We start from the raw sequence: 41,684 nt of genomic DNA, 5'->3' as shown, positions 1-41,684 counted from the left end.
CTTGCCCATGCCGATTGAGAGATCGAAACATTGAAGTACATTTCAACGCGAGGCGCGACGGAAACACTCGGCTTTGAAGAGGTTCTACTGGCTGGCCTGGCGCGCGACGGAGGCCTTTTCGTCCCGGAAACGTGGCCCGTTATTCCCGCCGAGACGATCGCCTCATTCGCGACGAAGCCATTTGCCGAGATTGCGGTCGAAGTGATTCATCCGTTCATGGCCGGCGAAATCTCCCGCGATGAACTCGCCCTAATGGCCCGCGACGCCTACGCTGGCTTTGATGATCCTGAAATCACGCCGCTGGTCAATTTACGGCCTGGCCTGACGATCCTCGAACTTTTCCACGGGCCGACGCTCGCATTCAAAGACGTTGCGATGCAGCTCTTGGCTCGGCTGATGGATCACGTGCTCGAGAAGCGCAACGCTCGCGCCACGATTGTCGGCGCAACATCGGGCGATACCGGCGGAGCCGCGATCGAAGCCTTCCGCTATTCGAAGCGCATCGACATCACCGTTCTGTTTCCCGCCGGCCGCGTCTCCGACGTGCAACGTCGCATGATGACGACGCCGAAGGAGAAGAACGTCCATGCCGTTGCCGTGCGCGGCACGTTCGACGATTGCCAGGCGCTCGTCAAAGCCATGTTCAACGACCATGCATTCCGCGATCGGGTTGATCTTTCCGGCGTCAACTCGATCAACTGGGCGCGCATCGTCGCGCAGGTGACGTACTACTTCTACGCATCGTCGAGGCTTGGCGGCCAGCCGCCATTGTCATTCGCCGTGCCGACCGGAAACTTCGGCGATATCTTCGCCGGCTATGTCGCCAAGCGCATGGGTCTTTCGATTGACAAGCTGATCATTGCATCGAACGAGAACGACATTCTGCCTCGCGCCGTCGCGACCGGCGCTTACGCAATGAAAGATGTGGTTCCGACGTCCTCGCCGTCGATGGACATTCAGATCTCATCGAACTTCGAGCGCTATCTTTTTGAGGCCTCCGGTCGCGATGTCGACCTCATTTGCAGTTCGATGGCGTCTCTCGTCGCCACTGGCCGCTTCGAGCTCCGACGGCTATGGCCGCGTCTTCAGGCAGACTTTGCCGCGGCTTCGGCCTCGGAAGACGATGTCACCGCCTGCATCAAGACAACGAAAGAACGTTTCGGCTATGTTCTCGATCCGCACACGGCATGCGCCGTCGTTGCTGCCGAGCGCATCGGCGGCAACAACGAAACGGTCGTGCTCGCAACCGCCCATCCCGCCAAATTCCCCGATGCCATCGAAGCCATCACCGGAACGCGGCCGGCGCTGCCAAGCCGGCTTGCCCACTTGATGAGCGATCCCGAACGCTTCGAGACGCTGTCAAATAGTCTTTCTGCCGTGCAAGACTTCGTTCTGAGGCACCGCCGTGTCACCTCGAGGGCCACATAATGACGACTGAAATCACCACGCTTGCCAACGGTATCCGCGTGGCGACGCAGCGTATGGCGAACCTCGAAACGGTCTCGCTCGGCGTCTGGGTGGCGGCTGGCTGCCGGCACGAGCGCGATGACCAGCACGGTCTCTCTCATTTCCTCGAGCACATGGCGTTCAAAGGCACGAAATCGCGGTCGGCCCGCACGATTGCTGACGAGATCGAAAGCGTCGGCGGCGAGCTCAATGCATCGACCGGACTTGATACGACGGCCTATTACGCCCGCGTTCTGGGCGGGGATGAAACGGTAGCGCTGGAACTCATCGCCGACATTCTGCTCAATTCGAAATTCAGCCCCGAAGACCTCGACAAGGAGCGCGTCGTCATCCAGCAGGAAATCGCCGGAGCCGACGACAGCCCCGACGACCTCGTCTTCGATCTGATGCAAGGCGCCGCATTTCCAGAACAGGCGATCGGGCGGCCGATCCTCGGCACCAAGGCAAGCGTCGGCCGGTTTCGGGCAGCCGACCTGACCTCCTATCTTGGAGAGCACTATCTGCCTGAGGACATTGTGGTTTCGGCTGCAGGCGCCGTCCACCACGACCGTATCGTCCGCCACGCTGAGGCCCTATTCGGCGGGCTCACTCGCGGCAGTCGTGGGGTTGAATCGCAGGCGCGGTATCGCGGCGGCTTTGCGGCGTCGGGTAAGCCGTTTGAGCAAAGTCACGTTCTGATTGGATTGCCGTCGCCGTCCTGTCTCGACAGGGCGTTCTACACGGCGCAGGTTTTCTCCGGCCTGTTCGGCGGTGGGATGTCGTCTCGCCTGTTTCAGGAAATTCGCGAAGATCGAGGCCTTTGCTATTCGATCTACTCGACGGTGTGGGGGTTGAAGGATATCGGAATGCTGACCGTGCATGCAGCAACCGGGCCCGAAATGGTCGATGAGCTTGCTGACGTGGTAGCCCAGGAGCTTGCTGCGATTGCCGAGGCGGGACCGACCGAGGCCGAGCTGCAGCGGTCTAAGGCTCAGCTCAAGGCGGGCCTGCTGATGGCACTCGAAAGTTCGTCGGTAAACGCCGAACAAATGGCGAGACAGCTGCTCGCGCACGGCAGATTGGTAACGACCGCGGAGCTGATCGATGAGGTCACGAGCGTCGATCGTGAGCGAGTCAAAACTTACGCCCGGCGTTTGATGAGCGAAGTGGCCTCTGTGGCGGTGGTTGGCTCGGGCAGAAAGTCGGCGGGTCAGGCGTCCCGCGTGGCAGAGCGATTCTCGGCTTCTGACGCGCGATCGCCGCTGGCCAACGTGTGAGGTGAGGACAGGTGGCTTTCCTTCGCTCAATCCGGCCGGACGAAGACCTGGAGGTTATCCGGGGACAAACGCTGACGCTGCGTCAGCCGGCGGTTGTAGATTACGCCGAATGGGCGGAACTCCGGGCCTTGAGCCGTGCACATCTGACGCCGTGGGAGCCGACGTGGGCCTATGACGATCTGGCGCGTCCCATGTATCGCCGACGCCTCCGGGCTTACGCAAAGGATATACGCGACGACGCGTCCTACCCTTATTTCATCTTCGATGCCGAGTCAGACGCATTGATGGGCGGAATAACCCTCTCGAATGTGCGCCGCGGTTCGGCGCAGACGGCATCGCTCGGCTATTGGATGGGCGCACCCTACGCCGGCCGCGGACACATGCGCGCCGCGGTCGAGACGTTGATGCCTGTCGCGTTTGGACTGCTCCGCCTGCATCGCATCGAAGCGGCAACGATGCTGAGCAACATCGCGTCCATTCGCGTGCTCGAATCGAGCGGTTTCACGCGTGAGGGGGTGGCGCGCGCCTACCTAAAGATCAATGGACGGTGGGAAGACCACCTGCTTTACGCGCGTGTCGCGACCACGCCGATATCGGCCGCACCGCGGCAAGGCGGAGGGGCCTGATGCCAAGCGGGGGAAGCAGCAGAGGGCAACACCGAGCGTCACGGCTCGCCGCACTCGTGGTTGCGGCCTTCGCGCTTTTCGCCGGCACCGGCGGCGCCAATGCCCTGACGCCCATTCCCGTTCAAGCCGATCAAGACCGCGTTGAGATCACGACGCTAGGCGATGCGTACGAGGGCCGCGGCGACAGTCTGCAGGTCGAAACGGCCGTGGGCGGCGAGGGCGTATCGGGCCGCATGACGGTGCGCGCATCGGTTCCCGGAACCAGCCCCAACTGGATGGTGTTCGCGCTAACGAACAAGTCGGACAAGTCGCTTGAGCGACTGTTGACGGCCGATCGTTACACGGTCGTTGGCTCAGGCACGGTGTGGCCCGATCTCGACGCCCGCCGGATCGAAAGCATCACGCCGTCCGTCGGTTTCGTGCCGGAGCGCATCAAAAACGACAAGGCGGATGTCTTCCGCATCACGCTGGAGCCCGGCCAGACGATCACGTACGTCGCCGAGCTTGCCGGCGACAGGTTTTCCCGCGTCTATCTCTGGCGGCCGATCGATTACGAAATCAAGAGCCGCGATCGCCAGCTTTTCAACGGTGCTATGCTGGGCCTGACAGGCCTCCTCGCGATCTTTTTGACGGCCGTCTTCGCAGCCAATCACAAACTCATCTTCCCAGCCGCCGCACTCGTGTCGTGGGCGGTGCTCAATTATCTCTGCGTCGATTTCGGATTTTTCCACAAGCTGTTCAACTTGAGGCCGGAGGACAACGCCATCTATCGCGCTGCCGGTGAAGCCGCAATGGCCGCCAGCTTCGTGATCTTTCTTTCGACGTTCCTTCGCCTCGGACTGTGGCACGGTATCGTCCGGATGATGATCGGCGTCTGGATAGTGGCGCAGCTGACGTTGATCGCCGTGGCCGTCATCGATCCGCGCCTTGCCGCCACCTTCGCTCGTCTGTCGTTCCTTGCAATCGGCGGCGTCGGCGGGATGTTCACGGTGTTTTTGGCGTTCAAAGGTCAGGATCGCGCCCTTTCGATCGTTCCGACGTGGGTACTTTTCCTTGTCTGGATCTTTGCAACGGGCATGACGCTCAGCGGGCGCATGTCCGGCGACATCGTCGTTGCCAGCCTCATTGCGGGTCTCGTTCTGGTCGTCATCCTGATGGGATTTACGGTCACCCAGTTTGCATTCCGATCGATGGATACGGCCTATGCCGGCGCGCCGACAGAATTACAGGGACGCTCTTTGGCACTCGCTGCATCCGGCTCCTCGGTCTGGGAGTGGAATATTCGCCGCGACGAAATCAAGGTCGGCTCGGAGGTCGAGATCAGCTTGGCGCTGATGCCCAGCGAACTTTCAACCAAAGTCGACGAGTTTCTGAAGCACGTGCATCCGACCGACAAGGAGCGCTTCCGCGTCATGCTGATGTCCGCACAGGAGCGTTCGGGCGTCAGAATAAAAACAGACTTCCGCCTCCGGCATTCGGACAATAGCTGGCGCTGGTTCGAACTCGAGGCGGCGAGCGTGCCGAATTCAGACGGCCGAACGCTGCGCTGCGTCGGTCTGTTGCGCGATGTTTCGGACGTGAAGCGCGCCCACGAACGCCTCCTTCATGATGCCGTGCATTGCAGCCTGACGGGTCTTCCCAATCGTGAACTCTTCCTCGACAGGCTGAAATGCGCCGTTGCTCGGGCAAAGACCGACAACAGCGTCAAGCCGGCGGCGATCTTCATCGACCTCGACAAATTCAAGAGCGTGAATACCTCGTTCGGCTTAGTGCGCGGCGACAGCCTGCTGTTGACGGTGGCACGCCGGCTCCAGCGCCACTTGGGCCCTCACGATACCGTCTCCCGGGTCGGCGGCGATCAATTCGCGATGCTGTTCCTCGGCGAGCGCGAGTCCCGCAATCTGCCGGCGCTCGCAGAGCGCGTGCGCCGCTCGCTGAGGGCGCCCATCCCACTCGCAAATCAGGAGATCGTTCTGACCGGCTCGATGGGCGTCGCGGTATGGGACGGCACGCAAACGGCCGACAACGAGCTTCTGAAGGAAGCCGAGCTGGCGATGTATCGGGCCAAGCAGAGCGGTTCAGATCGCATTGAGATCTTCGATCCGGGCATGCGCCGCGATCGAGACGGCCACATCGAGGTCGAAAGCGATTTGCGCAAAGCGCTCGAGAAGGGTCAAGTCAAAGTCCTCTACCAGCCCATTGTCTATTTGCCGACGAAGGAACTGGCGGGATTCGAAGCTATCGTGCGCTGGGAACACCCGCAGCATGGGCTTTTGAACCCTCTGTCTCTTGTTACGGTCGCCGACCAATCGGACCTGCTCATAAAGCTCGGGTCCTATGTCATGGTTCGTGCGGCAAAGGATGCGGCGCGCTGGCTTACCGAGTTGCCGCGAGCCGAACGGCCGCTCTTCGTCAGTATCAATGTTTCGAGCCGGCAACTTTTCCGGCCCGAGGCCATTCAGGAAATCAGACATGTTTTGGGTCGCAACATCGTGCCGACCGGCACCTTGCGGCTAGAAATCGCCGAAAGCCTGGTCATGGAAAATCCGGAACAGGCGGCGGACGTCTTGAAAGTTCTTCGCGGATCGGGCGTCGAGCTTGCTCTTGATGACTTCGGCACCGGTTACTCGTCACTCGCTTATCTCAACCGGTTTCCGTTCGATACGATCAAGATCAACCGTGAACTTGTCCGCAGCAGCGGTTCGGCGAGCGGCGCCGCGATCATGCGGTCGATGGTGGCGTTGGCGCATGAGCTGTCCAAGACAGTTGTCGCGGAGGGCGTCGAGCGCGCCGACGAGGCGACGTTCCTTAGGTCGATAGGGTGCGAGTACGCGCAAGGCTATCATTTCGGCGAACCGATACCCGACCGCGCCGTCACGCAGCTTCTGAAGGTGGTGCGCCGTTCTGAGCGCAAAATGCAGCCGCGTGGTTTCTTCCGTCCGAAGCAGAAAACGGCTGTGCAGGACGTGGCGACAAAGCCCTCGCGAACGCCTGCGGCTAACGGTGCAACACCCAAATCAGCAGCCTTGCCGGCGGGCGCCGTCGTGCGGCAGCGACAGAAGGCCAGCAACGACAAAGGCCGCGTAAACGGCGCTGCAAATATCCTGACTTCACCTTCTGCCGTGGACAAAAAACCCGCTGCGATACTGCAAGGCGCGGTCACAACCGGCAGCCCGCCTCCGCCCCCACCCCCGTTGCTAACGCCGCCGCGGCCCCTTCGGCAGCAGCAGTTGCCGCCGCAAAAATCCGCGCCGATGGCCAAACCGCTATCGCCGCCACGTCCGGCCGCAAACATTCACAATTTCGCGAGGCCGTCGCTGCCTAAGCCCGGACCCGAGCCAACGCTTGACGGGTTGCAGCCGAGCATCGTGACGCCGCTTGCCGAGGCGCTGGAACGTGCCTCTGCGCAGCCGGGACCCGTGCTTCCGCTGCCGCCACAGCCGCAGCTTGCGCCAGCTTCGATGCCGCCCTCGGCGCCGCCACTGCGCAATGGCAGCCCCGGCATTGCCGCGGGCGAACCACCGCCGCTGCCTGTCGGCGACGTGCCGACGACGAAGTCACCAGCGACGCGGTCGCCGTCGACGATGCCACCCTCGACGCAACCTGATTTCTCGTCGTTGCCGCCATCGATTGCAGCTAGCCTCGCACGGCTTGCCGGCAGTGCTCCTGCTGTTAGAACTGAAGGCAAAGGCGCCGACTCGGACACGCCCAGGACCGAACCGAAGATTGCCTCGAATGCCGGTTCAGGCGGGGTTTGAGGTCAGCCGGCATTCCTTCATCGCGGGCGGATTAAACGACCGGAGAAGTCTCTCGCGCGGACGTTAAGCGTGTCCGGCGTCGCTAACGAGATGTGACAGATCGATGCCCATTTTCCCAAGGGCGCGCGAATACTTGTTCTCGAGATCTTCGTCGAAGATCAGATCGGGATCGGCCGGGCAATGCAGCCAGCCGTTGGATTGGATCTCCGTCTCGAGCTGTCCCGGTGACCAACCCGCATAGCCTAGTGCCAACACGGCTCGCGTCGGACCGCGGCCCTGCGCGATCGCCTTCAGAATATCGATCGTGGCCGTTAGACATACGCCCTGCTCGATGGCGAGCGTTGAATCCTCGGAGAAGTAATCCGAGCTATGCAGCACGAAGCCGCGCCCCGTTTCGACCGGTCCGCCGACCTGGATCGAGAGCGACAACACGTCGCTCGTAATCTCGTCATCGGGATTGCGCGCCGAGATGCCGAGCCTTTCGAGCAGGTCGGGGGCGCTGATATGGTTGGCGCGTTGATTGATAATAAGACCCATCGCCCCTTCGGGGGAATGCGCGCAAACGTAAATGACCGAGCGCTGAAACCTGCGATCGGACATTGCCGGCATCGCGATGAGCAGCTGCCCCTCGAGTTTGATTGCCGACCGCTTTGTTCGGCTCTTCTGTCTAGTTGACTTCATGGGGCAAAGACTAAACCGATAGCATGGCGACGTGAAGATGCCCAAAAGTGCCGAAGAAAAACCTTAGCGGTAACACCAAGGTTCGGGCGCCGAATATTGTCTATAACGGCAGAACGCTTCAGACGTTCGGCCCGCAAGCGAAAACGTGAAGCGTGTTGCCCAAAAGGGTAAAGACCGTGATGAAACTGGCTCTGTTTTTTTTGGCATTCAGCGCGTCGGCGGCTTGGAGCAGCGCCACGGAGCCCGCTTCAACGGAGTGGTTTCAAGGTTTCAACAATAAGGCTCGTCTGGTCGCGGGCCACGCCGTTCGCGACGGCCAGAAGGGGCTCTATGCCGGCGTTGAAATCGAAATGCCGAGCGGTTGGGATACCTATTGGCGGTCGCCGGGAGACGCTGGCGGCGTTGCGCCCGAATTCGACTGGCAGGGATCGGAAAATCTCGATTCCACGCACGCGCTTTATCCCGCACCGCAGCGCTTGCACACCAAGGCCGGAGACGTTGTCGGCTATACCGATCGCGTACTGTTCCCAATCAATCTGACGCCGAAGGACGCCAGCAAGCCCATTACGCTTCACGGCAAGATTGCCTATGGCGTGTGCAAAGACATATGCATTCCAGCGGAGGTCGAACTTCAGATCACCATTCCGCCCGGCATCGGCGCGTCCGAGACGTTGACGAACGTCCTTGCTCAGGTCCCGCGTCCCGATGCGCGGCCCGATATTGATCCTTCGCTTGCTAATTGGCGACTCGATCAAACGACGGGCAAGCCAAAGCTCGTATTGAACGTCGCGACGATATCGCCCGCCAGCGCCGATGCATTCGTCGAGGCACCCGGCGGCGTTTACGTGCCGTTGCCGAAGCGCGTTGGCGACGCCGCCGGCAAGGCCGTGTTCGAGGTCGATTTGACCGATGGCGTCGATCTCAAGAATTTGAAGGGCAAACCGCTGACGGTGACGATGATCGACGGCAAGGGACAATCCGAGACGACAATTACACTTGAGTAGGTATCCGCCGCCGTACGGCCCGGACGCCGCAATGCAGGAGCAAGAACGCCATGACGATCAAGGTAGGCGACCGTTTGCCGGACGCAAAATTCACCGTGATGGGTGCCGACGGACCGGCGCCAAAATCCGTCAAGGAAGTGTTCTCAGGTAAGAAAGTCGCGCTCTTTGCGGTGCCCGGCGCCTATACGCCAGCCTGCGATAAAAATCATATGCCGGGCTTCGTCGAACGCGTCGATGAACTCAAAGGCAAAGGCATCGACACAATCGCCTGCACCGCCGTCAACGATATTTTCGTGCTGACGCATTGGGCAAAAGACAGCGGCGCCACCGGAAAAATCGAGATGTTGGCCGACGGCTCGGGTGATTTCGCCAAGACGATCGGTCTCGACATCGATCTTTCGGAGTTCGGTCTGGGGCTGCGCTCCAAACGCTACGCGATGCTGGTCGACGATGGCGTGGTCAAGGCTCTCAACGTCGAAGATAGCCCGCCGGTTGTCGATAAGTCGAGTGCCGCCAATCTGTGCTCGATGATCGACCGTTCATTTTAGGCTGTCGGCGGGCGCGCCGCGTGCCGAACCCGGCTTGAATGGCGCCATCGCAAGACGGGCCAACTCATCGGCGCGTTCGTTTTCGGGGTGCCCAGCATGGCCTTTGAGCCAGTGCCACGCGACCTGATGCTTGTCGCGAAGAGCGTCGAGCTTCTGCCAGAGTTCGGCGTTCTTAACGGGCTTCTTGTCGGCCGTCCGCCAACCATTCTTTTTCCAACCGTGTATCCAGGCCGTGATGCCGTTCCGCACGTAGGCGCTGTCGGTCCACAGTTCGACATCGCTGCGCTTCTTCAAGGCTTCGAGCGCCGAGATCGCGGCCAGCAACTCCATGCGATTGTTGGTCGTCAGCGCTTCGCCCCCGCTGATCTCTTTGCGATGGTCTCCCGATATCAGGATCGCACCCCAGCCTCCAGGCCCCGGATTGCCGGAGCAGGCGCCGTCGCTATAGATCAGAATTTTCGGCAACGGTGTACTCATCGCGCCAACTCGCAGCCATAGCCGGCGATCGATGCAACAGATTTGTGGAAGCGCAGGCGGCGCACGTAGTCGAAGGGATCTTTGCGGGCGACAAGTGCATCCTTCGGCGTATTCAGCCAGTCGAAACTGCGCGTCAGCAGGAAGCGCATCGCTGCCCCGCGGGCAAGGATCGGCATGGCGTCGCGCTCCTCTGAGCTGAGACGGCGCACGCTATCGTAGCCCATGAGAAGCGCCCGCCCCTTGGTGGCGTTGAAATCGAAATTCGGCTCGAAGCACCAGGCGTTGAGACATATGGCGATGTCGTAGGCGAGCGCGTCGTTGCAAGCGAAATAAAAGTCGATCAAACCGGAAAGTTTTTCACCGATGAAGAAGACGTTGTCGGGAAAGAGGTCTGCGTGGATGACGCCTTGAGGTAATCGATCCGGCCAGGACGATTCGAGGAACTTCAGCTCGGTGCTGATAAGGTCCCTCAGTCCCGGCATGATCTCCTCGGCACGGGGGGCAAACTCATCGAAAAGCGGCCGCCACCCCTGTAGGCCGAGCGCGTTGACGCGTCGAAGCGGAAAGCCCTGTCCCGCAACGTGCATGCGCGCCAGCGCTTTTCCGAGTTCAAGGCAGTGCGCAACTTTCGGCCGCTTTGGCCACATGCCTTCGAGGAACGTGATGAGCGCGGCATGCCGGCCGGCAAGCACGTTGAGAATGTCCCCCTTGGCGTCGCGCACCGGTAGGGGGCACGTGACGCCGCGCGCCGAGAGGTGCTCCATGAGCCCGAGAAAAAATGGCAGATCGTCGGGATCGACGCGCTTCTCATAGATCGTCAGGATGAACGTGCCCTTCGTCGTGTGCACGAGATAGTTCGTGTTCTCGACGCCCTCGGCAATTCCCTTGTACGACAGAAGTTCGCCGAGCCCATAAGCGTCTATGAAGCGCGCAAGCTCCTCGTCGCTGACTTCTGTATAGACCGCCATGCCGCCTCCGCGCGTCGAATGCAGCTTTAATGCTGCTCGGCCGGGGCGCGCGCAAGCCTAACCTCACGCGGAATGTTGAAGATCACCCGCTCTTCGAGCGTCGTCACTACGTCGATGGACACGTCGTAGCGTTGACGAAAGGCCTCGACTACTTCTTCGACGATGACTTCCGGAGCCGAGGCCCCAGCGGTGATGCCGATCGCCTTGGCGCCTTCAAGCTTCGCCCAGGGAATGTCGGCAGCACGCTCGACCAGTACGGAGAATTGACATCCGGCGCGCTCGGCGACCTCGACGAGGCGCAAGGAATTGGAGCTTTTGGGGCCGCCGACGACGATCAGTCCGTCGATGCGTGTCGCGATCGCCTTCACCGCGTTCTGGCGGTTAGTCGTCGCGTAGCAGATATCTTCTTTCACCGGGCCGTTGATCCCCGGGAATCGCGCCTTCAGGATTTCGACGATTTCGGCAGTGTCGTCGAGCGACAGGGTCGTCTGCGTCACGTAGGCGAGATTGGTTGCGTCGCGAGGCAAAAACGATCGTGCCTCGTCAGCTGATTCGATCAGATGAATGGCACCGTCCGGAAGCTGCCCTAAGGTGCCGACGACTTCGGGGTGGCCGCGGTGCCCGACGAGAACGATCTCGCGGCCCTGCTCGTGGTGGCGGGCAACCTCCATGTGAACCTTCGACACCAGCGGGCACGTTGCATCGACGATGAACATATTGCGGCCGCGGGCGCTGGCCGGAATGGCTTTGGCGACGCCGTGTGCTGAAAAGATCACGGGTTGAGTCGTATCCGGAATTTCGTCCAGCTCGTTCACAAAAACGGCGCCTTTCGCCCTCAGGGAATCAACAACATAACGGTTGTGCACGATTTCATGACGGACGTAGACGGGAGCGCCGAATTTGGTCAAAGCCTGTTCTACGATTTGAATCGCGCGATCGACGCCGGCACAGAAACCGCGAGGCGCAGCAAGCAGAATTTTTAGGGGTGGCTTCGGCACGGTCACTTCGTTTGGTTAAGGCCAACTATGGACGAGCGCAGTTCTTTATACTCATCCGTCGCGTCTGAAAATGCGGTTGGATGCCGGCGGCTTCGGATGCTACGGTCCTTTTCGGACAATACAAGGGGCCGAGACTCACAAACTCGGGGGATGGTGTTGGTCAATTCGGGTTACAGGCGTCCTCGCAGAGAGGATGCGTCTGCTTCGCGCGGATGCCCCGTTGCGCCGGCTCGTGCTCTGCTGTTCATTTCCCTCAGTTTCTCCGTCAGCGCGCTCGGTGGCTGCGGAATGTCGTCGCTGACGTCCGGCATCGGCGGCGGAATGTTCGGCGGCTCTTCCCAGAACACCGAAGTGTCTTCCGTCTCCGAAGATCAACTTCTCGCCGCAGCCAAGACCTCCGATCCGAATGCGACCGGTAGTACGAGCGTTGGTGAGGTGGCAGCCGGCTGTCCTCGTTTCATCGTGGCGCCGCACGACAACTACATCACCTTCTATGAAGAAGGCCACGTCGGCGACGGGATGTCCGTCACCCAACGCGGCGAGATTACGAAGACGGCACGCGAGTGCCAGGTGGAGCCCGGCCGTGTCGTCGTGAAATATGGATTCTCGGGCCGGGTGCTGCTCGGACCGAAAGGCAAGCCCGGGAATATTTCGCTGCCGGTCACCGTCGCAGTAAATGACTCCAAGCGCGCTACGATCGCCTCAGATAACGTCAAGGTCGACGTCGATGTCGGACAGGATAAACCGATCGCCTACTTCTCGACCGTTCGTACGATAACGTTCCCGATCCCCGAAGGATCGCGGCCCGGAGAATTTGAACTTGTCGTCGGATTTAACAGCAAAGCATCCGGCTCCGGTTGATTGCTAAGGCCACTCGCCGGCATATGAAGCTCGTATAAAAAAAGCCACGCGCGAGCGTGGCTTTGTTGTTTCCAGAGTACGCCCGAGTTAGTTGAGCTTGCCCCTGAGATCTGAGATCGACTGCGAAATCAGCGTGTCGCCGGTAGCACCGCCAGCACGTGTCTTCAAAAGTTCCCGCGCCGCTGTAAGTGCGGTCTCGACGGCGGTAGCGCGGACCTCGCTTAGCGCCTGAGCTTCGGCGCGCGCGATCTTTTCTTCAGCAATCTTCGACCGGCGTTCTAGGCTCTCGGCGAGCGCCTTGCGCGCGTCAACAGCCAGCAGCTCCGCTTCTCGCTTCGCCTGTTCGATGATCGTCTGCGCTTCGGCGTCGGCTTCGCGGGCCTTGCGCTGATAGTCGGCCAGAAGCGATTGGGCATCCTCGCGGAGCTTGCGCGCTTCATCGAGTTCCTTGCGAATGACGTCGGCCCGGTCGTCGAGCATTTTGCCGACCGACGTGGGCACGCGGTAGTAGATCAACAGGCCCACGAACGCCAGAAAGGCGACCAGAACCCAGAAAAGCGGATCATTCGGGTTGAACATGCTCAATCCTCACTCGCCCGGAGCCGGACGCAGCACCTTCTTCACCTCGTCGGGCGAAATGTCCTGCCCAATGAGTTTCGCGACCACCGCACGCGCGGTATCGGCCGCGATATCGCCGATCGCCGTCACGGCCTTCGACTTCGTCTGGGCGATACGTGCATCGGCGCCTTGCAATTTGGCGGCGATCTGCGCGTCGACCCGGTGGCGTTCGGCATCGGTCTCCGCGGCGAGCGAGTCCCGCGTCTCCTTCGCGATACCGGAGGCATTGGAACGCGCATCCGCGAGAGCCTTCTCGTAGTCGGCGAGCGCCCTGTCGGTATCGATCTTGAGGCGGGTTGCCGCGTCGATATCGCGTTTGATCCGATCGCGGCGCTCCTCGATCACCTCACCGACGCGCGGCAATGCGATCTTCTGCATGACGAAAAGCAGGATCAGGAACGTCACCGCCAGCCAAAAAAGCTGCGGGGTGAAGTGGTCTGGATTGAGCTGCGGCAGGCCTTCGGATTTGGCGGCTTCTTCAGCCGCCTCCGCCGTAACCGCAAGCAGTAGTGTCATGCCGGCAAACATAGTCGCCTCCGGTTAATCGGCTGCGCCCAGTCTCAACCGTAGAGGATGATGAGTGCGATCAGAAGTCCAAAAAGGCCGGTCGCTTCGGCAAGCGCGAAGCCGATCAAAAGGTTCGTGAATTGGCCAGGTGCCGCCGACGGATTGCGCATGGCACCCGACAGATAGCTGCCGAAGATGTTGCCGATGCCGACTCCGGCGCCGATGAGCGCGCTGCATGCGAGGCCTGCGCCAATCATCTTGGCTGCTTGAAGTTCCATTTCGAAAGTCTCCCTTTGCGTTTGCTCTTACGTCGAAAATCTCGTCCCTTCTCAGGAACGTTGGATTAATGGTGCATGTTGACGGCGTCGTTCAGGTAAATGCAGGTCAGGACTGCGAAAATCAGTGCTTGTAGGAATGCCACGAGAACCTCGAGACCAGTGAACGCCACCATGAAGCCCGTCGGTGCGATCTTGCCCCACCAGGGCAACACAACGGCAAAGGTCGCGAACACTTCGAGCATCGTGTGCCCCGCCATCATGTTGGCGAACAGACGCACCGAGTGGCTGATCGGACGGATGAAATAGGAAATGAGCTCGATCGGAATGATGATCGGCATCAGCCAGAAAGGCACGCCCTCAGGCACGAAAAGCCTCAGATAACCGAGGCCGTGCTTCCAGAAGCCGACCATCGTCGCGACGATCCAAACCATCGCGGCCAGCGCGAATGTCACGATGATGTGGCTCGTGACCGTGAAGTTGCCCGGGATCAAGCCGATGAAATTGAGCACTAAGACGAAGATGAAGATCGAGAATACCCAGGGGAAAAACTTCATGCCGTCTTGGCCGAGGTTTTCCGTCACCATGCCGGCAACGTACTCGTAGACGATCTCGGCCATGGACTGGACGCGTGAGGGAACGAGCGAGCGGCCGTTCATCGCCAAAATCATGAAGCCGCAAATGAGCACCAGCGACACGATCATCATTAGCGACGAGTTCGTGAACGAGACATCGTACCCAAAGAGATTGAGAGAAAAGATCTTGTGAATCTCGAACTGGACCATCGGTCCTTCGTGATGGACAGCGCCCTCGATGCCTGCGGTAGCCACGATCTATCCCCTCCGTCTCATTCGTCGTCGTCATCGGCGACCGACGGCGCCGCTCTTTGCAGCGGCTCGTTTTGTGCTTGCGCCTGCTGGGCGGAGCGAACGACGTTTAGAAGGCCCGCCGCAAACCCGAGGATGAACAGCACGATCATCAACCAAGGTGCCGTCCCGAACTGCTTGTCGAGCGCCCAACCCAGGCCGCCTCCGACAACCACCCCGACGACCAACTCGCCCGCGAACTTGAAGGCTGGTCCAAAGGCGGACTGAGACGTCTTGACTGGCGATCCGCCGGCAGGTGCTCGCCGCAACTTGAGTGCATCGAGCTTCTGGCCGATTTCCGCCGACCGTTGGCGGATGGCTTCGCGGTCTTCAGGGCTAATTCTGCCATCCCCGGACGAATGATCCTTGCCATTGGCTGACATGGTTCAAGCCATCCAGAATACGCGGAAATCCAGCCGCTGCGGGAGATCGACGGCGCGGACCATAGATAGGGGGTTTAGGGGTGTCAAGGAATTGGGCAGCGGCGTGTCAGCCGTCGGGGTATGGCGAAACGGCGCATATCCAGGGGCCGCGCGCGATTCAGCTACGATTGTTTCGCCAGGGTCAGGCCGCAGCACTTATGGCTGCACGGCCTTTCCGGGATTTTCCGGTGCTGTCGTCGATGGCAATGGCTTCGCTGCCGGGGGAACGCCGGTGGCTTGTCCCGATTGGGCACCCTCCTGCAACGAGCCGTCCATCGGCGCAGGCGTCGCATAAAGGAAGGCCAACACGAACCCTGCGAAGACCAGGACGATCAGACTTGTTGAAAATATCAACACGCGCAGGTTGGCTTTCTGAGAGTTCGCCTGCCGCGCGTCGGTAGGTTCGAGAACCTCCCCACGTGTGGGAGAATAGTGTTGCTGTTTCACGGGCGATCTCCTTCTCCAGACAAGGAAAACGCGCGCTGTTGACGATAGGTTCCCCCTAGTGGAAAGGGGCTGGGAGCGCCTTCCAGACCGGTAACGTTAGCTAGCCTCGCGGAAGCTCTGTGCCGTCTGCAGGTCGACCGAAACGAGCTGCGAGACGCCTTTTTCGGCCATCGTCACACCGAACAGCCGGTTCATGCGGGCCATCGTCATCGGGTGGTGCGTAATGACGAGGAAGCGCGTCGCCGTCTCGCTGGCCATTTGCTCCATCAGCCTGCAGAAGCGGTCGACGTTGGCATCGTCAAGTGGAGCGTCGACCTCGTCCAGAACGCAGATCGGTGACGGGTTCGTCAGGAACACGGCAAAGATCAGCGATAGCGCCGTTAACGTCTGTTCCCCGCCCGAAAGCAGCGACAGCGTTGCCGGCTTCTTGCCGGGCGGCTTGGCGATGATTTCGAGGCCGCCTTCCAGCGGATCTTCCGGGCTCTCGATCATTTCGAGACGCGCTTCGCCGCCGCCGAACAAATGCGTGAATAGCCGTTCGAAATGACCGTTGACGATCGTGAAAGCCTCGTCGAGCCGCGCCTTGCCTTCCTTGTTGAGTTGCTGGATGGCGCTACGCAGCTTCGCGATGCCTTGCTCGAGATCGTCGCGCTCGGCGATGAGGTTTTCGAGTTGTTTTGAAACTTCGACGAGGTCTTCGTCGGCTTGCAGATTGACGCCGCCCAAGCGTTCGCGATCGGCTTTGAGCCGCGACAACTGCTTTTCGACATCTGCCAGCGGCAGCATCGATGTAGTGTCGGATAATGCCGCAATCGCAAGGCAATCCTCCGGCGCAACTTCGAACGTCTCACGAATGTGTCTCGCAGCCTCCTGCCGGCGCTGCCGCGCATTCTCCAGCCGCGTCTCGATCCTGGCGTTGGCTTCCCGCGCGTTCGAAACATCCGCTTGAATGGCACGCAACGCTTCTGACGCCGCCCGCATGGCCGTCTCTGCGGAGTTCAGCATATCGGCGGCGCTGCGACGTTCCTCGTCGGCGCGCGAAAGTGCCGACAGCAAGGCGTTGCGCTGAGCCGCGATCCGATCAGGCAGATCGGCGTTGGCGTCAATTTCACTGCGCGCCTCGCCGAGGCGGGCGTCGAGGGAACCAATCTGTTGCTCGGCGCTGGCCTGCCGGCTTTGCCAGCGTGCGATATCGGCGATGACGTGGCGGATACGCTCGGCGCGGATTTGCCTGTCGCGCTCGATACTGCCGAGGCGAACGCGCGAATCCGAAACCGCGCGGCGGGCTCGCTCGGCGTCGGCCTGCGCGGTTTTGAGCTGCGGTTCGAGATCCTCGCCCTTGCTCATCGTGACGATGTGCGCTTCGATCTCGACGTGCCGCGCCTGAGCATTGGTCAAATCTTCATCGGCTCGCGACCGTTGCGCTGAGACGCCGGCCAGTCGCGTCTCGCTTTCGCGCTGCAACTTTTCCAGCGACGTCAGTTGCTGCCGGATCTGTGCCAGCTCGTTTTGCCGCTCGCGCCACAGTTGGCGAAGCCGCCGCTCTTCCGCTTCGGCCTTCTGGGCCGCTTCGGCAGCGGCACGTTCGGCGTCGATCGTATCCTTGGCCTCGTTGAGAACGGCCTGCGCCCGGCGGTCCAGTTCCAGAAGGCGGTTCTTATGCGCTAAGCGCTGAGCAGCCGGCGTCACACCGCCTGCCGCGGCGACGAAGCCGTCCCAACGCCAAAGATCGCCTTCACGCGACACCAGCCGCTGGCCCGGTTTCAAATGCGGTTGCAGGCGCGAACCTTCGGCCCGCCTCACGACGCCGATCTGGCGCAGCCGTCGCGTCAGCTCCTGCGGCGCCTCGACGTGCATCCCAAGCGGTTCGGCATCGGCAGGCAGCGCATGGTCCTCAGCAGGAAGGTCGAGGTGGCGCCAGTGGACGCTCGCCTCCGGCGCCAGCGGCGCTTCGAGATCATCTCCCAGTGCGGCGCCGAGCGCCGTTTCGTAGCCCGGCGAGACGCGGATGTGATCGACGGCCGGCGGGTAAGCGCCTTCGTCGGCTCTCGCCAACAGCTTGGCGATCGTCTCGCGTTCGGTGGAGAAAGCGTTGGCAGCAAGACGGATACGCTGTGCTTCGTCGTGACGGGTTCTGGCTTGCGCCTGTGCCATCCTGACCGCCTCTTCGGCGGCCAGCGTCTCTGCCTCGATATCGGTGATTTCCTGAGCAAGCGCGTGGCCGCGCTCGGAAATGTCGCTCAGCTGTGCATGGTCGGGCGCCTTCGACGTGATGTCTTGGATTTGCGCATCGAGTGACGCGACCTGCCGGGTCATCGTCGCGACGAGATCCTTGCGTTCGGCAAGCGCGGCTTCGAGGCTCCGGAGCTTGGCGCGCACTTCGGCCGCACGGTGCGTGATCTCGGCGAAATGCGCGTCGGTCTCTACGCGGCGGGCTTCGGCACGTTCGAGTTCGCTGCGTTCCCCGGCTTCCTCGTCGACGGCCTTGAGTTCGGCCTCCTTGATGGCCGCGAGATCGGCTTCGAGGTGAACCAGCGTTTCCTTGGCTTCACGGACGAAACCGGTTTCACGCAAGAGATCGGCGTCGAGTTGCTTGGCTCGGGCTTGAAGTTCTCGGGCCCGTTCGGCCGCACGCTCCGCCTCGCGATCGAGATTTTCCTGCTCGATCTTGAGCCGGGCGAGCGCCGCGGCCTTCGACGCTTCCGCCTCGCGAAGTGGCGGCAAACCTTCGGCGAGCCGCAATTCCTCGTTGAAAGCCTTTGCTTCGCCTTCCGTCGCCGATCCAAGACGCATCATCGCGTCCGTCAGCTGCGCCTCTTCCTGCTCGACACTTTGCTGCGCGTCCTGCCATCCGAGGTGCATCGCAAGCGCTTCGTTCTGACGGATTTCGCTCGAAATCTCCTTGTAGCGGCGCGCCTGCCGTGCCTGCCGCTTGAGCGATTCAGATTGCGATTGAAGCTGACCGACGACATCGCTTAACCGCTCGACGTTGGCTTCGGCGGCCTTGAGTCTCAGTTCGGCTTCGTGGCGGCGCGTATGCAGTCCCGCGATGCCGGCTGCGTCTTCGAGGATACGGCGGCGCTGTTCCGGCTTGGCGTTGACGAGTTCGCCGATCTGTCCCTGCCTGACGAGCGCCGGCGAGCGCGCCCCAGTCGCCGCATCTTCGAACAAAACCTTGACGTCGCGCGCCCGCACTTCCCGGCCATTGATACGGTACGCGGAGCCCGCTTCGCGCTCGATGCGGCGCGTCACTTCAAGAACGTCGTTGTCGTTGAATTCAGCCGGCGCCCGTCGCTCGCTGTTGTCGAGGAACATCGTGACTTCGGCGCTGCCGCGTTCGGGCCGCGCCGTCGTGCCGGAAAAGATCACGTCGTCCATAGCTGCCGCACGCATCGACTTGTGCGAGGATTCGCCCATCACCCAGCGGAGCGCTTCGAGCAGGTTCGACTTACCGCAGCCGTTCGGACCGACGACCCCCGTCAGGCCCGGCTCGACGACGAGTTCGGTCGGATCGACAAAGGATTTGAACCCCAAAAGTCTGAGCCGCGTGATTTTCATGTCGTGTCGAAGTCCTCGATGCCTGCTCTTGGTGGCTCAGGACCGTTGCGAGCGCGGCGCTACGGACTAGCCGCTGCGGTCGGCGTGCCGCCCTGCTCGACATAGTCGGCGATCTCGGCAATCGTCAGCTCTTTCTTGATGAGCTTGTCGCCAATGAAAAAGTTCGGCGTTCCGACGATACCGAGCTTGCGCCCGCGATCCTTCACCCACTTGAGATTCTCGATCATGCCTTGATTCTGCAAGCAGGCGTCAAACTGAGCGCGCGTCATCCCCACCTGTCGCGCTACGGCGAAGATCGCATCGGGGCGCACTTCCAGCGACACCCATTGCGGCTGTTGCTCCATGAACTTCCCATAGAGTTCGAGATATTTGTCGGGCGGCGCGCATCTGAGCGCAATCGTGGCGTTGCCGGAGGTCTTGCCGATCGGAAATTCGCGCAGGATGTAGCGGACTTTGCCGGTATCGATGAAGCGTCGCTTCAGTTCCGGGTATGTAACCTTGTGAAAATTCCGGCAATGCGGGCAGGTCATCGAGGCGTATTGCACGATCGTGACGGGAGCGTCCGGCCTGCCCCAGCTCATTTCGGGCAGCGGACTGGGCGCCATGATATCGGCAATGGTCGGGTTTTTGATGACTTCGCGACCGCCCGAGTTCGTTGCGGCGGTGTCGGCGAACGGCGACGGCATGCCCTCGGCCTTGGCGGCTCCGATCGACGGATAGGCCGCGCCCGAGGCGGAGTTATCGGCGGTCACGCTTGCCGTCAGCACCGGCAGGTTGTTCGCGCTGCATGAGGCCAGCGTCGCCGCGATGCCGACGACCACGACACGGCCCAATAAGCGCATGAATTGCATCACGATGTCCGGTTACTTCGCCGCCAGCAGTGGGCCGATCACCTTATCGAACGATTCAATCGTAGGCGCTTCTGTCAGGCGCTTGCCGTTGATGAAAAACGTCGGAGTGGCACTGACGCCGAACGTGTCGCTGGCGCGCGTCCGGGCAGCGGTGATCTGGTCCAACAACTTCTGGTCGGTCAGGCACTTATCGAAGCTTTCCTGCGTAAATCCGGCCTGCTTCGCTATGTCGAACAGCTTCGGCACGGGATTGCCCTGCACGAAAGCCCAGTCGGCCTGTTTCGCGTAGAAGGTCTCGATCAAAGGAAGCGTCTTGTCGCCGCCCGCGCAGCGCGCCAGCATCGATGCGGCGGAGGCGAGATTATCGAGTGGGAATTCGCGGAAAATGTAACGGACCTTGCCGCTGTCGATGTACTTCTTCTTGAAGTCGGGAAAGACGTTGTTGGTAAAGTGAGCGCAGTGCCCGCACGTCATTGATCCGTATTCGACGACGGTCACCTTCGCGTCCGTCGGACCGAGGCTGATTTCGGGGAGATCGGTTGCCTTCATCAGCTCCGCGACCGGAACTTCGGCGGGGCCTTTCTCCTGTGCAAGGCTCGGCTGTGCGGCGACGATTGCAAATCCCGCGACGGCGGCCGTGGCTGCAACGCTGAGCAGCGCGGCCCGGCGCGACCAGGAAAAGCCTACAAAAACATTTCTGAGATCAAACAAGGTCCTGGCTCCTTTCGGGCGCCTCCACGGGCTGAACCGTATAGTGCACGCCGCCTAGCATGGTTTTGCCGCCCGAATAAGCCGAAAGCGCGCTGAATAGCAACTGAACGTGTGGTAATTTTGGGTCAGCCGGCCGGTTCAAGGCGTCTAGGTGGCACTTGCGATACTGTGCCCAAGTTCATCGAGCGCTGCCGTCAGGTCTAGCTTATCGGTCGCGGCGCGCACGGGACGCGGTCCGGGGCTCTGCCGTGTGGTCGCACCCGCTGCCACCTCCGCCGTTCCGGGCACCTGGACAACGCGCAGCTGTGCAATTGCCCGGTAGCCGAAATAGCGGTTTATCCGGTCGACGATATCCTGCGTGCGGTATGAAATTTCGAGTGCGAATGCCGGATCACACGCAATGACGAGGGTCGCGCCCGCGGATGCCGTCCCATCGCCCGAAGCATCCGTCCGAGCTTTCGAACCGCGCGGCCACTTGATTGCCTCAGGCCGCGTCAGGCGCGCCAGATCGGCGCCGACTATCGTTTCCCACGATGTCATGATCTCGGCGCTGTGGAACCCAAACCTTTCGAAGGCCGCGGCTGTTACCTTCGGCACGAAAGCCCCGACGGCGCGCGCGAAATGGCCTTTGCCCTGCCGCCTGTCTGGCGGCAACGGCCGCGCCGGCGCTGTGGGTTCGCGATTTGCCAAGGGGTGCTGTGTCTCGTGTTGGCTTGTGGCGACGTACAAGTTGTCTACCATTGTCGATGCGATTCGGAAGTCCCGCGCAACCGGAGATGAGCGGACGCATGGGCGCGGTTCAAAAAAGACAAGCGCAATTGCCGTTGCGGCCCGCGGGTCCCGAGACCGTGCGGGCGCTGCTGGCGTGGTACGAAGCCGAACGCCGCGATCTGCCCTGGCGCTATGGCCCGCGCAAGAAAGCCGATCCTTATCGCGTCTGGCTGTCAGAAATCATGCTGCAGCAAACGACCGTCAAGGCCGTCGTCCCCTACTTCGAACGATTTGTGGCCCGATGGCCGACGGTCGTAACGCTCGCCGCTGCGCCGCTGGAAGAGGTCCTGCAGTTGTGGGCGGGGCTCGGCTATTACTCCCGCGCCCGCAATCTCAAGGCCTGCGCCGATGCCGTCGTGCGCGACTTTGGCGGCGCCTTTCCGAGAGCAGAGAAGGAACTTCTCGAACTGCCGGGCATCGGCCCCTATACGGCAGCCGCCATTACGGCCATCGCGTTTGGCGAAAAGGCAACGCCTGTTGACGGCAATGTCGAGCGTGTCGTGTCGCGGCTTTTCGCAGTTCGCCAGCCGCTGCCCGCCGCCAAATCCGAAATCCGCCGTCTGGCCGCGACGCTGACGCCAAGCCGCCGCGCCGGTGACTTCGCCCAGGCAATGATGGATCTAGGCGCCGAAATCTGCACACCGAAGAACCCGTCTTGCCTCGTCTGTCCGTTGCAGCAGGACTGCGCCGCCAACGCCCGCGGGCTCGCTGACGTCCTGCCAGTCAAAGCCAAGAAGCTGGCACGGCCGTCGCGCTACGGCATCGCATTTCTCGTCCAGAGAGAAGACGGCGCGGTTCTACTTCGCCAGCGCGCCGAGGCGGGATTGCTCGGCGGCATGCTCGAGATTCCTTCGACACCCTGGCTCGATGCGTTACCGGCGAAGAAGGAAGCGTTGCGTTCGGCGCCGGTCACAACGTCCTGGTTGCCGGTGGCGGGCACGGTTGTGCATGTGTTCACGCACTTCCGACTCGAGCTGAGCGTTTATCGCGCGCTGGTGCCGGTCGATGCGAGCTTCACGCTATGGGCCGAACAGGAGCGCTGCCGCTGGGTCGACCGGCGCGACCTGCATGCTCAAGCTCTCCCGAGCCTGATGAGGAAGGTCATCGCGCACGGGCTGGACGGCAACCGGTAAGCCTCCATCAAACACGTCATGGCCGCCCTCCGAGGTGGCCATCCAGGGCAACGCGGCAGCATATATTGCCTTAGCCCTGAATGGTCGGGTCAAGCCCGGCCGTGGAGTGGGAAAAGTTTTATTCCGCGGCTTCCAGCACGATCGGCCGGCTGAGCCCGAGCTGACGTTTGGCTTCGGAGCGTAAAACATCAATCGGCTTCAATTTGCCCTCGGCTTCGAAGTGCCAGTACGTCCAACCGTTGCACGCGGGCTTGCCCTGCAACAGAGCACCTAGGCGATGGATAGACGCGTGTTGACCGGCGCACGCAAGCGTTCCGTCAGCGCGCACTTCGGCGCGTACTTTTCGGCGCACGTCGAACAGCTTCTGTCCGGCTTCGATGATGCCGAGTTCCAAAATCTGGCCGAACGGAATGCGTGGTTCGCTGCGCTTCGAGGGAAGTGTCTCGATGGCATCGAGGTCCAACGGGCGGACCTTTTCGATACGTTCGGCTGCGGCGCGCGCGTAGTCGGTGTCGCGTTCGATACCGATAAATTTCCGCCCGAGCCGTTTGGCGACGGCACCCGTCGTGCCGGTGCCGAAGAATGGATCGAGCACGATGTCGCCGGGTTTCGTCGAGGCAATTAGGATGCGATGTAGGAGTGCTTCGGGCTTCTGCGTCGGATGCGCCTTGCGGCCGCCGTCGTCCTTCAACCGCTCGGGCCCCGAGCAAATCGGAAACAGCCAGTCGGAACGCATCTGCAGATCGTCGTTCGAGGCTTTGAGGCTCTCGTAGTTGAACGTCACGCGCGATTTGCGATCGCGTCCGGCCCAGATCATCGTCTCATGCGCGTTGGTGAAACGCTTGCCGCGGAAATTCGGCATCGGATTCACTTTGCGCCAGACGACGTCATTTTGAATCCAGAAGCCCAGATCCTGAATCGCGACGCCGAGCCGGAAGATGTTGTGATACGAGCCGATGACCCAGATGGCCCCGTCCGGTTTCAGAACGCGCCGGCATTCGGCGAGCCAGGCGTGGCAGAACGCATCGTATTCGGCAAAGTCGTGGAACTTGTCCCAGGCATCGTCGACGCCGTCGACTTTGGTATTGTTCGGCCGCATCAGATCGCCGGCAAGCTGCAGATTGTAGGGTGGGTCGGCGAAGACGAGATCGACGCTGGCGTTCGGAAGCTTCTTCAGCTCTCCGATGCAGTCACCGATAAGAATTTCCCCGCTCTCCGAGCGGCCCTTGCCACGACGCAATACCATGAACTCTACCTGCTTACGCTACGATCACATCGGCTTCATCACCGCGAACACATGCGCGACGAGCCGACGATCTTTGTACATGATGCAAAGCGCGTTTGGATATGCGCAGAAGGGCGGCAAATATTTATATTTTTGATTCGATGTGCAACTCGGCATGCGGGCCGTCAGCGTTTTGGTGCAACGGCAAAAGAGCGGGTTAGACGAGGCCGAGCGCCAGCTGTACCGGCCTGAACGAACGCCGGTGAAGGATCGAAACGCCGAGCTTGTTGATCGCGGCTTGATGCTCCGGCGTGCCGTACCCTTTGTGACGCTCGAAACCGTAGCCCGGATAATCGCGCGCCAATTCCATCATCAGCCGGTCGCGCGTTACCTTCGCAATGATCGAGGCTGCCGCAATCGACAGGCACTTGGCGTCACCCTTGACGATGGTGCGCGACGACATCGAAAGCCGTGGCGCGCGGTTGCCGTCGACGAGGACGAGTTTTGGTTCATCCGCGAGTTGCGACACGGCTTGGGTCATCGCCCACAGCGTTGCGCCGAGAATGTTGTCGCGATCGATGCGATTGACGTCGGCTATCCCCACGGCGACGATCGCGACCTTCATGATGCGCTTGTAGAGATAGGCTCGCGAATCTTCGTCGAGCACCTTGCTGTCGTCGATGTTGGCGGGAATGCGGTCCGGGTCGAGGATCACCGCCGCCGCGACGACAGGACCGGCCCACGGGCCGCGGCCGGCTTCATCGACGCCGGCGATTGGCCTGGAGCCGAGCTGATGTTCTGCCGCTTCGAGCTCGAACGTCGGCTTGATGCGCGAATCTGCAATCCTCATGCGCCGGATTGAGCATCCGGGCCCCGTCGCTGTCAAAGCAGCTCAAGCTGTTCTCCCCGGCTGTTCGGCTTTCTGAAGAGATCGTTGCGCAATGCGACGCGCCCTTTTCCAAGGCCGAGCCGCTTTTTCGCGAGCTTGAACCGCATCGCGATTTGGCTGGCGTATGGCCCGGTGCCGCGCTGGCGTATGCCGAATTGCGCCACGTAATCGCGGCCGCCATGCATGGATTGCAGAAGCGAAATCACCCGCTCGGCTCGGTCCGGAAACTCTTCGCGCAGCCACTCGCGAAAGAGGTCCTTGATCTCGAGCGGTAGGCGCAGCAGCACGTAACCGGCGTCGCGGGCCCCCGCATCGCGGGCGGCTTCGAGGATCGGTTCGATCTCGTGGTCCGTCAGGCCGGGGATGATCGGCGCCACCATGACGGTCACCGGAATTCCCGCTTCGCTCAGTCGCCGCACCGTGTCGAGACGTCTGGGCGGCGTCGCGGCACGCGGCTCCATGGCGCGGGCAACTCTGCGATCAAGACTGGTGATCGACACCGCGACCTTGGCGATGCCTCTCTCGGCCATCGGCTGCAGAATGTCGATGTCGCGCGCAACCAGCGCCGATTTGGTGATGATGCCGACGGGATGGTTCGTTTGCGCCAGCACTTCGAGGATCGATCGCGTGATGCGCCGCTCCCGTTCGATCGGTTGATAAGGATCGGTATTTGCCCCAAGCGCGATCGTCTGCGGCTTGTAGCCGGGCTTGGCGAGTTCCTTTGCCAACAGCGTCGCAGCATTGGACTTGGCGTAGAGTTTGGTTTCGAAATCGAGCCCCGCCGAATGCCCGAGATAGCAATGGCTCGGGCGTGCGTAGCAATAGATGCAGCCGTGCTCGCAGCCGCGGTAGGGGTTGATCGAGCGGTCGAACGAGATGTCGGGACTGTCGTTGCGCGCGATGATCGACTTGGCGGTGTCCTCGAAAACTTCCGTCTTAAAGGCCTCCAGCAAACCGAGACTTTCCCAGCCGTCGTCGAAGGCTTCATGGACGTCGGCTTCGAAGCGCCCTGTTTGGTTCGACCGCGCCCCCCGGCCGCGACGGCGTTCGCCGTCGACGACATGATCTCCGGATGGCTGTGCTTTCGTCTGGCGAGCGGTGGTCATGAATGAACAAACCCATCGTTCGGAACCAAGCCCGGTATCTAACACAAGCACCAGAACAAATAAAGAACAAATCGCGCGGTGGCTGGCAGCCATTGCCCCTGTTGTTTGGCCGTGGCACGACGTCAACATGATTTCGGTTGTTATTTCAGCTCGCAATGCCGCACGCCCGCTCGCTGCTACGTTGGCGGCGCTGATCCCGCCGGCCATCGACGGCATCGTCCGGCAGGTCATCGTTGTCGACGACGGCTCATCCGAAAGCACGGCGAAAGTGGCCGATCTCGCGGGCGCCGACATCGTCGAGAGTGCCGGGGATCGCGGTGCTCAGCTGGCTGAAGGCGCGGCGCGGGCAAGATTTCCCTGGCTTCTTTTTCTCAATGCCGGAACGGTTCTCGAAGACGGCTGGGAGCGAAGCGCCACGGCTTTCATGCAAAGAGTCAACTGCGGCGAGGGGGCGTTGGCCGCCAGCGCGTTCACGTTGCGGCTCGACGATACGGGCCTTGCACCGCGTCTCATCGAGGGGCTGATCCATCTGCGCTGCAAAATCTGGCGCAAGCCCTACGGCGACCAGGGACTGCTGATCCCGCGTCAACTCTTTGATGCGGTCGGCGGCTACAAGAACCTTCCGATGATGGAAGACATCGATCTTGTCCGGCGGCTCGGCCGGCATCGCCTCGTCATGCTCGACGCGACCGCCGTGATATCGGCCGAACGCTACAAGCGCGACGGCTATCTTTTGAGGTCGATGCGAAGTCAGGTGTGTCAGGCGCTTTATCGCGCCGGGCTTCCGATGAGCCTCATCGCGCGGGTCGACGGCAAAATGGAAACGGCACGCTAGCCTTTCCGGTGCTCTTCGAGGCGGGGCATGATCTCGACGAAGTTGCACGGCTGATGCCGGGCATCGAGCTGCAGCTTCAGGATTCCATCCCAGGCATCGCGGCAAGCGCCGGGTGATCCGGGCAGGCAGAAGATATAGGTTCCACGCGCCACGCCGGCACAGGCGCGCGATTGTATCGTCGACGTTCCGACCTTGCCGTAAGACAGCATGTGAAAGAGGATCGCGAAACCTTCGATTTCTTTTTCAAAGAGCGGCTTCACGGCCTCGGGTGTCACATCGCGGCCGGTAAAGCCTGTGCCCCCGGTCGTGATCACGCAATCGACGGCGCGATCGTCGATCCAACTTTGGATCGTGCCTCTGATGGCATCCACGTCGTCTCTGACGAGCTTGCGGCCGGCAAGCGTGTGGCCCGCCTCGGCAATCATGGCCTCGAGCAGATTGCCCGATTTATCTTCGGCTGCGGTGCGCGTGTCCGAAATCGTCAGAATGGCGATGCAAACCGGAATGAACGTGCTTGCGGCATCGATGCCGGCCATTGAGGATCCTCACGTTGGCTACCTCGGCGACTTTGGCGCGCCGTGGTTCAGCCGTCTAGTCAGGAATGGCGCGCCGGAGCCTCATCTCGGCAATCAGGCGATCGCAGTTTCCGTCGGACATTCGACGTCGCCGACGACCATCACGGGCACGCAAATGTCGGCGCGCAGTTCGTTTTCCGCAAAGCGATCGGGATTGTCGATGTAGATCGAAACCACGGGACGGTTGCCGTCGAAGGCGAGGCCCGGAAGAGCTTTGAACTCCGAGTAAACGTTGGCGACGACGGAATGCATGCGAGCATAACTGCCGGAGAGCCGACGGCAAGCGTACGCTCCGCCTTGAAGCGTTGTGATGCCGAAATCGCGAATGGCGCGATCTTCGAGGTCCGGCACAAGCTCGACGCAGGCGTCGTAACGGCAATTCTGATCGGTGACGGTTGCGGGATTGTCGCGAGCCAGGCCATAGCCCCGCCCTATCGGCGCATAGAGGCCGTTGTCGTTCAACCACGCGGTGAGCCGTTCCCAGGCTTTCGGGATTGTTCGCTCATAGGGTCCTGTCTCGCGGACGTACATGAGCCGTGTCGGGCGCAGATATATCAGCACGGAATGTGGGTTCGACATTCATTTTTTTGACCCTTGTTGGGGGCCACCTCGATCATAAATTCGATCAATCAATCCGTATTCATCCTAAGCCTGCCGCTTTCGAAGCCGGCTTAAGCAAAAGAATAAAATTTTATCGAATTTCTTGGATTTGGGTCGCTCGGCGGTAAGGAGCGCGCGCAAGGTAAAGAAAGCTTCAAATACGAACTTCTGCGACAGGTCAAAGCCTGGATTTGATCTGCAACAGGTCGGCCCACGACAGGTGCTTGGCAGCCGGCGTGCGCAGCAGATAAGCCGGATGCAGTGTCGCAATCGCCGCGATCTTTCGATTGCCCACCGTCACTTCGCGCCATTTGCCCCTTAGCCGCGTGATGCCTTCGGTAACGCCGAATATCTCTTTCGCAGCCGCCCCCCCGACCGCGACAAGAATTTTGGGCGCGACGAGTTCAATCTGTCGCTCGAGGAACGGACGGCATGCGAGCGCCTCCTGCGGTGTCGGCGTGCGGTTTCCTGGCGGGCGCCAATAGACGATGTTGGTGATGTGAACGTCCGCCTCGCTGAGACCGATCGCTGCAAGCATCTTGTCGAGCAGCTTTCCCGCCCGGCCCACGAAGGGTTTGCCCTCAAGATCTTCGTCCCGTCCCGGCGCCTCGCCAATGATCATCAGCGGCGCTTGAGGCGCCCCGCGGTAGAAGCAGAGCTTCGTCGCCGTCGTTTTAAGGCCGCAACCATCGAAGTTCCGAAGAGCGTTTTCAAGCGCTTCGAGCGAGGTGGCCTCGCGCGCAATTCGCCGGGCCCCCGTTTCCGCGTCGCTTGGCCCTAGCGGCGTGATGGCTCGCGGTCGCATCGCGGCCTCGGCCGATTTTGGCTGCGGTGACGTCGATCCGCCGTGACCAGCTGACGCCGAGGCCCCGCCGCGTTCCGATGATGATAGCGACGGGATGGCGCTGGACACCTCGTCGCGGCTCGGCCACGCAAAGCCGGCCCCTGGCGGCAGCGGACCGCGTGCCAGCCAATCCTGCGGGACATCATCCAGCGCGGCATCGACGCCCATGGCATGAAACCAATTGAGCAGTGCCAGCATTTCGTCTTGGGAAGCCATTTTCGTCATCGGCGGTGAGATTAAAGGTACCGAAGCGCAAATGCACGCGGCGGCACTCCGCGCCATCTCATGTTAGCTGTCTATCTGCCCAACTTGACGCCTCGGAATCTGCGACCTAATCGGAATTGATGGTTTTTCAGCACATGGATCGGGGATGACGATGGCCGCGGACGAAGCCGGATTGCCAGCCCGCGAGGCGATGGACTTCGACGTGGTGATCGTCGGCGCGGGCCCGGCGGGCCTAGCGGCAGCCATTCGCCTGAAACAGAACGCCGCGGCGGCCGGCACCGAAGTCTCGGTCGTTGTCGTCGAGAAAGGCTCCGAAGTTGGCGCTCATATCCTCTCTGGCGCAGTCATCGATCCCGTTGGCCTCAATCGCCTGATCCCGGACTGGAAAGACCGTGGCGCCCCTGTGGACACGCTCGTGACGGAAGATCAATTCCTCGTTCTCGGGCCTGCGGGAGACATTCGACTGCCGAACTGGCCGATGCCGCCGTTGATGAAGAACCACGGCAATTACATCGTCAGCCTCGGCGCGCTCTGCAAATGGCTCGGCGAGCAGGCCACAGAGCTTGGCGTCGAAATCTACCCCGGCTTCGCTGCAACCGAAGTGCTTTATGACGAGGATGGCGCCGTTGCCGGCATTGCCACCGGCGATATGGGCATCGGCCGCGACGGTGAGCCGAAAAGCGATTTCGTTCGAGGTATGGAACTGCGCGCCAAGTACACCTTCATCGCGGAAGGAGCACGAGGGTCGCTCTCGAAGGGGCTCATCCGGCATTTCGAACTCGCCAAGGGCCACGAGCCGCAGAAGTACGGCATCGGCCTCAAAGAGCTCTGGCAAGTCGCGCCCGCCAAGCACCGGCCGGGTTTGGTTCAGCACACGTTCGGCTGGCCGCTCGACAATCGGACCGGCGGCGGATCGTTTCTCTACCACTACGGCGATAACCTCGTCGCCGTCGGCTTCGTCATTCATCTGAACTACGCGAACCCGTATCTATCGCCTTACGACGAGTTCCAGCGCTTCAAGACGCATCCCGCCATCCGCGATGTCTTCGACGGTGGGAAGCGCATCGGCTACGGCGCGCGCGCCATCACGGAAGGCGGCTGGCAGTCGATGCCCGATCTCGTCTTTCCTGGAGGGGCGCTCCTCGGCTGTGCCGCCGGCATGGTCAATCTTCCCCGCATCAAAGGTAGTCACAACGCGATATTGTCGGGCATCGCGGCTGCGGACGCGGCCTCCGAGGCGATGGCGTCAGGTCGCGCGCACGATAAGCTCTCGAGCTACGAAAGCGAAGTTCGCGACGGTGACATCGCACGCGATTTGAAACGCGTTCGCAACATGAAGCCCTATTGGTCGAAATTTGGAACAGCGCTCGGCGTTGCACTCGGCGGCATCGATCTTTGGCTCAACACCATCATTTCAGGTGTCGGCCTCGGGTACACACTGAAGCACGGCAAGACCGACGCCGCAGCAACTGGCAAGGCGGCAGATTTCAAGCCGATCGTGTATCCGAAACCGGATGGTAAATTGACCTTCGACAAGCTGACGGATCTGTCGTTTTCAGCGACCAATCACGAGGAAGATCAGCCGGTCCACCTCAAGCTCGCGGACCCCCGCATTCCCATCGTGGTCAATCTGCCTCTGTACGCCGAGCCGGCGCAGCGATATTGCCCGGCAGGCGTTTACGAGATCGTGCGCGATGATAAAGGGGATGCGAAATTTCAGATCAACGCGCAGAACTGCGTCCACTGCAAAACCTGCGATATCAAGGACCCGAGCCAGAATATCAACTGGGTCTGTCCCGAGGGCGGCGGCGGCCCCAATTATGCCGGGATGTGAGAGCCCATGCGCATTAAGCCTGGACCCAGAATTGTCCCCGTTCAAACGCGCCTTGGGGATTATCGGGCAACAGCGGGCGTGCTAACTTAACATCACCTGATCATTTCTTATTTGTCACGTAAAGCGTGTCGCCAAACGCTCAACATATTTGCTAGGCTCGGCTTTTCAAGAATCGCAGCGGCCTCCGGTAACAAGGAAAATGTCAATGCGGGGACTCCTCGGGCGTCTGCTGAGTTTGGGACTCTGCGCTGCTTTGATGACGTTTGCAGGGTTCTTCAGCGAGGCTCCGGCATATTCGCAGGACCAGGATTTCGACCAGAACGAAGTTTCGACATCGGTGCTTGGCAACTATCTCGCCGGACGCTTCGCGCGTGCCTCGCAAGATACCGACGAGGCCGCCGGGTTTTACGAGCGTGCGCTCACGCGCGATCCGACAAACGAAGTGCTGCTCGATCAAGCCTTCCAAATGGAAACGATGTCGGCCGACTGGCCGAAGGCGATACCGCTCGCAGAGCAACTCGCCGCAACGCATAAGTCACATCGTATGTCGCAGTTCCTGTTGGGCGTGACGGCCTTCAAGAACGCGGACTACGTTAAGGCCGAAGATCATTTCAAAGCCGCGTCGGAAAATCCGATCGGCGAGCTGACGAGCGCCATCGCGCTCGGCTGGAGTCGTCTCGCTGCGGGCGATGCCGACGGTGCGCTCGCCGCTGTCGACCTTCCGAAGCAACCCGACTGGGCGCAATTCTACCTGCGCTATCACCGCGGACTGATCGCCGATATTGCAGGCCGCAAGGCCGTGGCGAGATCCGCATTCGAAAAGATGTTCCGTCAGGACAGCCGCACGCTGCGGACGTCCCTGGCCTACGCCCAGCACGCGGCTCACTACGGCGATTTCAAGCTGGCGCGTCAGATCATCAAGGAGCAGCTCACCAAGACGCACGGTGATCCACATCCGCTCGCAGTGGACATGCTCGATCGCATCAACAAGAAGGAAAAGACGGCGCTCCTCATTACGTCGCCGACGGAGGGGCTGGCCGAAGTCTATTATGGATTGGGTGAGGCGCTGACCGGCGAGGGCGGTGTCAGCCTTGGCACGATCTATCTGCAGCTCGCGCTCTATGTAAAACCCGACCATGCCTTCGCTCTCGCGGCGTTGGCCAATACCGAAGAGGTAGCGCACCGCTACCAGGATGCGATCGCCACCTACGACAAGATTCCGCAGGGCACGCCGCTGCAAAGCGCCATCGATATTCGCAAAGCCTTCAATCTCAATTCGCTCGAAAAGACGGATGAGGCGAAGGCCATCCTGGAACGCCTCGCCGCGAAAGACCCGAACGATGTGCGACCGCTCGAAGCGCTCGGCAACATTTACCGGGCACGCAAACAGTATGCGGAAGCCGTGACGTATTTTACCCGCGCCATCGCCGTGCTCGGCAAGCCGGATAACCGTCACTGGGGCTACTATTACGCTCGCGGAACGGCCTATGAACGTCTGAAAAAGTGGCCTGCAGCCGAGGCGGATTTGAAGCGAGCTTTGGCTATGGCTCCCGATCAACCGCTTATACTCAACTACCTCGGCTATTCATGGGTCGATCAGGGCAAGCATCTCAAAGATGGGATGCGGCTCATCGAGAAGGCCGTGCAGTTGAAGCCGGACGACGGCTACATCGTCGACAGTCTCGGTTGGGCACACTTCAAGCGCGGCGACTTCAAGGAGGCCGTCCGTTATCTTGAGCGCGCCGTTGAAATCAAGCCTGAAGACCCGACCTTGAACGATCACCTTGGAGATGCGTTCTGGAAGGTCGGCCGCGAACGCGAGGCGCGATTCCAGTGGAATCAGGCTCTGTCGCTCGCACCCGAGCCGGAAGATGCCGAGAAGATCAAAGCCAAAATCGAGCGTGGTCTGGACACCCAGGGTATTGCAAAAAACACCGGCAAAACGCGTCAGGTTCAGACCTACGAGCCGTCGCGTCGCCGCAGTGAAAACAAGGCCCAGGGCCGCACCGTAGAATAGGCGCGATGTGCGGATTGCAGGGAATAGCAGACGGGCGCCTCGGCGCCCGTTTCTTTTGCGGTCATCGCCATGCTGAAAACTGAATTCGCTCCGGCCAAGCTTAACCTGACGCTTGAAGTCCTCGGACGGCGCCCTGACGGGTTCCACGAAATCCGAAGTCTCGTCGCCTTTGCCAAGGACGTTGGCGACCGGCTGACGCTCGGGCCCGGCCGCTTTTCAGCGACGGAAACCACCGGACCTTTTGCGGCCGAGATCGCGGAGGGCAATCTCGTCGATAAGGCGTTCGCAGCAATCTCGGCAGCTGTGCCGGGCTTCGAGTTCGAGCGTCTGACGCTTGAAAAGATCCTGCCCGTTGCAAGCGGCATTGGCGGCGGCTCGGCAGACGCCGCTGCCGCGCTGCGGTTGATGCAGCGAACGTTTCCTTCCGCCTCCGGCCTCGATTACTCGGCAATCGGCCGCGCGCTTGGGGCTGATGTTCCAGTCTGCCTGAAAAGCCGGGCGGCCCTGATGACCGGGCTCGGCGAGCATATTGAGAACGTGGAGTTGCCCGGTGATCTCTTCGCGGTGCTCGTCAATCCCTTGGTCAGCGTGCCTCAGAACAAGACGGCTCGCGTTTTCGCGCTTCTCGCAGCTCCGCCGGTTACCATTGATCGGGTTAGCGAAGACTCGCCGGAATTTTCGACCGTCGAGCAAGTTATTGCCTACGCTGCAGCTCGCGGGAATGCGCTTGAAAAACCGGCGCGGGAATTGTTTCCGATAATCGACACGCTGCTGTCAAAGCTTGGCCAATTGGCGGGCAGTCGCTTCGTGCAGCTATCGGGCGCCGGGCCGACATGCTTTGCGCTCTTCGATACAAAGCGCGCGGCGGAAAGCGCTACGGCCGAACTCGAAAACCGGCACCCCGACTGGTGGATTAGATCAACGCGCCTCGCATAGCCCTCAATGCGACCGGCCAATGCAGAAGGTGATGACCTGCTCAAGCGCATCCTTCTCGCGGCTGGCGGGAAAGATCGCCAGCGCATCGCGCGCGATCGACCCGTATGAGCGCGCCCGCTCGAACGTCGCATCTATAGCGCTGTGGCGGCGCATGAACGATATGGCCTGATCGAGATCGCCGTCGGCTATCTCGCCGTCTGCAATAGTGCGGTTCCAAAACTGGCGTTCGTCGCTGGTACCCCGCCGGAACGACAGAATGACGGGAAGCGTGATCTTTCCCTCGCGGAAATCATCGCCGACGGATTTCCCAAGACGGCTGCTGTCACCAGCATAGTCAAGTGCGTCGTCGACGAGCTGGAACGCCAGACCGAGATTCTTTCCATAAGAGCGCAGCGCCGATTGTTCTTCTGCCGGGCGCTGGGCCAGCGCCGCACCCGATTCCGCCGCTGCCGAAAAGAGTGCCGCCGTCTTGGCATTGATGATCGCAAGATAATCGTCTTCTGTCGTCGACGTATTCTTGGCGGCGGCGAGCTGCATCACTTCGCCTTCGGCAATCGTCGCCGCCGCGTTCGACATGATGCGGAGAACGGGCAGCGATCCGACGTCGACGAACATCTTAAAGGCTTGCCCGAGCAGAAAATCACCGACGAGCACGCTCGCCTGGTTGCCCCAGATCATGCGCGCCGTCTTGCGGCCGCGGCGCGTCGCGCTCTCGTCAACGACGTCGTCGTGAAGCAGCGTCGCCGTGTGCATGAACTCGACGGCCGACGCCGTCCGGATATGCCCGGTGCCGGGATAGCCGCAAAGCCGTGCCGAGGCGAGCGCCAGCATCGGCCTCAGCCGCTTGCCGCCGCTGTCGATCAAATGGTGAGCGAGTTCTGGAATCATCTCGACGTCGGACACAGCCTTGTCGAGAATGATGCGGTTAATCGCCTCGATATCGTCAGCGACGATTTCGAGAAGCGGCCGCAGGCTTTGGCCTGTCTCGCGAACATCTTCAAGTGGTATAACGCGACCCAAGTTGGCCCCCAGATCAATTGTGTTGGGTGGTATCATAGGTGGTAGCGGCGGGGCCGTCACGCTGCCCCACGTTCGGTCTGATCGCGGTTGTTCTTTCGAGTGATGTCATGCGCGACCTAATATTGACGAACGATCTAGTCCTCATCAGCTATGTCGAGGCGCTGCTTACCGGCCACGGCATCGAGGCGACGGTATTTGATCGAAATATCAGTTTGATGGAAGGGTCAATCGGCGCATTCCCGCGACGCGTTGTTGTCGCGGCTGACACCTGGGACCGTGCCCGCCGTGTCCTCAAGGAGGCCGGTCTTGGTGAGTGGTTGGCGGACCATGAGCACAATTGAGACCGAACAGCGCCCCGGGGATAGGACGACCGAGGACCTTTTCCTCGGCGGCGCACTTAAAATCCGGCAGCCCCGCAACGGTTATCGGGCCGGCACGGACGCCGTGCTTCTGGCGGCGCTGATCGGCTCCGATCCCACGGGGCCAGTTCTCGACGCCGGTGCAGGGGTCGGCGTCGTGGGACTTTGCGTGGCCGCGCGGTTTCCCAAGGCGAGCGTTGTGCTCGTAGAGCGCGAACCGCACCTAGCCGCGCTCGCACGCCGCAACGTCGACGGCAATGGCCTCACCGCCCGCGTCCAGGTGATTGAGGCGGACATTATGCGCGCCAGTGAAGCGCTGCGGCGGTATGGCATCAAGTCGGAGACCTTCGCGACAGTACTCGCCAATCCGCCCTATCACGACGACCGGCGTAGTACGGCGGCCGAAAGCCGGCTGAAAGCCGTTTCACACCAAATGCCCGAAGAAGAATTCGATGCATGGGCGCGCTTCATGTGCCGGATGGCGGCACCCGGCGGCCGCGCCGCGATGATCCACAAGGCCGAAGCGCTGCCGCGCATCCTTGCAGCATTTGAAGGCCGCTTCGGAGCCATCGGCCTGTTGCCTATTCACGCCCGCGCCGGTGAGCCCGCAATCCGCGTGATCGTTGACGGCATCAAGGGCAGTCGCGCGCCGCTTTCGATGAAGTCCGGCCTAGTGCTGCATGGCCCCGATCAAGGATTTGTGCCTGAATTCGACGCCGTCTTCCGTCGAGGCGCGGCCCTTCCCGTTCAATCCGGCGGCTGATCGCCGCTGGCATCAATGCAGCTGTTGCAATAGACCATCGGCACTTTATTTCGCACGCATACCTGTTTGGAGATTGTTTGCATGTGGCCATTTTCGCGCCGGTCTGTCGTGCCCGTCCTACGTTTCAACGGCCCGATCGGCATGGTAACTCCGCTGCGTCCGGGCCTCACGCTCGCAGCCTATGCGGGGGCGATAGAGAAAGCATTTTCTCTCTCCAAACTTCCAGCCGTCGCCGTTGTCGTCAATTCTCCCGGCGGCTCGCCCGTCCAGTCGAACCTGCTCTTCAAGCGCATTCGGCAGCTGGCGGAAGAGAAGGAAAAGCGCGTCTACGTCTTTTGCGAAGACGTCGCGGCGTCGGGTGGATATTTCCTCGCGATCGCCGGCGACGAGATTTACGCCGACCCGTCTTCCATCATCGGTTCGATCGGAGTCGTGTCGCGCAGCTTCGGATTTGTCGATATGATCGAAAAACTGGGTATCGAACGCCGCGTCTACACCGCAGGCACGAACAAGAACCAGCTCGATCCATTCCTCCCCGAGAGTGCCGATGACGTTGCGCGGCTCAAGGCCATTCAGCAAGATGTGCACGATGTCTTCATCGGCCTCGTGAAGGAACGCCGTCTCGGCAAGCTCAAGGCGGCCGATGCGGAGCTCTTTTCCGGCGCCTTCTGGTCGGCCACCAAAGCGGCGGAGCTGGGCCTTATCGACGGCATTACCGACCTCCGCTCCAAGATGCTGCAGATTTTCGGCGACAAGGTCCGGCTAAGAGTGGTGCCCGCCGACCGGCCCGGTCTGCTCGGACGCCTCCGGCGGTTTGGATCGACGGGATTTGATGAGCCCGGCCTTGCATTTGCTGATGATCTGGTGTCGGCTGTCGAAACGCGGACGCTCTGGTCTCGCTTCGGTCTGTAACCCGTCTAGGAGGGGTTTGTTATGCCCCAGATCTTATTCCTCACGCTTGTGGCCGCCGTCGGCGTTGCGGGCTACAGGCTTTGGTCAAACCTCCTGGGCAACGCCGAAACATCGCGCCGCAAGGGCACCAGCCGGGTGCGGCGCGCCGCTGAGCCGGTGCGTGATCTCGGCAGCCTCGAATGGGACGAAGGTGCTGGCGTCTATCGCCCGCGGGCAAAGCGGAAGGGCTGAGCCCAAGGCTCGTTTGCGCCAAGCCGAGACTTTCCCCCCGCACCCCTCCCGTACCGGAAGGCATGGCAAAACCGGCTTCTGGACTCGTGACAAGGGGCCTTCAGCGCGTATATTGCACCGCGACGTAGCCGGAATGAGCAAAAGATGTCCTCCACCACGACGGTCTCAACAAAGGCCGCACGCCCTTCCGCGCTGCGTCCAAGGCAAGCTTTTCAGGACCTGATCCTGACGCTGCAAAGTTTTTGGAGCGCCGAAGGCTGCGTCATCCTCCAGCCCTACGACATGGAAGTCGGCGCCGGCACGTTCCACCCGGCAACGACACTGCGCGCCCTCGGGCCAAAACCGTGGTCGGCCGCCTACGTGCAACCGTCGCGCCGCCCCAAAGATGGACGTTATGGCGAAAACCCGAACCGGCTGCAGCACTATTACCAGTTTCAGGTCATCATGAAGCCGTCGCCGGCGAATATCCAAGAGCTCTATCTCGCGAGCCTCGAGGCGATCGGGATCGATACGGCGCTGAACGACATTCGTTTTGTTGAAGACGATTGGGAAAGCCCGACGCTCGGCGCTTGGGGTCTCGGCTGGGAAGTGTGGTGCAACGGCATGGAAGTTTCCCAATTCACCTACTTCCAGCAGGTCGGCGGCTTCGACTGCAATCCCGTGTCCAGCGAAATCACCTACGGGCTCGAACGCCTCGCCATGTACGTCCAGGGCGTCGATCGGGTCTTCGACCTGAACTTCAACGGCCGCACGGATGCCAACCGCCTGACCTACGGGGACGTGTTTCTGCAGGCCGAGCGCGAGTATTCTCGCTACAACTTCGAACACGCCGACACCGACGTCCTGCTTCGCCACTTCAAGGACGCCGAGGCCGAGTGCAAAGCCCTTTTAGCGAAGGGTGCTAATGGTGAGGAGCACTTGCTCGCGCTCCCCGCCTACGACCAGTGCATCAAGGCGAGCCACATCTTCAACCTGCTCGATGCCCGTGGCGTGATTTCGGTCACCGAGCGGCAGAGCTACATTCTGCGCGTTCGAGAGTTGGCGAAAGCCTGCTGCGGCGCGTGGCTAAAAACAGAAGGAGGACGCCTATGATCAACGATACAGCTCTTGGCCTCATCGTGGCGGCAGTGCCGCTGCTCATCATTGGTTTTTTGGCTCTGAGACGATTGCCGGCCGTGTTCGCCTTCTTTGTGGTTCTGCTGGCCGTAGGTCTCGGATACCTGCAAACAACCGGCACCGTCCGCGAATTTGGCCAAAAAGTCCGCGCCACGCTGCCTGCCGGCATGCTTCCAGACCGGCATGAGGCGAAGCCTGCCGCCGACACCAGCACGACGACTACGCCGACCGAGGCGCCGGCGATGGCACCGGCCGAACCAGCGCCAACGCCGCCTGCCGCAGAGCCGGCGCCTGAACCCACACCCGCTCCGGAGACGCCGCCGGCTTCGACCGAACCGGCCCCGACTACGCCCGCTCCGGCACCTGCGCCGGCCAATCCGTAACGCGCTCCCTCTCCCCGCGGCCCTTGGTGTCGTGGGGAGAGATTTAGACGTCTGGCGGTTGCCGGTCGTTAGCCGCGGAAGCATGGTCATAAGGTGCCGCCCTCACCCAATCCTCTCCTCGTAAGAACGGGGAGAGGATCAATTTCATTTGGATTGATTCTGGATGTCCGAACTGTTGCTCGAGCTTTTGTCGGAAGAAATCCCGGCGCGAATGCAACTGCGTGCTTCGGAAGATTTGAAGCGTCTCGTCGTCGAAGGCTTGAAGACGCGCGGCCTGGAAACGGGCGCGGCCACCGCCTATTCGACGCCGAGGCGGCTGACGCTCGTCGTCGAGGGCGTGCCCGCGAAATCTCCGGCGATATCGGACGAAAAGAAGGGCCCGCGCGTCGGAGCGCCGGAGCAGGCCGTGCAGGGGTTCCTGAAATCGGCTGGCCTCGCCTCGATCAAGAACGCAACGGTCGTCAAGGACGAGAAAAAGGGCGACTACTACGTCGCTAAGATCGACAAGCCCGGCCGCGCCGCCGCCGAAATAGTCGCCGAAACGGTCGTCGAGGTGGCGGGCAAGTTCCCGTGGCCGAAGTCGATGCGCTGGGGCTCGTCGCCGTTTCAGTGGATACGCCCGCTGCAATCGGTGCTGTGCCTGCTCGACGGAAAAGTCGTGCCGTTTGAGATCGCAGGGCTGCCAGCGGGCGCCGAAACCCGTGGCCATCGCTTCCTCGGACCCGGACCGTTCAAGGTCAAGAATTTCACCGACTACAAATCGAAACTCGCCGCGCATCACGTGATGCTCGATCCGGCCGCGCGAGTTGCTGCGATCTCGGAGCGGGCGCACGCGCTCGCCAAGGAGGCGAAGCTCGAACTCATCGAGGACGAGGCGTTGCTCAGCGAAAACGCCGGACTCACCGAATGGCCGGTCGTGCTGATGGGTTCATTCGACAAGGCATTTCTTGAAGTCCCCGGCGAAGTTCTGATGACGTCGATGAAGACGCACCAGAAATGCTTTTCGCTGCGCGTGCCGAGGGCGAAGAAGCTCGCCAACAAGTTCCTGCTCGTCGCAAATCTCGTCGCAGAGGACGGCGGCGCAGAGATCATCGCAGGCAACGAAAAGGTGATTGCCGCGCGGCTGTCGGATGCCAAGTTCTTCTGGGATCAGGATCTGAAGCATCCGCTCGGCGAAATGGCGGGCAAGCTTTCAGGCATAACGTTCCACGAGAAGCTCGGCACGCAGAAGGATCGCGTCGAGCGCATCGCTGAGCTGGCGTTCGAGCTGGCGGGAGCGTGTGACGCCGATCCGCAGGATGCGCGCCGTGCCGCGGCGTTGGCGAAGGCCGATCTCGTTTCAGGAATGGTCGGCGAGTTTCCCGAGCTGCAAGGCCTGATGGGCCGCTACTACGCCGAGCACGTCGGCGCCAAGCCGGAGATCGCACGCGCCATCGAGCTTCATTACAAACCGAAGGGGCCGACCGACGTCGTACCGCACGCCGATCAGGGCGATGCCGTGGCTGTCGCTGTCGCGCTCGCCGACAAGCTCGATACCCTCGTCGGCTTCTGGGCCATCGGCGAAAAGCCTACGGGCTCGGGCGATCCCTATCAGCTTCGGCGCGCCGCCCTGGGCGTCATCCGGATCGTGCTGGAGAATGATCTGCGGGTGCCGTTAGTTAAGGCCACCACCGATCACTACAAGTCGCAATATCTAGGTATGTCTCTGCATGGCATGCATGCAGGAATGACTTCCGTGATTGACGTTACGGATCAGGCGAAAACGGGTTGGCAACAACTCACGGCGTTACGGGGCGTCGATGAAATTATCCCGGACCTACTCTCCTTCTTCGCCGACCGTCTCAAAGTTTTCCTTCGCGACCAGGGAAAACGTCATGATCTGATCGACGCCGTGTTCGCGCTCGGCGGCCAGGATGATCTGGCGCTGATCGTCCGCCGCGTCGAAGCGCTCGATGCATTCCTGAAAACCAACGACGGCACGAACCTGCTCGCCGGCGTCAAGCGCGCGGCAAACATCCTCGCGATCGAGGAAAAGAAGGACAAGACATCCTACGCCGCTCCCTACGATCTGAAGCTTTTGACCGAAAAAGAAGAAACGGCGCTCGCTGCGGCTATCGAGGCCGTCAAGCAGGACACCGTCGCGGCAATCAACGTTGAAAATTTCGCCGGCGCGATGCGAGCGCTGAGTGAACTCCGCGCTCCTGTCGATCAGTTCTTCGAGAAAATTCTCGTCAACGCCGACGATCCTAAAATTCGCGAGAACCGCTTGCGCCTTCTGTCGGAAATCCGCGCCGCGACGCTCACTGTTGCCGACTTCTCAAAAATCAGCGGCTAGTAGTCGGACGAGATGACGTCGCCTTGGTTCTGCACGGGCGTCATCGCGAACCTGGCAGGCTTGAAGGGCTGGACCTCTGGCGCCTTCGTAGCAGGCGCGCTCCGCTGCACCTCGGTCTCGAACAATCCCGGCTTCGCGACCTTATCGAGCACCTGAATTCCGACAGCCGCCGAAAACGCCAGCGACATGACCGCGATGCACACCGCGACGCCGATGACGCCGACATAGGCGAAGTATTCGGCCACTATGTTGATCAGGCGCGTCGAGCGCGATGACATCTCGGCGTTTTCAAATGCATGCCATGTGAATTCTTGCTTCATTGTCGTCGATCCCGTTAGGCAGGCACGCGGGGGGTACTGCTCCCTGCACGGCCGATCAACGAATGGTCGCGAGCATTTGTTCCGAAACGGGACATTGCCGTTGTTGATAACCCGTCAGTCGGCTGAGGCCTGCTCGTAGGCGTCCGTCGCCGCAAGCCAGGAATTTTCAGCGTCCGCCAACTGCTTAGTGGCTAGCCCGCGCTGCTGTGCGGCATTTTGAGCGCGAACGGGGTCGGTCGTGTAAACTTCGGCGTCCGCCAGCACAGCGTCGAGTGCGGCGATCTCTTTCGATAGTTTTTCCACGTGCTTTTCGGCCGCCACCATCGCCTTTTTCAGCGGCGCCAGATCCGCCCGCC

General features: G+C 61.2%; 41 protein-coding genes and 1 pseudogene. 19 read left to right on the top strand and 23 right to left on the bottom strand.

All coding sequences use genetic code 11. From position 1 onward, the window contains the following. Nucleotides 1-30: 30 nt before the first annotated feature. Genes thrC through VN623_RS12695 form a run of 4 tightly spaced genes read left to right on the top strand, consistent with a single transcriptional unit; the run spans nt 31 to nt 7,107 of the window. Nucleotides 31-1,428 (top strand): threonine synthase, encoded by a 1,398-nt coding sequence (gene thrC, locus VN623_RS12710; RefSeq protein WP_325571441.1) that lies wholly within the window; start codon nt 31-33, stop codon nt 1,426-1,428. After that, on the top strand, nt 1,428-2,723 hold the full coding sequence (locus VN623_RS12705) for a pitrilysin family protein (RefSeq protein WP_325571439.1): 1,296 nt from the start codon (nt 1,428-1,430) through the stop codon (nt 2,721-2,723). The genes thrC and VN623_RS12705 overlap by 1 nt, the downstream gene beginning before the upstream one ends. Before the next feature lie 11 nt (nt 2,724-2,734). Continuing rightward, nucleotides 2,735-3,349, top strand: a complete 615-nt coding sequence (locus VN623_RS12700; protein WP_325571437.1) for a GNAT family protein — start codon at nt 2,735-2,737, stop codon at nt 3,347-3,349. Beyond that, nucleotides 3,349-7,107: an EAL domain-containing protein gene (locus VN623_RS12695; protein WP_325571435.1), complete on the top strand. Its 3,759-nt coding sequence runs from the start codon at nt 3,349-3,351 to the stop codon at nt 7,105-7,107. The genes VN623_RS12700 and VN623_RS12695 overlap by 1 nt, the downstream gene beginning before the upstream one ends. Before the next feature lie 63 nt (nt 7,108-7,170). Here VN623_RS12695 and VN623_RS12690 read toward each other — a convergent pair whose 3' ends face one another. Continuing rightward, nucleotides 7,171-7,788 carry a YqgE/AlgH family protein gene (locus VN623_RS12690; protein WP_325571433.1) on the bottom strand — a complete coding sequence of 206 codons (618 nt, stop codon included), beginning with the start codon at nt 7,786-7,788 and terminating at the stop codon, nt 7,171-7,173. A 179-nt stretch (nt 7,789-7,967) separates the two neighbouring features. On the opposite strand from VN623_RS12690, the gene VN623_RS12685 reads away from it, so the two are divergent. Both VN623_RS12685 and VN623_RS12680 read left to right on the top strand, forming a co-directional pair. Continuing rightward, nucleotides 7,968-8,792, top strand: a complete 825-nt coding sequence (locus VN623_RS12685; RefSeq protein WP_325571431.1) for a protein-disulfide reductase DsbD domain-containing protein — start codon at nt 7,968-7,970, stop codon at nt 8,790-8,792. A gap of 50 nt (nt 8,793-8,842) precedes the next feature. Then, nucleotides 8,843-9,340 (top strand): peroxiredoxin, encoded by a 498-nt coding sequence (locus VN623_RS12680; protein ID WP_325571429.1) that lies wholly within the window; start codon nt 8,843-8,845, stop codon nt 9,338-9,340. On the opposite strand, the gene rnhA is transcribed toward VN623_RS12680, so the two are convergent. The 3 genes from rnhA to ispH are packed head-to-tail and all read right to left on the bottom strand — an operon-like array spanning nt 9,332 to nt 11,789. Beyond that, complete coding sequence (rnhA, locus tag VN623_RS12675) at nt 9,332-9,817, bottom strand: ribonuclease HI (protein ID WP_414653218.1); 486 nt, start codon at nt 9,815-9,817, stop codon at nt 9,332-9,334. The genes VN623_RS12680 and rnhA overlap by 9 nt on opposite strands. Next, nucleotides 9,814-10,785 (bottom strand): homoserine kinase, encoded by a 972-nt coding sequence (locus VN623_RS12670; protein ID WP_325571428.1) that lies wholly within the window; start codon nt 10,783-10,785, stop codon nt 9,814-9,816. Before VN623_RS12670 ends, rnhA begins: the two co-directional genes overlap by 4 nt. A gap of 26 nt (nt 10,786-10,811) precedes the next feature. After that, complete coding sequence (gene ispH / locus VN623_RS12665) at nt 10,812-11,789, bottom strand: 4-hydroxy-3-methylbut-2-enyl diphosphate reductase (RefSeq protein ID WP_325571426.1); 978 nt, start codon at nt 11,787-11,789, stop codon at nt 10,812-10,814. Nucleotides 11,790-12,071: 282 nt separating this feature from the next. Here ispH and VN623_RS12660 point away from each other — a divergent pair, with 282 nt between their 5' ends. Further along, nucleotides 12,072-12,644, top strand: a complete 573-nt coding sequence (locus VN623_RS12660) for a hypothetical protein (RefSeq protein WP_325571424.1) — start codon at nt 12,072-12,074, stop codon at nt 12,642-12,644. A gap of 87 nt (nt 12,645-12,731) precedes the next feature. Here the strand turns inward: VN623_RS12660 and VN623_RS12655 are convergent, their stop codons facing one another. From VN623_RS12655 to VN623_RS12610, 10 genes are all read right to left on the bottom strand, one after another. After that, nucleotides 12,732-13,223, bottom strand: coding sequence for a F0F1 ATP synthase subunit B (locus VN623_RS12655; protein WP_325571422.1), 492 nt, complete (start codon nt 13,221-13,223; stop codon nt 12,732-12,734). A 9-nt stretch (nt 13,224-13,232) separates the two neighbouring features. Then, the gene (locus tag VN623_RS12650) at nt 13,233-13,790 is read right to left on the bottom strand and encodes a F0F1 ATP synthase subunit B' (RefSeq protein ID WP_325571420.1); all 558 of its coding nucleotides are present in this window, start codon (nt 13,788-13,790) and stop codon (nt 13,233-13,235) included. A gap of 32 nt (nt 13,791-13,822) precedes the next feature. Next, nucleotides 13,823-14,047, bottom strand: coding sequence for a F0F1 ATP synthase subunit C (locus VN623_RS12645; RefSeq protein ID WP_325571418.1), 225 nt, complete (start codon nt 14,045-14,047; stop codon nt 13,823-13,825). Between the two features lie 65 nt (nt 14,048-14,112). Next, on the bottom strand, nt 14,113-14,829 hold the full coding sequence (locus tag VN623_RS12640) for a F0F1 ATP synthase subunit A (RefSeq protein WP_325571443.1): 717 nt from the start codon (nt 14,827-14,829) through the stop codon (nt 14,113-14,115). A gap of 62 nt (nt 14,830-14,891) precedes the next feature. After that, a complete protein-coding gene (locus VN623_RS12635) occupies nt 14,892-15,293 on the bottom strand; it encodes an AtpZ/AtpI family protein (protein ID WP_325571416.1) in 402 nt (133 codons plus the stop codon). Between the two features lie 195 nt (nt 15,294-15,488). Next, nucleotides 15,489-15,779: a hypothetical protein gene (locus tag VN623_RS12630; RefSeq protein WP_325571414.1), complete on the bottom strand. Its 291-nt coding sequence runs from the start codon at nt 15,777-15,779 to the stop codon at nt 15,489-15,491. A gap of 96 nt (nt 15,780-15,875) precedes the next feature. After that, nucleotides 15,876-19,337 (bottom strand): chromosome segregation protein SMC, encoded by a 3,462-nt coding sequence (smc, locus tag VN623_RS12625; protein ID WP_325571412.1) that lies wholly within the window; start codon nt 19,335-19,337, stop codon nt 15,876-15,878. 59 nt (nt 19,338-19,396) lie between these two features. After that, nucleotides 19,397-20,188, bottom strand: coding sequence for a DsbA family protein (locus VN623_RS12620; RefSeq protein WP_325571410.1), 792 nt, complete (start codon nt 20,186-20,188; stop codon nt 19,397-19,399). Between the two features lie 12 nt (nt 20,189-20,200). Next, nucleotides 20,201-20,899: a DsbA family protein gene (locus VN623_RS12615; protein ID WP_325571408.1), complete on the bottom strand. Its 699-nt coding sequence runs from the start codon at nt 20,897-20,899 to the stop codon at nt 20,201-20,203. 147 nt (nt 20,900-21,046) lie between these two features. Beyond that, complete coding sequence (locus tag VN623_RS12610) at nt 21,047-21,589, bottom strand: DUF721 domain-containing protein (protein WP_325571406.1); 543 nt, start codon at nt 21,587-21,589, stop codon at nt 21,047-21,049. Nucleotides 21,590-21,687: 98 nt separating this feature from the next. Here VN623_RS12610 and mutY point away from each other — a divergent pair, with 98 nt between their 5' ends. After that, nucleotides 21,688-22,803: an A/G-specific adenine glycosylase gene (gene mutY / locus VN623_RS12605; RefSeq protein ID WP_325571404.1), complete on the top strand. Its 1,116-nt coding sequence runs from the start codon at nt 21,688-21,690 to the stop codon at nt 22,801-22,803. A 118-nt stretch (nt 22,804-22,921) separates the two neighbouring features. Here the strand turns inward: mutY and VN623_RS12600 are convergent, their stop codons facing one another. The 3 genes from VN623_RS12600 to VN623_RS12590 form a co-directional block, all read right to left on the bottom strand. Next, nucleotides 22,922-24,049, bottom strand: coding sequence for a site-specific DNA-methyltransferase (locus VN623_RS12600; protein ID WP_325571402.1), 1,128 nt, complete (start codon nt 24,047-24,049; stop codon nt 22,922-22,924). A 196-nt stretch (nt 24,050-24,245) separates the two neighbouring features. After that, the gene (locus tag VN623_RS12595) at nt 24,246-24,878 is read right to left on the bottom strand and encodes a ribonuclease HII (RefSeq protein WP_325571401.1); all 633 of its coding nucleotides are present in this window, start codon (nt 24,876-24,878) and stop codon (nt 24,246-24,248) included. A 32-nt stretch (nt 24,879-24,910) separates the two neighbouring features. Next, nucleotides 24,911-26,023 (bottom strand): PA0069 family radical SAM protein, encoded by a 1,113-nt coding sequence (locus tag VN623_RS12590; protein WP_325571400.1) that lies wholly within the window; start codon nt 26,021-26,023, stop codon nt 24,911-24,913. 127 nt (nt 26,024-26,150) lie between these two features. On the opposite strand from VN623_RS12590, the gene VN623_RS12585 reads away from it, so the two are divergent. Continuing rightward, entirely contained in the window at nt 26,151-26,858 is a 708-nt protein-coding gene (locus VN623_RS12585) for a glycosyltransferase (RefSeq protein ID WP_325571398.1), read from the top strand. Here VN623_RS12585 and moaB read toward each other — a convergent pair. From moaB to VN623_RS12570, 3 genes are all read right to left on the bottom strand, one after another. Continuing rightward, complete coding sequence (moaB, locus tag VN623_RS12580) at nt 26,855-27,394, bottom strand: molybdenum cofactor biosynthesis protein B (RefSeq protein WP_325571396.1); 540 nt, start codon at nt 27,392-27,394, stop codon at nt 26,855-26,857. The two genes, VN623_RS12585 and moaB, sit on opposite strands and share 4 nt — an antisense overlap. A 93-nt stretch (nt 27,395-27,487) precedes the next feature. Further along, nucleotides 27,488-28,012, bottom strand: coding sequence for a GyrI-like domain-containing protein (locus VN623_RS12575; RefSeq protein WP_325571394.1), 525 nt, complete (start codon nt 28,010-28,012; stop codon nt 27,488-27,490). Between the two features lie 199 nt (nt 28,013-28,211). Next, nucleotides 28,212-29,102: a uracil-DNA glycosylase gene (locus VN623_RS12570; RefSeq protein WP_325571392.1), complete on the bottom strand. Its 891-nt coding sequence runs from the start codon at nt 29,100-29,102 to the stop codon at nt 28,212-28,214. Nucleotides 29,103-29,253: 151 nt separating this feature from the next. Here VN623_RS12570 and VN623_RS12565 point away from each other — a divergent pair, with 151 nt between their 5' ends. From VN623_RS12565 to VN623_RS12555, 3 genes are all read left to right on the top strand, one after another. Next, nucleotides 29,254-30,936: an electron transfer flavoprotein-ubiquinone oxidoreductase gene (locus tag VN623_RS12565; protein ID WP_325571390.1), complete on the top strand. Its 1,683-nt coding sequence runs from the start codon at nt 29,254-29,256 to the stop codon at nt 30,934-30,936. A gap of 205 nt (nt 30,937-31,141) precedes the next feature. Continuing rightward, the gene (locus VN623_RS12560; protein ID WP_325571388.1) at nt 31,142-32,953 is read left to right on the top strand and encodes a tetratricopeptide repeat protein; all 1,812 of its coding nucleotides are present in this window, start codon (nt 31,142-31,144) and stop codon (nt 32,951-32,953) included. 69 nt (nt 32,954-33,022) lie between these two features. After that, nucleotides 33,023-33,889, top strand: coding sequence for a 4-(cytidine 5'-diphospho)-2-C-methyl-D-erythritol kinase (locus VN623_RS12555; RefSeq protein WP_325571386.1), 867 nt, complete (start codon nt 33,023-33,025; stop codon nt 33,887-33,889). 3 nt (nt 33,890-33,892) lie between these two features. On the opposite strand, the gene VN623_RS12550 is transcribed toward VN623_RS12555, so the two are convergent. Next, on the bottom strand, nt 33,893-34,909 hold the full coding sequence (locus VN623_RS12550) for a polyprenyl synthetase family protein (RefSeq protein ID WP_325571384.1): 1,017 nt from the start codon (nt 34,907-34,909) through the stop codon (nt 33,893-33,895). Between the two features lie 107 nt (nt 34,910-35,016). Here VN623_RS12550 and VN623_RS12545 point away from each other — a divergent pair, with 107 nt between their 5' ends. From VN623_RS12545 to glyS, 7 genes are all read left to right on the top strand, one after another. After that, nucleotides 35,017-35,250: a DUF2007 domain-containing protein gene (locus VN623_RS12545; RefSeq protein ID WP_325571382.1), complete on the top strand. Its 234-nt coding sequence runs from the start codon at nt 35,017-35,019 to the stop codon at nt 35,248-35,250. Then, entirely contained in the window at nt 35,237-36,031 is a 795-nt protein-coding gene (locus VN623_RS12540) for a tRNA1(Val) (adenine(37)-N6)-methyltransferase (protein ID WP_325571380.1), read from the top strand. Before VN623_RS12545 ends, VN623_RS12540 begins: the two co-directional genes overlap by 14 nt. 81 nt (nt 36,032-36,112) lie before the next feature. Further along, nucleotides 36,113-36,943: a S49 family peptidase gene (locus tag VN623_RS12535; RefSeq protein ID WP_325571378.1), complete on the top strand. Its 831-nt coding sequence runs from the start codon at nt 36,113-36,115 to the stop codon at nt 36,941-36,943. 21 nt (nt 36,944-36,964) lie between these two features. After that, nucleotides 36,965-37,174, top strand: a complete 210-nt coding sequence (locus VN623_RS12530; RefSeq protein WP_325571376.1) for a hypothetical protein — start codon at nt 36,965-36,967, stop codon at nt 37,172-37,174. A 144-nt stretch (nt 37,175-37,318) separates the two neighbouring features. After that, nucleotides 37,319-38,266: a glycine--tRNA ligase subunit alpha gene (locus VN623_RS12525; RefSeq protein ID WP_325571374.1), complete on the top strand. Its 948-nt coding sequence runs from the start codon at nt 37,319-37,321 to the stop codon at nt 38,264-38,266. Beyond that, on the top strand, nt 38,263-38,673 hold the full coding sequence (locus VN623_RS12520; protein WP_325571372.1) for a hypothetical protein: 411 nt from the start codon (nt 38,263-38,265) through the stop codon (nt 38,671-38,673). Before VN623_RS12525 ends, VN623_RS12520 begins: the two co-directional genes overlap by 4 nt. Before the next feature lie 163 nt (nt 38,674-38,836). Then, nucleotides 38,837-41,008: a glycine--tRNA ligase subunit beta gene (gene glyS / locus VN623_RS12515; protein ID WP_325571370.1), complete on the top strand. Its 2,172-nt coding sequence runs from the start codon at nt 38,837-38,839 to the stop codon at nt 41,006-41,008. On the opposite strand, the gene VN623_RS12510 is transcribed toward glyS, so the two are convergent. Both VN623_RS12510 and VN623_RS12505 read right to left on the bottom strand, forming a co-directional pair. Continuing rightward, nucleotides 41,005-41,328: a hypothetical protein gene (locus VN623_RS12510; RefSeq protein ID WP_325571368.1), complete on the bottom strand. Its 324-nt coding sequence runs from the start codon at nt 41,326-41,328 to the stop codon at nt 41,005-41,007. The two genes, glyS and VN623_RS12510, sit on opposite strands and share 4 nt — an antisense overlap. Nucleotides 41,329-41,442: 114 nt before the next feature. Next, nucleotides 41,443-41,684: pseudogene (locus VN623_RS12505) on the bottom strand (ABC transporter ATP-binding protein); the annotation flags it as partial.

The organism is Hyphomicrobium sp. (assembly GCF_035572195.1).
GTDB lineage: Bacteria > Pseudomonadota > Alphaproteobacteria > Rhizobiales > Hyphomicrobiaceae > Hyphomicrobium_B.
The sequence above is the reverse complement of the archived record's forward strand: the minus strand, read 5'-3'. Positions and strand labels throughout refer to the sequence as shown.

Bases quoted from the DNA above. Each gene is read 5' to 3' on its own strand.
- VN623_RS12635 (WP_325571416.1), bottom strand. From the start codon at position 15,293: ATGTCAGCCAATGGCAAGGATCATTCGTCCGGGGATGGCAGAATTAGC.
- VN623_RS12595 (WP_325571401.1), bottom strand. From the start codon at position 24,878: ATGAGGATTGCAGATTCGCGCATCAAGCCGACGTTCGAGCTCGAAGCG.
- VN623_RS12545 (WP_325571382.1), top strand. From the start codon at position 35,017: ATGCGCGACCTAATATTGACGAACGATCTAGTCCTCATCAGCTATGTC.
- moaB (WP_325571396.1), bottom strand. From the start codon at position 27,394: ATGGCCGGCATCGATGCCGCAAGCACGTTCATTCCGGTTTGCATCGCC.
- VN623_RS12690 (WP_325571433.1), bottom strand. From the start codon at position 7,788: ATGAAGTCAACTAGACAGAAGAGCCGAACAAAGCGGTCGGCAATCAAA.
- VN623_RS12530 (WP_325571376.1), top strand. From the start codon at position 36,965: ATGCCCCAGATCTTATTCCTCACGCTTGTGGCCGCCGTCGGCGTTGCG.
- VN623_RS12645 (WP_325571418.1), bottom strand. From the start codon at position 14,047: ATGGAACTTCAAGCAGCCAAGATGATTGGCGCAGGCCTCGCATGCAGC.
- VN623_RS12590 (WP_325571400.1), bottom strand. From the start codon at position 26,023: ATGACCACCGCTCGCCAGACGAAAGCACAGCCATCCGGAGATCATGTC.
- VN623_RS12525 (WP_325571374.1), top strand. From the start codon at position 37,319: ATGTCCTCCACCACGACGGTCTCAACAAAGGCCGCACGCCCTTCCGCG.
- VN623_RS12680 (WP_325571429.1), top strand. From the start codon at position 8,843: ATGACGATCAAGGTAGGCGACCGTTTGCCGGACGCAAAATTCACCGTG.
- VN623_RS12705 (WP_325571439.1), top strand. From the start codon at position 1,428: ATGACGACTGAAATCACCACGCTTGCCAACGGTATCCGCGTGGCGACG.
- VN623_RS12575 (WP_325571394.1), bottom strand. From the start codon at position 28,012: ATGTCGAACCCACATTCCGTGCTGATATATCTGCGCCCGACACGGCTC.
- VN623_RS12650 (WP_325571420.1), bottom strand. From the start codon at position 13,790: ATGTTTGCCGGCATGACACTACTGCTTGCGGTTACGGCGGAGGCGGCT.
- VN623_RS12655 (WP_325571422.1), bottom strand. From the start codon at position 13,223: ATGTTCAACCCGAATGATCCGCTTTTCTGGGTTCTGGTCGCCTTTCTG.
- VN623_RS12540 (WP_325571380.1), top strand. From the start codon at position 35,237: ATGAGCACAATTGAGACCGAACAGCGCCCCGGGGATAGGACGACCGAG.
- VN623_RS12555 (WP_325571386.1), top strand. From the start codon at position 33,023: ATGCTGAAAACTGAATTCGCTCCGGCCAAGCTTAACCTGACGCTTGAA.
- VN623_RS12685 (WP_325571431.1), top strand. From the start codon at position 7,968: ATGAAACTGGCTCTGTTTTTTTTGGCATTCAGCGCGTCGGCGGCTTGG.
- VN623_RS12600 (WP_325571402.1), bottom strand. From the start codon at position 24,049: ATGGTATTGCGTCGTGGCAAGGGCCGCTCGGAGAGCGGGGAAATTCTT.
- VN623_RS12695 (WP_325571435.1), top strand. From the start codon at position 3,349: ATGCCAAGCGGGGGAAGCAGCAGAGGGCAACACCGAGCGTCACGGCTC.
- mutY (WP_325571404.1), top strand. From the start codon at position 21,688: ATGGGCGCGGTTCAAAAAAGACAAGCGCAATTGCCGTTGCGGCCCGCG.
- glyS (WP_325571370.1), top strand. From the start codon at position 38,837: ATGTCCGAACTGTTGCTCGAGCTTTTGTCGGAAGAAATCCCGGCGCGA.
- VN623_RS12640 (WP_325571443.1), bottom strand. From the start codon at position 14,829: ATGGTCCAGTTCGAGATTCACAAGATCTTTTCTCTCAATCTCTTTGGG.
- VN623_RS12670 (WP_325571428.1), bottom strand. From the start codon at position 10,785: ATGGCGGTCTATACAGAAGTCAGCGACGAGGAGCTTGCGCGCTTCATA.
- VN623_RS12565 (WP_325571390.1), top strand. From the start codon at position 29,254: ATGGCCGCGGACGAAGCCGGATTGCCAGCCCGCGAGGCGATGGACTTC.
- VN623_RS12660 (WP_325571424.1), top strand. From the start codon at position 12,072: ATGTCGTCGCTGACGTCCGGCATCGGCGGCGGAATGTTCGGCGGCTCT.
- VN623_RS12585 (WP_325571398.1), top strand. From the start codon at position 26,151: ATGATTTCGGTTGTTATTTCAGCTCGCAATGCCGCACGCCCGCTCGCT.
- VN623_RS12570 (WP_325571392.1), bottom strand. From the start codon at position 29,102: ATGACGAAAATGGCTTCCCAAGACGAAATGCTGGCACTGCTCAATTGG.
- VN623_RS12620 (WP_325571410.1), bottom strand. From the start codon at position 20,188: ATGCAATTCATGCGCTTATTGGGCCGTGTCGTGGTCGTCGGCATCGCG.
- VN623_RS12520 (WP_325571372.1), top strand. From the start codon at position 38,263: ATGATCAACGATACAGCTCTTGGCCTCATCGTGGCGGCAGTGCCGCTG.
- VN623_RS12535 (WP_325571378.1), top strand. From the start codon at position 36,113: ATGTGGCCATTTTCGCGCCGGTCTGTCGTGCCCGTCCTACGTTTCAAC.
- VN623_RS12560 (WP_325571388.1), top strand. From the start codon at position 31,142: ATGCGGGGACTCCTCGGGCGTCTGCTGAGTTTGGGACTCTGCGCTGCT.
- rnhA (WP_414653218.1), bottom strand. From the start codon at position 9,817: ATGAGTACACCGTTGCCGAAAATTCTGATCTATAGCGACGGCGCCTGC.
- VN623_RS12510 (WP_325571368.1), bottom strand. From the start codon at position 41,328: ATGAAGCAAGAATTCACATGGCATGCATTTGAAAACGCCGAGATGTCA.
- smc (WP_325571412.1), bottom strand. From the start codon at position 19,337: ATGAAAATCACGCGGCTCAGACTTTTGGGGTTCAAATCCTTTGTCGAT.